The sequence below is a fragment of the Erysipelatoclostridium sp. DFI.2.3 genome, assembly GCF_019132535.1.
Taxonomy (GTDB): Bacteria; Bacillota_I; Bacilli_A; order Erysipelotrichales; family Erysipelotrichaceae; genus Clostridium_AQ; species Clostridium_AQ innocuum.
The window spans coordinates 1-57671 of the sequence record NZ_JAHOOJ010000020.1 but is presented as its reverse complement, the minus strand read 5'-3'; the positions used below and the strand labels follow the sequence as shown (position 1 = coordinate 57671).

General features: G+C 45.3%; 55 protein-coding genes (1 of these 55 running past the window's edge). 50 read left to right on the top strand and 5 right to left on the bottom strand.

The window, feature by feature from the left end:
• The 20 genes from KSZ58_RS17365 to KSZ58_RS17270 form a co-directional block, all read left to right on the top strand.
• On the top strand, positions 1-2242 hold the 3' portion of the coding sequence (locus KSZ58_RS17365; protein WP_009269836.1) for an ABC transporter permease. It extends 131 nt beyond the left edge of the window; the window shows 2242 of its 2373 coding nt (coding positions 132-2373); its start codon lies off the left edge, out of view; its stop codon occupies positions 2240-2242.
• 13 nt (positions 2243-2255) lie between these two features.
• Positions 2256-3026 carry an ABC transporter ATP-binding protein gene (locus KSZ58_RS17360; RefSeq protein ID WP_002607241.1) on the top strand — a complete coding sequence of 257 codons (771 nt, stop codon included), beginning with the start codon at positions 2256-2258 and terminating at the stop codon, positions 3024-3026.
• Positions 3027-3032: 6 nt separating this feature from the next.
• On the top strand, positions 3033-3185 hold the full coding sequence (locus KSZ58_RS17355; protein ID WP_009269833.1) for a response regulator transcription factor: 153 nt from the start codon (positions 3033-3035) through the stop codon (positions 3183-3185).
• A gap of 87 nt (positions 3186-3272) precedes the next feature.
• Positions 3273-3725 (top strand): ATP-binding cassette domain-containing protein, encoded by a 453-nt coding sequence (locus KSZ58_RS17350; RefSeq protein ID WP_308125184.1) that lies wholly within the window; start codon positions 3273-3275, stop codon positions 3723-3725.
• A 6-nt stretch (positions 3726-3731) separates the two neighbouring features.
• Positions 3732-4409 carry a response regulator transcription factor gene (locus KSZ58_RS17345; RefSeq protein WP_002607242.1) on the top strand — a complete coding sequence of 226 codons (678 nt, stop codon included), beginning with the start codon at positions 3732-3734 and terminating at the stop codon, positions 4407-4409.
• Positions 4396-5670, top strand: a complete 1275-nt coding sequence (locus tag KSZ58_RS17340; RefSeq protein ID WP_233104418.1) for a sensor histidine kinase KdpD — start codon at positions 4396-4398, stop codon at positions 5668-5670. Before KSZ58_RS17345 ends, KSZ58_RS17340 begins: the two co-directional genes overlap by 14 nt.
• A 376-nt stretch (positions 5671-6046) precedes the next feature.
• Positions 6047-6778 (top strand): MerR family transcriptional regulator, encoded by a 732-nt coding sequence (locus KSZ58_RS17335; protein WP_008818464.1) that lies wholly within the window; start codon positions 6047-6049, stop codon positions 6776-6778.
• Between the two features lie 642 nt (positions 6779-7420).
• Positions 7421-8410 (top strand): ABC transporter substrate-binding protein, encoded by a 990-nt coding sequence (locus KSZ58_RS17330; protein ID WP_008818465.1) that lies wholly within the window; start codon positions 7421-7423, stop codon positions 8408-8410.
• Between the two features lie 259 nt (positions 8411-8669).
• Positions 8670-9542 (top strand): ABC transporter permease, encoded by an 873-nt coding sequence (locus tag KSZ58_RS17325; protein ID WP_008818466.1) that lies wholly within the window; start codon positions 8670-8672, stop codon positions 9540-9542.
• Positions 9535-10290 carry an ABC transporter ATP-binding protein gene (locus tag KSZ58_RS17320; protein ID WP_008818467.1) on the top strand — a complete coding sequence of 252 codons (756 nt, stop codon included), beginning with the start codon at positions 9535-9537 and terminating at the stop codon, positions 10288-10290. The genes KSZ58_RS17325 and KSZ58_RS17320 overlap by 8 nt, the downstream gene beginning before the upstream one ends.
• 283 nt (positions 10291-10573) lie before the next feature.
• Positions 10574-11710 carry a glucose-1-phosphate adenylyltransferase gene (locus KSZ58_RS17315; RefSeq protein ID WP_008818468.1) on the top strand — a complete coding sequence of 379 codons (1137 nt, stop codon included), beginning with the start codon at positions 10574-10576 and terminating at the stop codon, positions 11708-11710.
• 1 nt (position 11711) lies between these two features.
• The gene (gene glgD / locus KSZ58_RS17310; protein WP_217752833.1) at positions 11712-12827 is read left to right on the top strand and encodes a glucose-1-phosphate adenylyltransferase subunit GlgD; all 1116 of its coding nucleotides are present in this window, start codon (positions 11712-11714) and stop codon (positions 12825-12827) included.
• Positions 12827-14266, top strand: a complete 1440-nt coding sequence (gene glgA, locus KSZ58_RS17305; RefSeq protein ID WP_002607250.1) for a glycogen synthase GlgA — start codon at positions 12827-12829, stop codon at positions 14264-14266. The genes glgD and glgA overlap by 1 nt, the downstream gene beginning before the upstream one ends.
• 372 nt (positions 14267-14638) lie before the next feature.
• On the top strand, positions 14639-15142 hold the full coding sequence (locus tag KSZ58_RS17300; RefSeq protein WP_002607251.1) for a PTS sugar transporter subunit IIB: 504 nt from the start codon (positions 14639-14641) through the stop codon (positions 15140-15142).
• A 56-nt stretch (positions 15143-15198) separates the two neighbouring features.
• Positions 15199-17931 carry a sigma 54-interacting transcriptional regulator gene (locus tag KSZ58_RS17295; protein ID WP_009588705.1) on the top strand — a complete coding sequence of 911 codons (2733 nt, stop codon included), beginning with the start codon at positions 15199-15201 and terminating at the stop codon, positions 17929-17931.
• Positions 17932-18005: 74 nt separating this feature from the next.
• Positions 18006-18473 (top strand): PTS galactosamine transporter subunit IIB, encoded by a 468-nt coding sequence (gene agaB / locus KSZ58_RS17290; RefSeq protein ID WP_008818473.1) that lies wholly within the window; start codon positions 18006-18008, stop codon positions 18471-18473.
• A 28-nt stretch (positions 18474-18501) separates the two neighbouring features.
• A complete protein-coding gene (gene agaC / locus KSZ58_RS17285; RefSeq protein ID WP_002607254.1) occupies positions 18502-19305 on the top strand; it encodes a PTS galactosamine transporter subunit IIC in 804 nt (267 codons plus the stop codon).
• Entirely contained in the window at positions 19292-20089 is a 798-nt protein-coding gene (agaD, locus tag KSZ58_RS17280; protein ID WP_002607255.1) for a PTS galactosamine transporter subunit IID, read from the top strand. Before agaC ends, agaD begins: the two co-directional genes overlap by 14 nt.
• A 67-nt stretch (positions 20090-20156) precedes the next feature.
• A complete protein-coding gene (locus KSZ58_RS17275; protein WP_217752832.1) occupies positions 20157-20861 on the top strand; it encodes a 6-phosphogluconolactonase in 705 nt (234 codons plus the stop codon).
• 59 nt (positions 20862-20920) lie between these two features.
• The gene (locus KSZ58_RS17270) at positions 20921-21190 is read left to right on the top strand and encodes a type II toxin-antitoxin system Phd/YefM family antitoxin (protein WP_009588729.1); all 270 of its coding nucleotides are present in this window, start codon (positions 20921-20923) and stop codon (positions 21188-21190) included.
• 198 nt (positions 21191-21388) lie between these two features.
• Here the strand turns inward: KSZ58_RS17270 and KSZ58_RS17265 are convergent, their stop codons facing one another.
• Positions 21389-23812, bottom strand: coding sequence for a PRD domain-containing protein (locus KSZ58_RS17265; protein ID WP_009588685.1), 2424 nt, complete (start codon positions 23810-23812; stop codon positions 21389-21391).
• A gap of 338 nt (positions 23813-24150) precedes the next feature.
• Here KSZ58_RS17265 and KSZ58_RS17260 point away from each other — a divergent pair, with 338 nt between their 5' ends.
• The 8 genes from KSZ58_RS17260 to KSZ58_RS17225 all read left to right on the top strand — a co-directional run bounded on the left by KSZ58_RS17260 (position 24151) and on the right by KSZ58_RS17225 (position 30683).
• Positions 24151-24570 (top strand): PTS sugar transporter subunit IIA, encoded by a 420-nt coding sequence (locus KSZ58_RS17260; RefSeq protein WP_002607260.1) that lies wholly within the window; start codon positions 24151-24153, stop codon positions 24568-24570.
• A gap of 25 nt (positions 24571-24595) precedes the next feature.
• Complete coding sequence (locus KSZ58_RS17255; RefSeq protein WP_002607261.1) at positions 24596-25363, top strand: PTS sugar transporter subunit IIC; 768 nt, start codon at positions 24596-24598, stop codon at positions 25361-25363.
• A complete protein-coding gene (locus KSZ58_RS17250) occupies positions 25360-26187 on the top strand; it encodes a PTS system mannose/fructose/sorbose family transporter subunit IID (RefSeq protein ID WP_008818477.1) in 828 nt (275 codons plus the stop codon). Before KSZ58_RS17255 ends, KSZ58_RS17250 begins: the two co-directional genes overlap by 4 nt.
• Positions 26188-26200: 13 nt before the next feature.
• A complete protein-coding gene (locus tag KSZ58_RS17245; protein ID WP_009269823.1) occupies positions 26201-27130 on the top strand; it encodes a phosphoglycerate dehydrogenase in 930 nt (309 codons plus the stop codon).
• 15 nt (positions 27131-27145) lie between these two features.
• On the top strand, positions 27146-27619 hold the full coding sequence (locus KSZ58_RS17240) for a PTS sugar transporter subunit IIB (RefSeq protein WP_008818479.1): 474 nt from the start codon (positions 27146-27148) through the stop codon (positions 27617-27619).
• Positions 27620-27680: 61 nt separating this feature from the next.
• Positions 27681-28328 carry a bifunctional 4-hydroxy-2-oxoglutarate aldolase/2-dehydro-3-deoxy-phosphogluconate aldolase gene (locus tag KSZ58_RS17235; RefSeq protein WP_008818480.1) on the top strand — a complete coding sequence of 216 codons (648 nt, stop codon included), beginning with the start codon at positions 27681-27683 and terminating at the stop codon, positions 28326-28328.
• A 137-nt stretch (positions 28329-28465) separates the two neighbouring features.
• Entirely contained in the window at positions 28466-29644 is a 1179-nt protein-coding gene (locus KSZ58_RS17230; RefSeq protein WP_009588709.1) for a mannitol-1-phosphate 5-dehydrogenase, read from the top strand.
• A complete protein-coding gene (locus tag KSZ58_RS17225) occupies positions 29637-30683 on the top strand; it encodes a 2-dehydropantoate 2-reductase N-terminal domain-containing protein (RefSeq protein WP_009269820.1) in 1047 nt (348 codons plus the stop codon). Before KSZ58_RS17230 ends, KSZ58_RS17225 begins: the two co-directional genes overlap by 8 nt.
• Before the next feature lie 1296 nt (positions 30684-31979).
• On the opposite strand, the gene KSZ58_RS17220 is transcribed toward KSZ58_RS17225, so the two are convergent.
• From KSZ58_RS17220 to KSZ58_RS17205, 4 genes are all read right to left on the bottom strand, one after another.
• Entirely contained in the window at positions 31980-32750 is a 771-nt protein-coding gene (locus tag KSZ58_RS17220; RefSeq protein WP_008818484.1) for an ABC transporter permease, read from the bottom strand.
• A complete protein-coding gene (locus KSZ58_RS17215; protein ID WP_009269817.1) occupies positions 32747-33688 on the bottom strand; it encodes an ATP-binding cassette domain-containing protein in 942 nt (313 codons plus the stop codon). The genes KSZ58_RS17220 and KSZ58_RS17215 overlap by 4 nt, the downstream gene beginning before the upstream one ends.
• A gap of 70 nt (positions 33689-33758) precedes the next feature.
• The gene (locus tag KSZ58_RS17210) at positions 33759-34406 is read right to left on the bottom strand and encodes a TetR/AcrR family transcriptional regulator (protein WP_008818486.1); all 648 of its coding nucleotides are present in this window, start codon (positions 34404-34406) and stop codon (positions 33759-33761) included.
• Between the two features lie 268 nt (positions 34407-34674).
• Entirely contained in the window at positions 34675-37059 is a 2385-nt protein-coding gene (locus KSZ58_RS17205; protein ID WP_009269816.1) for a PRD domain-containing protein, read from the bottom strand.
• A 338-nt stretch (positions 37060-37397) separates the two neighbouring features.
• On the opposite strand from KSZ58_RS17205, the gene KSZ58_RS17200 reads away from it, so the two are divergent.
• The 22 genes from KSZ58_RS17200 to KSZ58_RS17095 all read left to right on the top strand — a co-directional run bounded on the left by KSZ58_RS17200 (position 37398) and on the right by KSZ58_RS17095 (position 57298).
• A complete protein-coding gene (locus tag KSZ58_RS17200) occupies positions 37398-38453 on the top strand; it encodes a zinc-binding dehydrogenase (RefSeq protein WP_009269815.1) in 1056 nt (351 codons plus the stop codon).
• Between the two features lies 1 nt (position 38454).
• On the top strand, positions 38455-39282 hold the full coding sequence (locus KSZ58_RS17195) for a class II fructose-bisphosphate aldolase (protein WP_002607277.1): 828 nt from the start codon (positions 38455-38457) through the stop codon (positions 39280-39282).
• Positions 39283-39492: 210 nt separating this feature from the next.
• Positions 39493-40419 (top strand): phosphoglycerate dehydrogenase, encoded by a 927-nt coding sequence (locus tag KSZ58_RS17190; protein ID WP_009588704.1) that lies wholly within the window; start codon positions 39493-39495, stop codon positions 40417-40419.
• 71 nt (positions 40420-40490) lie between these two features.
• Positions 40491-41198, top strand: coding sequence for an RraA family protein (locus KSZ58_RS17185; RefSeq protein ID WP_008818491.1), 708 nt, complete (start codon positions 40491-40493; stop codon positions 41196-41198).
• Between the two features lie 3 nt (positions 41199-41201).
• Complete coding sequence (locus KSZ58_RS17180) at positions 41202-42356, top strand: iron-containing alcohol dehydrogenase (RefSeq protein ID WP_008818492.1); 1155 nt, start codon at positions 41202-41204, stop codon at positions 42354-42356.
• Between the two features lie 65 nt (positions 42357-42421).
• A complete protein-coding gene (locus KSZ58_RS17175; protein ID WP_254884732.1) occupies positions 42422-43369 on the top strand; it encodes a D-2-hydroxyacid dehydrogenase in 948 nt (315 codons plus the stop codon).
• A gap of 1163 nt (positions 43370-44532) precedes the next feature.
• On the top strand, positions 44533-44796 hold the full coding sequence (locus KSZ58_RS17170) for a hypothetical protein (protein WP_009269812.1): 264 nt from the start codon (positions 44533-44535) through the stop codon (positions 44794-44796).
• A 563-nt stretch (positions 44797-45359) separates the two neighbouring features.
• Positions 45360-46352, top strand: coding sequence for an NAD(P)-dependent oxidoreductase (locus KSZ58_RS17165; protein WP_009588683.1), 993 nt, complete (start codon positions 45360-45362; stop codon positions 46350-46352).
• Positions 46342-47022 (top strand): bifunctional 4-hydroxy-2-oxoglutarate aldolase/2-dehydro-3-deoxy-phosphogluconate aldolase, encoded by a 681-nt coding sequence (locus KSZ58_RS17160; RefSeq protein WP_009588707.1) that lies wholly within the window; start codon positions 46342-46344, stop codon positions 47020-47022. The genes KSZ58_RS17165 and KSZ58_RS17160 overlap by 11 nt, the downstream gene beginning before the upstream one ends.
• 27 nt (positions 47023-47049) lie before the next feature.
• A complete protein-coding gene (locus KSZ58_RS17155) occupies positions 47050-47538 on the top strand; it encodes a PTS sugar transporter subunit IIB (RefSeq protein ID WP_022299968.1) in 489 nt (162 codons plus the stop codon).
• Between the two features lie 110 nt (positions 47539-47648).
• Positions 47649-48401: a PTS sugar transporter subunit IIC gene (locus KSZ58_RS17150; RefSeq protein WP_008818498.1), complete on the top strand. Its 753-nt coding sequence runs from the start codon at positions 47649-47651 to the stop codon at positions 48399-48401.
• 2 nt (positions 48402-48403) lie between these two features.
• Positions 48404-49228 (top strand): PTS system mannose/fructose/sorbose family transporter subunit IID, encoded by an 825-nt coding sequence (locus KSZ58_RS17145; protein ID WP_008818499.1) that lies wholly within the window; start codon positions 48404-48406, stop codon positions 49226-49228.
• Positions 49229-49392: 164 nt separating this feature from the next.
• Positions 49393-49806: a PTS sugar transporter subunit IIA gene (locus KSZ58_RS17140; RefSeq protein WP_008818500.1), complete on the top strand. Its 414-nt coding sequence runs from the start codon at positions 49393-49395 to the stop codon at positions 49804-49806.
• Between the two features lie 19 nt (positions 49807-49825).
• A complete protein-coding gene (locus KSZ58_RS17135) occupies positions 49826-50323 on the top strand; it encodes a hypothetical protein (protein WP_008818501.1) in 498 nt (165 codons plus the stop codon).
• 10 nt (positions 50324-50333) lie between these two features.
• Positions 50334-50966, top strand: coding sequence for a ketohydroxyglutarate aldolase (locus tag KSZ58_RS17130; RefSeq protein ID WP_008818502.1), 633 nt, complete (start codon positions 50334-50336; stop codon positions 50964-50966).
• Position 50967: 1 nt separating this feature from the next.
• Complete coding sequence (locus KSZ58_RS17125) at positions 50968-51924, top strand: phosphoglycerate dehydrogenase (RefSeq protein WP_008818503.1); 957 nt, start codon at positions 50968-50970, stop codon at positions 51922-51924.
• A 72-nt stretch (positions 51925-51996) separates the two neighbouring features.
• Positions 51997-53178, top strand: a complete 1182-nt coding sequence (locus tag KSZ58_RS17120; protein WP_224727387.1) for a hypothetical protein — start codon at positions 51997-51999, stop codon at positions 53176-53178.
• Positions 53175-54305 (top strand): mannitol dehydrogenase, encoded by a 1131-nt coding sequence (locus KSZ58_RS17115; RefSeq protein ID WP_009588693.1) that lies wholly within the window; start codon positions 53175-53177, stop codon positions 54303-54305. The genes KSZ58_RS17120 and KSZ58_RS17115 overlap by 4 nt, the downstream gene beginning before the upstream one ends.
• A gap of 1 nt (position 54306) precedes the next feature.
• Positions 54307-54993 (top strand): ribulose-phosphate 3-epimerase, encoded by a 687-nt coding sequence (locus KSZ58_RS17110; protein ID WP_021420877.1) that lies wholly within the window; start codon positions 54307-54309, stop codon positions 54991-54993.
• Complete coding sequence (locus KSZ58_RS17105) at positions 54990-55634, top strand: ribulose-phosphate 3-epimerase (RefSeq protein ID WP_008818507.1); 645 nt, start codon at positions 54990-54992, stop codon at positions 55632-55634. Before KSZ58_RS17110 ends, KSZ58_RS17105 begins: the two co-directional genes overlap by 4 nt.
• A 134-nt stretch (positions 55635-55768) precedes the next feature.
• Positions 55769-56044, top strand: a complete 276-nt coding sequence (locus KSZ58_RS17100) for a UxaA family hydrolase (protein ID WP_009588687.1) — start codon at positions 55769-55771, stop codon at positions 56042-56044.
• A 48-nt stretch (positions 56045-56092) separates the two neighbouring features.
• Positions 56093-57298 (top strand): UxaA family hydrolase, encoded by a 1206-nt coding sequence (locus KSZ58_RS17095; RefSeq protein ID WP_008818509.1) that lies wholly within the window; start codon positions 56093-56095, stop codon positions 57296-57298.
• The last annotated feature ends 373 nt before the right edge of the window (positions 57299-57671 follow it).

Here is a 57671-nt window from a genome sequence, read left to right as displayed (position 1 = left end):
TGTGGATTACTACATGGATTATGCAAATATACCGGATGTGAATCTGGTGGCAGTAAATTCCGGGGAAAAAGAGAAGATCATGAAATGGATAGAAACCGAGGCTCCGGGTGTGAAGGATTACGGTTATCAGGAAATGCTCTCTGTGGAACAGAAAAATTTGCACAGGGAGAATGGAAAGAAGTTTAACGCGGAAGGACTCAGCCTTTTCCTGTCCGAGGAAAGCAGTGACTATTGCAAGGGCTTTGATCCGAATGGGGGAGCTCTTCATCTGCAGGATGATGAGATTGGCATGCCTGCGTTTCTGATGGATAAAAACGATTTGAAGGTCGGCGATAAGGTGCGTATAAGCCTGAATGGAAGAGATAAGACCTTTACTCTGAAAACCGTGGTAAAGGATGCGGCGTTCGGAAATGATATGGTTGGCATGTCAAGAATCTTTATGAATTCGGATATGTATAGAGAATTTAAAAAAGCGGGCAGTGAACAGACGTATGCGTTATACTTCATCAATGTAAGCTCCATTTCCGAATTTACGGAAGCACAGAATCTGCAAAGCTTTCCATCCGTTTTGAATACGGTGTCACGCAGTATGTATTCCATGATTTATTCCTTTGATCTGATTCTTGCGGCTCTGTTAATTCTTGTAGGCATCTGCATGATTCTGATTGCTCTGCTGGTTCTTCGCTTTACCCTGCTGTTCACAATGGAAGAGGAGTATCGCGAAATCGGCATCATGAAGGCGATCGGCCTGAGGGATAAGGCAATACGGCGCCTGTATCTTGTGAAATATACATTTCTTGTCAGCAGCGGAGCTTTCCTCGGTCTGTTGATCAGCGTACCGATCAGTCGTATCATGGTGGCGGGAGTCAGTGTGAATATGATTATGGAGGACAGCGGTGTTAACTTCTTTGTAAATATTCTCTGTACCCTGCTGATCATCTTTCTGGTCATGCTGTTCTGTATGAACTGTACACGAAAGCTGAGCCGCATTACCGCGATATCCGCCATTCGGGGCGGACACAGCGGAGAGAGCTTTGCGAAAGCGTCGGCCTTGTATTTGTTCAAACAGAAATATCTGCGTGTTCCCGCATATCTGGGTATCAATGACATGCTGACGCATCTGAAACGCTATGCCCTGCTGCTGGTTACCTTCTGTATCAGCTTTGTTCTGATCACAATTCCACTGAATACCATCAATACCATGCAGAGCAGTGAAATGGCATCCAAATTCACCGTGAATACGGACAGTGCTGTATATATAAAGAAAATTGAAGGGAAACAGGATTCCGCATACAGAAACTCCGCGCAGCTGAAAAAGGGAATGCAGCGTGTGGAGCGGGAAATGAAGGAAAAGGGCTATGATGCTGAGCTGACGGCCTCCTCCATTTACTTCCTGCCGTTTCATGCTCCTGGAAAAAAGGGCAATACGAAAATCATGTCCCTGCAAATACAGGGGCGCAATACGGAATATCTGGATTATCTGGAAGGCAGTGCTCCTGTGCTGGAAAACGAAATCGCCTTCTCCCGCCTCATTCTGGAGGATAACAACTGGCATATCGGAGATCGTATAGAGGCCGATCTGAACGGTGAAACCTACAAGTTTATCATTACGGGAAGCTACGCCGATTATATGCAGCTGGGAAGCAGTGCCCGTCTGAATGCAAAGCTTGATCTAAGTAAGGTGGACATGTTTGAGTATTGGAATGTCAATGTTGATATGAAGACAGACAAGAGCCAAACGGAGCTGAAGGATACCCTGCAAAAGCAGTTTCCTGATTATGAATGGTATACGGCTCAGGAAATTGTCGATCGCAATATCGGCGGTATTCAGGAATCTCTGAGTGAGCTTCTGATTCCGATGACTGCCATGCTCTGTGCTGTTATTATGCTGATTACACTCTTGATGGAAAAGCTGTTCATCGTACGTGAAAAGGGAGAAATCGCTATGATGAAGAGTATTGGATTCCGTAACAGCAGTATTCGCAGCTGGCAGGTGATTCGGATGATTCTGGTTGCCCTGGTATCCATGCTTGCGGCAGTTCCATTGTCCATGCTCAGTAACCGCTTCATGCTGGAGCCGATCTTCGCCATCATGGGTGCGGATGTGCATATCCAGATAGATCCGGTGCAGGTTTATCTGATATATCCGGGTGTACTGCTGCTGGGAATCATCTGTGCAACGATATTTGCTACCGGTCAAATCAAGCGTATCCATATACGTGAAATGAACAATATGGAATAAGGAGGAAGCTATTATGAGTGGAATAACAGTAAGCAATCTGTGTAAGACATATATCGTAAATAAACGACAGAACAACGTATTGAGAAATGTCAATCTGACATTGGAAGAAAAGGAAATGATCGCCGTCATGGGACCATCCGGCTCCGGTAAGACAACCCTGCTGTATACCATCAGCGGGATGGACAGTGCGACAGCCGGAAGTGTGAAATTCTTTGAGCGTGAGCTTACGGATATGAGCCGCAATGAGATCAGCGATCTGCGCCTGGAGGAAATGGGATTTGTCTTCCAGCAGATGTATATGCTGAAAAACCTGTCCGTTTATGATAATATTATTTTACCGGCCTATCAGTCTGTAAAGGGAAGAACGAAGCAGGGAAGAAAAGAAATCAATGCCTATGCCGCAAAGCTCATGCAGAAGCTTGGCATCAGTGAAATTGCGGATAACGATGTGAATGAGGTATCCGGAGGACAGCTGCAGCGTGCCTGTATCTGCCGCAGCCTGATCAATCATCCGCGTATTCTGTTTGCAGATGAGCCGACAGGTGCCCTGAATAAGCAGAGCTCTCATGAGGTGATGGAGGAGCTGAACCGTATTCATAAGGAAGGGACAAGCATACTGCTGGTAACCCACGACATGAAGGTAGCCTCACGCTGTGACCGTGTGCTGTATATCGAGGACGGAAATATCCGGGATGAAATGCAGCTTGGCGCATGGGAAGACTGCACGGATATCCGCAAGCGGGAGCGCAGATTAAATGAATGGCTGATAACGTTAGGATGGTAATTGCCTATGATAGATATATTACTTGTAGAGGATCACCGTGAGCTTGCCCAGCTGATCGTAAGCTTTTTAAAGCGGGATGGATTTCAGGTGCATCATGTGGAGGGCGGGGAGGCTGCGCTTTCCTATCTTGCACAGACAGAGGTACGTCTGCTGAGATAATACGCAATTAAAAGGAATTGGCAGCGGTTATAAAAGCTTTTTATGAAAGAAAAAGTATACATCTCAGCATACTTTACTCTGTGATTTATTCTGTGGTTTACTCTGTGGTTTACTTTTCAGTCTGTAAAGGGAAGAAAAGAAATCAATGCCTATGCCGCAAAGCTTATGCAGAAGCTTGGCATCAGTGAAATCGCGGATAACGATGTGAATGAGGTATCCGGAGGACAGCTGCAGCGTGCCTGTATCTGCCGCAGCCTGATCAATCATCCGCGTATTCTGTTTGCGGATGAGCCGACAGGTGCCCTGAATAAGCAGAGCTCTCATGAGGTAATGGAGGAGCTGAACCGTATTCATAAGGAAGGGACAAGCATACTGCTGGTAACCCACGACATGAAGGTAGCCTCACGCTGTGACCGTGTGCTGTATATCGAGGACGGAAATATCCGGGACGAAATGCAGCTTGGCGCATGGGAAGACTGTACGGATATCCGCAAGCGGGAGCGCAGATTAAATGAATGGCTGATAACGTTAGGATGGTAATTGCCTATGATAGATATATTACTTGTAGAGGATCACCGTGAGCTTGCCCAGCTGATCGTAAGCTTTTTAAAGCGGGATGGATTTCAGGTGCATCATGTGGAGAGCGGGGAGGCTGCGCTTTCCTATCTTGCACAGACAGAGGTACGTCTGCTGCTGCTTGATATCATGCTGCCCCATATGGATGGCTTTACGGTATGCAAAAAAGTGCGGGAGCATAAAGCGGTTCCGATACTGATAATGAGTGCGCGAAAGGATCGAAATGATCAGCTGAACGGCTATGAGCTGGGGGCGGATGATTATATCGAAAAGCCTGTGGATCCGCAAATACTTGCCGCCAAAATACGTGCTGTTTTACAGCGTACATCCGATTTGCATCGCAAGGAAACCATATCCTGCTGCGGTGTGGTCATTGAGCGTGCACAGCACAGAGCCTTTGTGGATGGAAATCTTATGGAGCTGAATGCGAAGGAATTCGAGCTGTTGACACTGCTGGTATCCAACGCTGGGAAGACCTTGCGCAAGGAATATATTTTCGCAAGCATATGGGGCATGGACAGCTTCAGTGAACAGCAGACACTGACCGTTCATATCAAAATGCTGCGGGACAAAATAGAGAAGAATCCAAAACAGCCGCAGCGGATTAAAACAGTCTGGGGCGTGGGGTATCGCTTTGAAGAAGTATAATATCCTGATCCTTTCCTGTTTCCTGCTGTATCTGGGCATTGCAGCCTTTCTCGGGTGGAGTATTCTGCAGATGGAGGAAACCATGGACCATGCATATCGTGTGGAAATCAATCGTATCCTGCAGCAGGTGGAAAAGGGTACGAAGGCTGAGGATATCGCACGGAACAGCTATCCGCATATCGAAAAGCTGCAATGGCTGTCCGCAGAGGAAGGAAGCAGAGAAACAGCCTCTGCCTTTTTCCAGGAGGGAAATAATCTGGAGATGCATGTGGCACCCGTCTACAGAAAGCAAAAGCTGACAGGATATCTGCGCTTTGATTATCATCGCTCGCTTGTGGATACCAACGGACTGATGCTGCGCACACAGCTGTCTCTCGCCGCTTTGTTCGCAATGCTGCTGGGTGTTCTTCTCTATCTGAGAAAGCACCTGTTAAAGCCCTTTGATCGAGTGCGTAAGCTTCCCGGTGAGCTTGCGAAGGGACATTGGAAGGGGATCGTGAAGGAGGAAAAAAGCAGATATGCACATGATTTCCTGCTTGGAATCGGACAGCTGAAGGATTCGCTGGATACTTCCAGAAGGCGGCAGCTGGAGCTGGAAAAGGAAAAGAAGAAGCTGCTGCTTTCTCTGTCACATGATATTAAGACACCGCTGAACACCATCCAGCTGTACGCGCGGGCTTTGGAGGAGCATCTGTATACGGATGAGGCACAAAATGTACACGCAGCTCATCAGATACAGGAAAAGGGGAAGGAAATTGAACATTATGTCGAAGAAATCATGAAGCAGTCCCGTCACGACATACTGGATATACAGGTCCAAAACAGTGAATTCTATTTGAAGGAGCTGATCGACAAGGCTGTTCACGCGTATAAAGAGCCATTGCGACTGCGGCGTATGGAGCTGGTGGTAAAGCCCTATGAAAACCTGCTGCTGAAGGGAGACCTGGAGCGCAGCTTTGAGGTCGTGGAAAACATTATGGAAAATGCCTTGAAATACGGAGATGGAAGAAGGATAGAAATATCGTGCTATGAAGAGGACTATTGTCAGCTGATTCGTATTTTTAACACTGGAAATACAGTGAGTGACACCGAATTTCATCATATATTTGAAAGCTTCTTTCGTGCCAGCAACAGCGAGGGGAAGCAGGGCAACGGTCTTGGACTTTACATATGCCGGGAAATCATGCGGCGTATGAATGCGGAAATTTTCGCCGAAAAGGAAGCGGATGGTATGGCCTTTCTACTCGTGTTCCCTTATTGAATACCAAACGGTGCAGCTGCCTGCAAATGCGGATACCGTGGATGCAATGCTTTGCTTGGAATACGTGAGGAGTGCATCCTTTTTCATGCTTTATAAAGCGAATAGGGAGAAAAAGCTGCTTTGCTTCATCATACAGTAAAAGAACGATCGCAGTCTCATAAAAAAAATAGGAACTCTCCTGATTTTTACATGAATACTGCAAAAGAGCTTGTCCTGCAAACAACACTGCTATAGAATATCAGAGAAAGAGTTACGTAAAAAAACAGGAAGGGATGTATTGTACGGTTATGCTTTCATAGTATGACTTGCAGGTAAAAAAAGGGCTGCCTGTGATTCAAAAGGGAAGGCAACTTGGAAAGCCAGAAAGGACAGAGAAATGCTGTTGAAAGAAGTTATGGAGAAAAGCGGTCTTAGCAGGAAGGCTGTACAGTATTATGAGGATCAGGGCTTTGTAAAGCCGGTAAAGCTGGAAAACGGCTACCGCGATTATGATGAAGACTGCCTGAAAACATTGCGAGATATTCATGCCATGCGGCAGATGGGACTGCATATAAAGGAAATACGTGCAATCCTTATAGAGGAAGAATATGCACCTCAGGTCTATGAACAGCTGATTCATGAGCTTGATATGCAGATGGTGCGCCTGCAAAGTCAGCGCACGGTACTACGAAAACGTATGCACCATGAGGAGGCAGAAATGGAATATACAAACGAAATGTGTCCATATGTATATATCCGAAAGCCCTCCCTATTGCTGGGAGTAATCCAGTGCATGCTGGGCGCTACCGGCTTTCTTCTGTTTCCCTGGCTACCGGGTACAACCAATCTGTGGCTGATTGCCCTTCTGCTTGTTTTCATTTTGCAGCTTATACAAAATATGTATTATGATACGAGAATTCACGGTCTGCAGTATATGGAAATCGGCTGGAAGCAGCTCGGGCTGACCGCTGTGCTTGCTTTTATCTGTGGTATCCTGACAGCGATTTCCTGCAAGGAAGCATATATGCAGCAATCTGGTGCTGTCTTTTGTATCACTGCTGTAACTGCCATCCTGCAGCTATGGAGCGGATTTCATCTGTATGGAAACTCGCAGGGAGAACACGGCTAGGCAAAACAGATATGGCTCTATTATCTCCAACGCATCACCATTTGCCCGCCCGCCAGGCAGTAGGCTTCTGTGAATGCAGACATTACATAGGGAAGCACATTCACCTGATTACACAGAGACGATGCAGCTGTAAGCAGACAGACGCTGTTCCTGTAAATGGTGAAAATATTTTCAGAATAAAAAATGTAAAATTTCAGAAAAAGTGTTGACAAGCAAAAAGAAGAGGTGTATCCTATAGGAAACCAAAGACAGAGAGATCAAGCAGAAAGATGCGCTTATAGAGAGCACGCGGATGGTGGAATCGCGGCAGAAATGCAGTTTTGTAAATGGACTCTGGAGGGCAAGGTGAACGGCGCAGCTCAGTATCCAAGACGTATGCCTACGTTACAGGGCTAGAAATGTGTCGGCATTTTGATGAGAGGATGGTTTCCAATAGATGGAACGATCAAATCAGGTGGTACCGCAGATGAACCTAACAGCATCTGTCCTGAAGTCAACAGACTTTTGGACGGGTGCTTTTTTATATAAGGGAGGTGGTCATTGTGTTACAGAGCACAGAGGAATGGCGATGGCATAAGGGTAAACAGACGTCATATAAACGAAGGAAACAAAACAACACAATGAAAGAGAGGACAACAGGTCATGAAAAAATTATGTAAGGCAGCAGCTGCATTTCTACTATGTGCAGGCGTATTAACAGGATGTGGAAGCAAGGAGGATACGAAAACTGAGAAAAAAATACCGGTGGTATCGGTAGCGCAGATTGTAGAGCATAAGTCACTGAATACGATTCGTGACAGCTTCAAGGCAGAGATGGAGGCACTGGGCTATAAGGATGGAGAAAATATCAAGCTGGACTTCAAGGATGCCGGCGGGCAGCAGAACACGCTGAATTCCATCATGTCGACATTTGCCGGAAACAAGAGTGATGTCATCGTGGCAATTGCAACACCGACAGCTATGGCGGCAGCGAAGTACAGCAAGGATATTCCGATCGTATTCTCCGCAGTCAGTGATCCGGTAGGGGCAGGTCTGATGGATGATCTGAAAAAACCGAACAACAACATCACAGGGACAAGCGATGAAATTCAGGTGGATCAGATACTCGATCTTGCATTGAAGGTAGACCCTAATCTGAAGACACTGGGCTTTATTTACAACAGCTCCGAAGCGAATTCCGTAAGCAATCTGGCAAAGGCAAAGGAATTCTGTAAAAAACACGATATCAAGCTGGTGGAGGGAAGCGGCGCAAACATCACGGAGATTCAGAGCGCAGTCAGTGTGCTTACCGATAAATGTGATGCGATCTTTGCACCAAACGATAACACGGTGGCAAGCTCTATGAGTGCTCTTGTGGAAACTGCAAACAAGAAGAAGGTTCCGGTATATACAGGTGCTGATTCCATGGTAAGTGACGGCGGCTTTGCGACGGTTGGTATTGATTACACAGAGCTTGGCAAGGAAACGGCAAGAATGACGGATAAAATTCTGAAGGGCGAGGATGTGGAGAATCTGCCGGTTAAGGTCTTCAAGGATAATCTGAATATCTATGTAAATGAGAAAACGATGGAGACACTGGGCATTCAGCTTCCAAAGGATGTAGAAAACAGCAAAAATCTGGTCATGATGTAAGCCTGTGCACAATAGGAACAGGCCTGTCATATATAAGGATATAAAAGATATATAAAAGGAAGATAATCGTGCTGGGTACAGATTTCGTATTGAAAAAACAGGACGGAATCTAAACAGATTAAGAAAGTAATACATGGTTCGTAATGGAATCTGTATCATACAGCCATACAGCCGTATGAAAAAATCTGTAAGGAGCATAGGGCTGATGTAAGAAGTAAGCGGTACAGGTAACAGTATAGTAGAAGAGAGGATGAGGGTTATGGCATTATCAACCATACAGGATGCGGTGATACTCGGCATGATATTTTCCATCATGTCGCTGGGGGTGTTTATTTCCTTCCGCGTTTTGAATATTCCCGATCTGACGATTGACGGGAGCTTTACAACCGGATGTGCGGTATCTGCCGTATTCGCAATGAATGCTCACCCGTTTATCGGTACACTCATGGCGTTCCTTGCCGGAGGTCTTGCGGGGCTGGTAACCGGTCTGCTGCAGACCAAATGCAAGGTGCAGTCCCTGCTTGCCGGTATACTGACAATGACAGCCCTGTATTCCGTCAACCTGAAAATACTGAACGGCATGCCGAATGTATCCCTGTTCGGAAAGAAAACCATCTTTACACCGCTGGAGGCAGTGCTTGGTGATCATGCCTATGGTGTAATGATTGCCGGGCTTCTCATCCTTCTGATCCTTCTGCTGTATCTGTTTTTGAAAACACAGCTGGGAATGAGTCTTCGGGCAACCGGTGACAATGAAGCGATGGTGCGTGCCAGCAGCATCAACTCGGATTTGATGAAAATCATGGGTATCGCACTTGCCAATGCCCTGGTGGCGCTGGGTGGTGCAGTCTTCGCACAGAATCAGGGCTTTGCGGATGTGAGCGGAGGAATCGGTATGATGGTTGTCGGTTTGGCAAGCATCATTGTGGGTGAGGCATTTATCCGCAGAAAAACACTGGGCTTTCAATTTGCGGCTGTCGTTGTGGGCGCAATCGTCTATCGGTTTATTCTGACCGTAGCACTGCAGCTGGGAATCGGGGCAAGTGATTTGAACCTGTTCTCCGCAGCGCTTGTGGCACTGGCAATATCACTGCCGCATCTGAAAAAGAGAAGGAGGGGATCGCATGCTTGATTTAAAGGATATCAGCGTAACCTTTCACGCCAATACCGTCAATGAGCGAAAGGCTCTGGATCATCTGTCCTTCCATGTGGAGAATGGTGACTTTATCAGTGTGCTGGGTACCAACGGTGCCGGAAAGAGCACGCTGCTGAATGTAATCAGCGGTTCCATTATGAGTGATTCCGGAACGATCCTGCTGGATGGAAAGGATATTACAGTCTATCCCGAATATAAGCGGGCAAGAGAAATCGGACGCCTGTTTCAGGATCCCTTAAAAGGAACGGCGCCGCATATGACCATTGAGGAGAATCTGGGGCTGGCATACAGTCGTGGTAAACGGACAACGCTGAGCCGGGCAATAAAAAAAGGTGATCGAAGCTTCTTTATCGAAAAGCTGAAGGAGCTGGGACTTGGTCTGGAGGATCGCATTTCCACAACCGTGGGATTGCTGAGTGGAGGACAGCGGCAGGCTCTGACACTGCTGATGTCTACCATCGTCACACCGAAGCTTCTTCTGCTGGATGAACATACGGCGGCGCTCGATCCGAAAACGGCCGCCTCTGTCATGGATATCACAGAGAGAATTGTAAAGGAGAACCATATCACTACGCTCATGATTACGCACAACATGAAGCAGGCACTGGAATACGGCAACAAGACGATTATTCTGAATGAAGGGAAAATCGTCAAGGTGCTGGAAGGGGAAGAAAGAAAGAACACAACGGTCGATGACCTTCTCAACATGTACGACTTTGTCTGAAAAAGGAAGTATTTGGCAGATTGTTTTTCTTGGAATAATCTGCCGCATACGATAATATAATGAACATGCGAGTATAAGATTGAGCATAAATTTCATGAAAACCAGAAAAAAATCAATGAAATTTTGACTTGACTTTTCCGCGTGTTTTTGCTTTTGGCGTCATTTATGCCCGAAAAGCTGAAAACGCATACATAAAGTTCATTTTTCTTACAAAAAGGGTGGAAATTTATGTTGAAAATCATTATACTTAATATATAGAAAAAATTCCTAAGGGGGGATTTACATGAGACAAAACAACATGCTGGCTATGATACTAGCCGGAGGCCGAGGAACACGACTGTATGCCTTGACCAAGAAGATTGCAAAACCTGCAGTGTATTACGGAGGGAAATATCGAATTATCGACTTCCCGCTGAGCAACTGTGCCAACTCCAACATCAACGTTGTCGGGGTACTGACACAGTATGAGAGTGTATTGCTGAATTCCTATGCAGCAGCTGGACAGCGCTGGGGACTGGATGCAAAAGACAGTGGTGTATACGTACTGCCGCCTCGTGAGAAAGACGGAGCAGCGTTTGACGTATACCGCGGAACTGCAGATGCAATCTCACAAAATATCGATTTCATCGACAGCCACAATCCGGAGTATGTTCTGATTCTGTCGGGAGATCATATTTACAAGATGGATTATTCCAAGATGCTTTCCCACCACAAGGCATGCGATGCCGATGCAACGATCGCCGTACTGCCGGTACCGATGAAGGAAGCAAGCCGCTTCGGTATTATGAACACGGATGAAACAGACCGTATCGTGGAATTCGAGGAAAAGCCGGAGCATCCGAAGAGCAATCTGGCTTCCATGGGTATCTATATCTTTAACTGGAAGCAGCTGCGAAAAATGCTGGTCGCAGATATGGATGATCCTAACAGCAACCATGACTTCGGAAAGGATATCATTCCTGCTATGCTTGCGGAGAACAAGCGTCTGTATGCATGGAAATTCAAGGGTTACTGGAAGGATGTAGGAACCGTGGATTCCCTGTGGGAAGCAAACATGGACCTGCTGAGCAAAAACAACGAGCTGGATCTGAATGATCCAAACTGGAAAATCTATACAGAGGATGTAGCAACTGTTCCGCATTATATCGGACCGAATGGTAAGGTGGATAATGCATACATCAACCAGGGATGTGTCATCGATGGTGAAATCAACAACTCAGTCCTGTTCACGAACGTGGAGGTTTCAAAGAATGCGAAGGTCAACGATTCGGTACTGTTACCGGATGTGGAGGTCGGCGAGGGTGCCGTCATTCACCGTGCCATCGTCATGCAGGGTGTCAAGATTGATGCCGGTGCTGTCGTAGGTGATCCGAACAGTGAAGAAATCGAACTGATCAGCAAGAGAGTGAGGGGTGAGTAATATGTGCAATGCAATCGGTATTGTTAATTATGAAGGACCTAATGTACAGGTCAAAGGTATGCAGGATTATCGCCCGGTATCCGCCTTCTCATTCCTGGGAAGATATCGTCTGGTCGACTTTCCAATTTCTAATCTGAGTAATTCCGGTGTAAATCATATCAAGGTGTTTGTAAAAACAAATCCGAGATCTCTGTTGGAGCATCTGGGAACCGGACGTCATTACAACATTAACTCCAAGCGTGGAAAGCTGCACATCCTGCCGGCAAAAAGCATGGATGAAAATGATTTCTACAGCAATGATATCAATTCTTATATGTACAACATGCAGGCAATCGAGGATGCCAATTATCCTTACGTTGTTCTGACACCGAGTCACTTTGTTTTCCGTCAGGACTTCAGTGCGCTGCTGGATACGCATATCGAAAGCGGTGCGGATATCACTATGCTGTATCAGAATGTGGATAATGCAAAGGAATCCTTTGTGAACTGTGATGTTGTGAATCTGAACAAGCAGAAGGGTGTTCTGTCTCTGGAGAAGAATCGCGGAAACTCTAAATCCAGAACGATTTCTCTGGAAACCTATATCCTGAGCAAGGAGCTGTTCATGGATCTGGTTAAGAAGGCAGCGAATATCTCTTCCCTGTACTGGTTCCGTGATATCGTAAACGATGAGTGTGCGGAGCTGGATATCCGTGGTGTTGCACATCGTGGCTTTGTGGCATGTATCAATGACTTCAAGAGCTACTACAATGCCAATATGGATCTGCTGGACTATGATAAGGCGATGGATCTGTTCCATACAGACTGGTCGGTTTATACAAGAACCAACGATTCCTGTCCTACACAGTACTATTCAGGTGTCAGTGTGAAAAACAGTATGGTTTCCAACGGATGTCTGGTAGAGGGTGATATTGAAAACAGTGTTATCGGACGTGGTGCGATTATCAAGAAGGGGGCAGTTGTGAAAAACTGTGTGATCCTTCCGGGTGCCATGATCGGTGAAGATGTGCATATTGAAAATGTAGTAGTGGATAAGAAAGCAAGAATCGTCCGTAAAAAAGAACTGCTGGGCCTTGCCGACACTCCGCTGTACGTGAAAAGGAATGATAAAATTTAATGGCAAGAATATTGATGGTTGCTGCCGAGGGTCTTCCCTTTATTAAAAGCGGAGGACTGGCAGATGTAATCGGCTCCCTGCCGAATGAGCTGGCTAAAAAGGGTCATGAGGTGCGTGTTATCATGCCGCTGTACCTGAAAATTGCTCAGAAATTTCACCATGAATTTACGCTGGAGGCTCAGTTTTCCGTGAGTATTGCGTATCATGAGGTACCGGTAAATATCTGGTCAACCATGCGCAAGGATGTAAAATTCTATTTTGTTGAGCACAAGGGATACTTTGAGCGTGAAGAAATGTATGGACATATTGATGACGGGGAACGCTTTGCTTATTTCCAGAAGGCTGTCATTGAAATGTGCAATCAGCTGAACTACTTCCCGGAAATCATGCACTGTCATGACTGGCATACCGGTATGATTCCTGCTATGTGCAAGGAAGGTCACAGCTTTGATGAACGCTATCGCAATATCCGCTTTGTTTATACGATTCACAATCTGGCTTATCAGGGGAACTTCGGTGTGGAAATGCTGGACAGCTGTCTGGGACTGGATTATCGAATTTATGACAACGGAAATGTACGCTACGACGGTGGAATCAGTTTCATGAAGTCCGGTATTCTGTATGCGGACAAGGTGACAACAGTTTCCCCTACATATTCTCAGGAGATTCTGACGCCGCAGTACGGCGAGCATCTGGAAATGGTGCTGAATATCCGTAAATATGACCTGTGGGGAATCACAAACGGTATTGATATTGAATACTGGGATCCGAAGAATGATCCGGAAATTCCATATCACTACAACAAGGTAAATGTAAAGAAAGCCAAGGGCTTGAATAAGGAAGCACTGCAGAAGGAGCTCGGTCTGAATGTGGATCAGAATGTACTGCTGATCGGTGTTGTTTCCCGTCTTACCTGGCAGAAGGGCTTCTATCTGATGATGGAAAAGCTCTCTGAAATCTGTGCTATGCCGATTCAGCTTGCTGTTTTAGGAAGCGGAGAGGCAAGCATTGAGGAAAAGATGGCGCAGCTGGAAGCAGGAAACAAAGGGAAAATTGCATTCTACAAGGGATACAATGATTCTCTGGCACACCGCATCTATGGTGCATGTGATCTGTTCCTGATGCCATCTCTGTTTGAACCGTGTGGAATCTCACAGCTGATATCCATGCGCTACGGTACACTGCCGCTGGTACGTGAAACCGGAGGTCTGAAGGATACGGTAACACCGTATAACGAATTTGAGAAAACAGGTAACGGCTTCAGCTTCGCGAATTACAACTCTGATGAAATGCTTCAGGTGATGTACAATGCCATTGATGTCTATTATAATCGTAAGGAGGACTGGAAGATTCTTGTCCGCAATGCGATGAATACAGATGTCAGCTGGGCAAAGAGTGCGGAAACTTATTGTCAGCTGTACGGTCAGCTGCATCCATAAGGAAACAGAAAGGCATATTGTGTAAAACAGTATGTCTTTTTTTAGCTTGCGAGTGGTAGCGAGCCTGTACAGCTTTTCGATATCAGCATAGAAAAATTTACATACTGTTCAGTTCATGATTCAGATCACAGGGCATTCCGATATAGATATTATCATTCTGGAAGGTGAATTCCTCTTTCTGATATGGTAAAACGGTTATACTATGCGCATATTCGATTTTGTAAGCAGGAGGCATATTCCGAATCTGATGAAAAAGCAGTCTTTTGTAGCTGTTATGGATTTACAGCATGTACCTGTGCTTGTATTATAATTTTTTTTAGGATATCATTTCTTTGGAAAATGGGTTAAAATGAAAGAAATGAGGTGGTTCATATGAAAGCAAGAATTGAATTGACTAGAATTGACAACCGGCTTGTCCATGGACAGGTTGGTCTTACATGGGGAAGTACCTTAAATATTGACACGATTGTTGTTGTGGATAACCTGACTGCCGCCAGCAGCTTTGCACAGAAGCTGATGCAGAGTGTTGCCTCTGCCGCAAGCCGTCAGATCCGCTTTTATACAGTACATGACTTCATCCGTGCATACAATGACAACACAAGTCATCAAAAGCTGTTCGTTGTCGTACAGTCACCGCATGAGGCGCGTCTGCTGGTGGAAGCGGGAATTGAATTGAAGCGTGTCAATGTCGGCAATATGCATTATGAAAAGGGGAGAGTCGCATTTAACCGAAAGGTATATCTTACACAGCTGGATATTGAGGACATAAACTATATGATTTCACAGGGGACAGAGGTATTCTATCAGGATGTTCCCGGATCGGCTGTTGAGAAATTCAGTGAGCTTGATTACGAGACAATGAAGCGGAGAAGGTAAATGGTCTTCGCTTTTGTATACATGTATGTTGAGAATGGAAAGGCAGGCGCAACGCAATGAAGGAAATCGTATTTGAAGAATTGAAAAAACGCTGTGAGGAATATGCCATAGAGGAGCACACGCGATTTACAGCAGTCAGTATTGCTGATGCACTGCATATCAGTCGCAATACGGTATCCCAGTATTTGAATGAAAGGGTAAAGACAGGGGATGTAATCAAAATCAATTCCCGCCCGGTATACTTTTTTGTACGTGAGGCTGTGGAAAACAAATGGAGCGGTGTTGTGACCAAATGCACCTTTGATTCATTTGAACAGCTTGCGCAGGAGCTGGTGGGAGATGCACAGGATTTTGAACAGCTGATCGGCTGTAACAATTCTCTATCCAGTGTGGTGGAGCATTGCAAGGCGGCAGTATCCTATCCCGGAGGACTGCCGATTCTGATCAACGGACCGACCGGTACGGGGAAAAGCATGATTGCCTCCATGATGTATGAATATGCGGTGAATCAGAATATTATTGGAAAGAACAAGAAATTTGTGGCGGTAAACTGCTCGGAGTATGCAAATAATCCAGAGCTGCTGACAACCAATCTGTTCGGAAATGTAAAGGGAGCCTATACCGGAGCGGATGAGGATAACCCCGGGCTGATTTCACTGGCAGACGGCGGATTGCTGTTTCTGGATGAGGTGCACTGTTTGAAGGCGGAATGTCAGGAAAAGCTGTTTTTCTTTATGGACAAGGGTATGTATCACAAGGTCGGGGATAATGAAAACTGGTATTATTCCAAATGCCGACTGGTTTTCGCAACAACGGAGGACCCGCAGAATGTTCTGTTAAAGACCCTGCTGCGAAGAATTCCAATAACGATTACTGTTCCGGCATTGAAGGATCGTCCGCTGATTGAAAAGCGGGAGCTGATCTACACGATTTTCACAAAGGAGAGCAAACGCCTTGGTAAAGAAATCCTCATCAGCAATCTCGCCTATCAGAGTCTGATGGATTTTGAGTTTATCGGCAATGTCGGGGCATTGAAAAATGCCATCAAGGCAGCCTGTGCAAATTCCTTCCTCGTCCATCAGGGAGAGCCGAAGCTGAAAATACAGGTGGCTGATTTGCCGGATTATATCTTTCCATCCCTGACCTCCGTGCAGCTGAAATCCTCCACCCATGGCATGCAGGAGGCTATGATACCAATCGAGCGGCTCAAGGGCTCGCTGAATCAGGCGTCCCCGCTGCTGCATCTGTACAGTCAGCTGGTCACGCAGTATGAGGGATATCAAACCTCGACAAATGCCTTTCCTGCGTATATGGAAAAAACCGGAATTCTCATACAAAGCTATATTGATTATGTCATGTTTCATAACCGCTATCAGAAAAATACGAGTGAGGCATACCTGTTGAAGCTGCTGGATAAAATCTATTCCATTGTCATGAATAAATACTCCATCAACATACCGAATAATGAAATCAAAATCTATTCCCGCATTCTTGTTGAATATTCAAAATGTGCAACCGATGCCAATGTTTGGATCAGTGCGCATCAGAAAACGGTAAAAGCGCTGGTGGAGGAGGTTCAGGAGCGAATGCCGAGAATCTTCCATATAGCAGAGGAAATTGTGGAGAATGTGCGTCTGAATCTGGATTTGGAGCTTGATGAGCTGCTGCTGGTGATCATCGCCATCGCATTTGCGGGCTATCAGAATGAAGAGGTCAGCTCCTGTGTCGGTGTTATTCTATGCCATGGCTACTCCACCGCAAGCAGTATTGCGGATACAGCGAACCGTATGCTGGGGCAGTATGTGTTTGACGGTATCGACATGGAAATCAATATCACCATCGATAAGGTGGCGCAGCTGGCAGATGATTATCTGAAGCGCAAGGGAACCATACACGAACTGATTTTTCTGGTGGATATGGGTAGTCTGGAGGAAATCTATACAAGAATCAAGCCGATGTCCGATTATAATATTGCGCTGATCAACAATGTATCTACCGCTATGGCATTGGAGGTCGGCAACTACATCATGCAGGGAAAACGAGTGGAGGAAATTTTGCAGCTGGTGAAGGAGAACCATCAGCTTTCCACACACTATCTGAAAAGCAGAAAAAAGAAATCTGCCATCCTTTCCATCTGTGCCACCGGCTTTGGGGCAGCGAAAAAAATCAGTGAGCTGCTGGAGGGCTCCCTGCCACGCAAAATCGATCTGGAAATCATCCCTTATAATTATCAGCAGCTGGTGGAAAACGGGAACCGTGATTCCATCTTCAACCGGTATCAGGTGGAGCTGATTGTCGGAACGCTGGATCCCAAGGTGAGCGGCATTCCGTTTATGGCGATTGAAAGTGTTATGATGAACGATGAAATCGGCGTTCTGGAACAGCTGATGCAGCGGTATCTGGGAGCTGTCGATCTGGAGGCGTTCAATCAGAATATCACAAAGAATTTCACCCTGTCCAATATCGTGAATCATCTGACTATTCTGAACGGAGAAAAGATTATCGACGATGTGGAGGAAATTGTGGAAAATCTGGAGGAGGATCTGAACGAGGAGCTGGATGCCACCCGTAAGGTGGGTCTGTATGTACATATCAGCTGTCTGATCGAACGCCTGATCCTGAAACAGGGAATTGAGCATGTGGAGGGTATGGAAAAGGCAGTAGAAGGTAAAAAGGATCGTGTTGACAAGGTCAAGGATGCCTTTAGTGGCGTGGAAATGAGATATAGTGTCGAACTTCCGGCGCCGGAAGCACTTTATGTATTGAATTACTTCAAAAACCCTAAATAAATCAAGCGAAACGTGCCGCGACAGAAAGTTGGCACGTTTCTTGCTGATTATAAAAGTGAATGGAGGTGGAATATATGCCGAATATTCTATTAACAAGAATTGACAACCGTCTGGTACATGGACAAGTTGGGGTCACATGGACAAAGACGCTGGGAGCCAATCTGATTGTTGTGGCGGACGACACTGCTGCAGAGGACAGAATCCAGCAGTCACTGATGAGTGTCACAGCAAAATCATCCGGTGTGGGAATCCGTTTCTTTACGATTGAAAAAACGGCTGCCATCATTGGCAGGGCAGCACCGGAACAGAAAATCTTTATCGTATGCCGTACGCCGAAGGATGTCCGCCGTCTGGTGGAGGCCGGTGTTGCTCTGAAGGAGGTAAATGTGGGAAACATGCATTTCTCCGAAGGGAAACGCGCTATGACTAAGAAGGTCTATGTCGATGATGAAGACATGGATGATTTGAAGTATCTGGTATCAAAGGGCATCAATGTGTATGCACAGGATGTACCGGGAGATCCGAAATCCGCTATTGAATAACAAAAACTGAAAAGGAGATGAAAGTAATATGGAGATTACACTTTTACAGGGAATCCTACTGACCATTATGACGATTATCGTCGGTCTTGATTTCTTCCTCGAAGCGTTCTTTATCTTCCGTCCGCTGATCGTATCGACACTGACGGGACTGATTTTGGGTGATATTACCTTGGGGCTGAAGGTTGGTGCATTGATTGAGCTTGCATTCGCAGGGCTGACACCGGCCGGTGGTACGCAGCCGCCAAACCCTGTATTCGCAGGTCTGATGGGGACAGTACTGGCGTATACAACCGGCTGTGATCCAAAAGCTGCTCTGGGTCTTTGTCTGCCATTCTCTTTCCTGGGACAGTATGTCATTCTGTTCTATTATTCCGCTTTCTCATTCTTTATGGGAAAAGCCGACAAGTGTGCTGCAGAGGCTGATGTAAAGGGAATCCGCCGCATCAACTTCACAACCATGACCATTATCTCACTGACCTATGGAGCACTGGCATTCCTGTGTACCTATGTTGCACAGCAGCCGATGGCTGACTTTGTAAACGCACTGCCTGCCGTTATCACACACGGACTTGAGGTTGCCGGCGGTATTCTTCCGGCAGTCGGATTTGCTATGCTTCTGCGTGTTATGATGAAGGTAAAATACACACCTTACTTTATTGCAGGCTTCCTGATGGCATGCTTCTGTGAAATGCCGAACCTGCTGCCGGTAGCGCTGCTTGGTACCGTATTTGCACTGATTGACTTCTTCGGTGTGAAGCAGAGAAAAGACGAAATCGAAGAAGCTGTGAAAAACGCAGGGATAACTGGAGGTGACACGAATGTCGGCATCTAAAAAATTAACAAAACATGATATTACAATGCTTGGTATACGTTCTTCCTTCCTGCAGGCATCCTTCAACTATGAACGTATGCAGGCCTGTGGCTTTACATGGGCAATGCTGCCTGCTCTGGAAAAGGTATACGGAGATGACAAGGAAAAGCTGTCTGCCGCAATGACAGATAATCTGGAATTTATCAATACACATCCAAACCTTGTCGGCTTTCTGATGGGCTTGATGATGTCCTTGGAGGAAGGTGGAGGAACCCGTGATGCAATCAAGGGTCTGAAGCTGGCCCTGTTTGGACCGATTGCCGGTATCGGTGATGCAATCTTCTGGTTCACCATTCTGCCGATTGTCGCAGGTATCTCCTGTTCCTTTGCATCACAGGGATCCGTTCTGGGACCGATTATTTTCTTTGCGACCTATGTGGTTATCTGGATTCTGCGTATCGTCTGGACCCGTCTTGGCTACACCCTTGGAACACGTTCCATTGATATCATCACAGAGAACTCTGATATGATTGCCAATTCCGCAACAATTCTGGGTATCACGGTAATCGGTGCGCTGATTGCTTCCTATGTTACGATTAACCTGCTGCCTGTCATTAAGGTAGACGGTGGTATCGAGGTTGCGGTACAGGCTGAGTTCTTCGATCGAATCTTCCCGAACTTTTTGCCAATGTGTGTTACCCTGCTGCTGTTCTGGCTGCTGAAAAAGAAACAGGCGAATCCAATCGTTCTGATTGTATCCATTATCGTGCTTTCCATTCTGGGCGCATGGATCGGACTTGTTTAAAATATGATAAAATAAAGCTATCCACATAAGAATTTCGGATAGCTTTTTTCAAAAATAGGAGGTAATTATGAAACTGATACATACAGAGAATTATGAAGCAATGTCAAAAGAGGCTGCGGATTTGCTGCTGGATACACTGCGTAAGAAGCCGGATGCAGTTATCTGCCTTGCGACCGGAAGCTCTCCGGCGCGGATGTATGAGCTGGTATGTGAAGCAGTGAACAGGGAACGAATCGACCTGTCCGAAATCACATTCGTGAAGCTGGATGAATGGTATGGAGTAGAGCCGCAGGCAGCCTGTACGTGTACCACCTTTATCAGGGAGCATCTGCTGGATCAGCTGTATATGCAGCCAAAGGCGGTCGTTGAATTTGTGTCCGATGCGGCAGATATCAGGCAGGAGCTGGATAGGATGGATGTGTTTTTATCAGAGCATCCTATTGATGTCATGATTCTCGGACTGGGAATGAATGGACATCTCGGATTGAATGAGCCTGCGGATTTCCTTACACTGAACGCACATTATGCAGAGCTGGATGAGAAAACAAAAACACACGATATGGTAAAGGGCTATGAGCCAAAGGGAGGTTTGACGATAGGACTGCAGGGAATCTTTACATCAGGGCAGATTATTATGCTGGTTTGCGGGGATCGAAAGGAAGCAGCCTATCAGGCATTTATGAGTCAGAGAATAGCAACCTCTACTCCGGCATCTCTATTATGGCTGCATACGAACTGCGTTACGCTGGTGGATGATACCATACAGAAATAACTTTTTATATTGTTATTGTGATAAAGTTATGATAACAAAATGGAGAGGAGTAGATTGATATGATACAAATTCGTCCTGTTTCTGATTTGAGAAATAAATTCTCTGAAATTGAAGAGATCGTAAATGGTGGGGAACCCGTTTACCTTACAAAGAACGGCTATAGTACAATGGTGGTTATGAGTCTGGAACGGTATGCAAGTCTTACAGATGTTGGAGAGACCAAGCTGGATGAGGCTGATCGTATTGCGGAAACAAGTGAGGAACGATATTCGCTCGAACGAGTGTTTGGCGATATCAGAAAAGCTGTTGATGGAAATGAAGACCTATAAGGGGATTCATTTGTATAGCCTTTCGAAAAGGAGGCAGCCTTATGTTCCTACATTTCATCACATCACATACGTCCTTAGGATAAAGCAGCAGTGAGGTGCAACCCCTACATCGTGCTTCTTCCCGCTGCTTTTAGGTTCACCTTTCGTTTGACCTTGTTTGCTTTCATGACGGAACGCTAGAAAGTAAGCGAACACATCCTACATATATGGCAGGAATATCTCCATAATCATCGCCATTTCGGAAGAAGGGATCGTCACGTTGAAAATTTCAGAGATAATTTCAAAATTTTTCTCCATGATATAATACATCTGATCATACTGATTGATGATGCCTCTGGCCTTTGGATAGGACAGGGGCTCTTTTCGTATGCATCGCTCGATCATAAATCCACTGTGGAATATGAATTTAATCAACAAATCATCTGTATAGGAAATATTCAAATCATGCAGAATATTGATCAATACATTAAACAGAGACTGACAGACCTTATGCGGATTCAGAAATACCAGTGACTCAGACAGTACCTTGTTTGTGATATCATTCAGCAGCTCCTGTGCATGTGTTTCCGTTTCGCTTACACTTGCCGCATCCCTTGTGTTTTCCTGTCGGAAATATTGGATGGAACTTAAGGTGGAACCGAGTGATTCCATCTTTTCCACAATCGCCATCAGTGTTTTTACCGATATATCACTTACAATGGTAAACGCAGCATCACTCAGTTTTTTCAGCATGGCTTCACTTGCTGTGACTGTACTGCTGTCTGTGGCAATCACAACACCCTTCCCGCGATTGATGGAATGCATCGTATCGGCAATCAGCCTGCAATTCTTTTCATGGGAGGTCTGTGAATGCAGACGAAGGTAGTGAATTTCAGTTTTGAAGGACAGGCTGTTCAAATAATCGGCATACTCCTTTGCTGTATCGTTATCCACACTGATAATCAGCAGCTGAATATAATTGCTGTCGATCCATTGTGAGGAAAGATACAGATAGGTGGCGATATAATCCGTTTCCTCGGCAGGAAGCTGCAGCTCCTGATGTGCATGAATGTGTGAAACAATGCTTTGCGCACAGTCATAATCCTCCTGCTTGGCGATACGGTACTCAGCCCGGCGAAAGCCAAGCTCCTGATTACCACTGCGTATGCGGCTGATGGAATTGGATACATGAAGAAGTAAACCGTACAGCAGATTTTCATTCTTACAAATCGGATTGTTTTGCAGAATCGGATACAAAAGATCATAAACCTGCTTCAGCATTACGGAGCGAATCGTATTCAGGTGGATACCGATTGCCGCATTGATATCCTGTATACACAGATTGATCAGCTTATCATCAATGCTGTCCAGATAGCTGTCCTTTTTGCTGGTACCGTCATTGAGATCATACAGCAGCTCCAGCTCCTGATTCTGTTTCAGCGCTGAGAAAAACAGATATTCGCCGGCAAACAGATTCAGAATGTTATCCAGTTCACTCATGCGTTCATTCACGTCATAAATATCCGTTAATACCTGTGTGGAAATATCATCATAATCAATACTGACAAACAGAGCCTCCTGCTCCAGATAGCTGCGAAAGGCGTGTGCACAGGCCTGCTTGATTTCCGCATGCAGATGAGGCAGGTTCCCGGAATAGTCCGACATAACAAAACAGCTCAGTGCGCCCTTTGATATCCGTATGGTTTTATTGATATGTGCAGCCTCCTGCTGGAAATACTGCATCGTCAGAACAAGCATTTCCTGAATGGATTTCTCCCGCAGACAGGGGATATGTATCTGCATAGGGAAGCAGCGGCGTATGTCCGGATTCAGTATCATGTTTTCCGTGTTGGAGATACCCACTATCAGGGAGCGAATCGGATATTCCTTGGAAGGAAGATGCAGCGGCGTATAGGATTGGCTGATCATACTGTTGTACAGGCTGGTCAGGGCGGAAAAGGAAAGACGATCCATGTGATTCAGAATGAGCATACCGTTTCTGCTTGCTTCCAGCAGCCCCTTTTTCAAATGGCTGCCATCATAATAGCCATACAGCTTACTGAGTATTTCCTCCGGCTCCTGATCGGCATAATTCAGACAGTCAAAGACAACGATCCGTGATCCATGAGTAAAGATTTTCCTTTGCAGGCAAAATTCAAACATCGTTTTCGCAAAGTTAAGCTTTCCGACACATGGATCCCCGTATAACAGAATATTCAACCCCTGCGGCGGATACAGCAAAGCGGATTTCGCCCGTTGAATCGGCTCAAACATACTGCTGGTATTGCGGTTTGCGAGATACTGACGGAAAACATCCGCCTGTGTCTGTTCGTTTTTTAGCTCCTGCTCCTCCTTCAGGTAGCTTTGAATGCTCTTCCCCTTTGGAATGACACTGGGGATATGTACATCCGGATGCTCATTTTCCAATGGTGTTCTGGCAAAAAACAGAGTCGGACGTCCCTGCGTCTTGATCAGTCTTCCCTCATGATGCAGCTGGTTTAAAAGTCTCGATACATTGGAGCGGTCCATTTGCAGATCAAGACTGATATTCAAAGCATCCCTTCCCAGACTTCCGCGCTGCTGCAGCTGCTTTGCTGTATGACGGATGAGATGCTGATACACCTCTTCTTTTTTCTTGTCCATATAGCCTAACCTCCTTTTTGACATTATAACAAAAATATCCGGTATTTGGTGTAAAATGGGCGAGTCGCTTACACACTGCTGTTCAGAATGTATTTTTAATTCATCATGATTGTGCAAAAACTTACGCACATATGTATGGATAGGAAGAAAAGCGGTTACTTTTTCTGTAAAAATAAAAAGAAACCGCTGATATATACATGAAATATCGCTTTACACAATTTGTTTACTGTGTAAAAAAAGCAACGATTTTGTGTGGCGAAAACAGCGTGATACAATACACTCGAAGTTGAGAACGACTGTCGAACAACCGGCAGCTGGTGAAATGAGGAGGTAGAAATATGGTTGCAGTGTTATTGGTGACACATGGCGATCTGGCACAGGCGCTGTTGTCAAGTGCGGCACTGATTATGGGAGAAGCAGCGCTGATTGAAAGTCATGGTTTATATCACGGAGACAGTGTTGATAATCTGAAGGACACGATTAAGGAGGCGATAATCAGATTGTCTGAGTGCTCACAGGGAGACGGTGTTCTGATTCTGACGGATTTATTCGGAGGTAGTCCGTCCAATGCGGCAGCAAGGGCGATGCACGAGCTGCAGGATAGCGTTCACTGTGAGTGTATCACCGGGGTGAATCTTCCGATTCTTCTGGAGGTGGCTACGAGCAAGACCTTTATGAAGCTGGAGGAGCTGAAGCAGCACGCATTAGAAGTTGGTGGGAACAGTATTCTGGATCTGAGAAATCAGTTTCAGTTATAAGCAGATTGCTGAAAGGAGATAAGTTATGCAGATTTCAATTATTCAGGCCATTCTGATTGGTACGCTTTACTATTTAACAAACAACGGGGTTCCCTGGCTGACCGGGCTGGGCAGTGTTTCCATACGCCAGCCGATCTGTGCGGGAACGATTGTCGGATTGATCCTTGGAAAGCCGGTGGAAGGCTGTATCATGGGGGCTACGATCAATACCCTGTATCTGGGCTTTGTAAATGCGGGAGGTACGCTGCCAACGGATCCCGGAATCGGCGGTGTTGTGGGGACAGCCCTTGCTCTGAGCGCCAATGCCACACCGCAGGTCGCTATGTCGATTGCGGTTCCGCTCGGAGTTATGGGAACGATGGTATGGACGCTTCGTCAAACTGTAAACATCTATTTTGTGCACCAGATGGACAAATATGCAGTTACCGGGGATATTAAAAAAATGGCATTCTGGCAGCTGGTACCGACGCAGCTGTTCGGATATGCAGTAACCATGATTCCATGTGCGCTGCTGGTTTACTTCGGTGCACCGGCTACGCAGGGACTGCTGGACATGCTGGCAGGAAAGCCGCTTCATATTCTGAGTGTGATCGGCGGGATTCTTCCTGCCATCGGTATTGCCATGATCATCCGTATGCTGAATACAAGAAACGGAATCCTGATTTTCTTTACACTCGGATTCTTCCTGGAAACATACTCCGGACTGAGTATGCTGGTGGTATCAATTTTTGCGGCAATCGCTGCTTACTTCTATGGTGAATTGAAATTCGGAAAGGCAGGGAATGAGGAATGAGTGAACAGGTGACGGAAAGAAAGCTGACAATAAAGGATCTGAATACATCCTATTTCATGTTTGAGGTGTTTGCACAGGCCTGCTGCAGCTATGAACGATTGCAGGCACCCGGATTTTTCTCCGGTATGAAGAATGTTATCGCGAAATTATACACAGACCCTGAGGAACGTGCAGAAGCATGTCAGCGTCATATGGAATTTTATAACTCGGAATTTGCGCTGGTAGGGCCGGTAATTCTTGGTCTTACGATTGCCATGGAGGAAGAAAAGGCCTGTGGTGCGGAGATCGACGGACTTGCGATCAGTGCGGTCAAGACTTCTCTGATGGGACCGCTTGCGGGAATCGGAGATACCCTGCGGCAGGGAACACTGATTCCGATCATCGGCTCCATCGCAATCTCCATCGGGCAGGAAGGAAATCTTCTGGGACCGATCTTCTATTTCTTTGTGACGCTGGCACTGAACTTCGGTATCAGCTATACGCTGTACCGCAAGGCATATGACAAGGGGCGCGATTTCGTCGGTGAATTCTTCAGCGGCGGGAAGATGGAGAAAATCATGACAATGGTAACCGCTATGGGCTCCATCACCATCGGTGCACTTGCCGCCACGACTGTAAAGCTGACTTCAACTGCAGAGATTGCTCTGGGTGACAACAAGCTGGCGGTACAGACCGATATTCTGGATAAGGTTGTAAACAATCTGCTTCCCTTTGGCATGGTCATGCTGACGTTTTATCTGATGAATAAAAAAGTTAGTGTAAACAAGGTTCTGCTCATTCTGTTTGCCATCGGAATCATCGGTGGACTGCTGGGAATCGTTTAGGCAGGTGCAGTATATGAAGGTTCTGATTACATCCAACAGCTTTGGAAAATTTGATGAGGCTCCGCGGAAGCGGATGCTGGATCTAGGCTGGGAGCTGCTTGATAACCGCTATCATCATATTATGAGCGAGGAAGAAATGATGAACGAGGTTCCCGGCGTGGATGCGATTATACTTGGCTCTGATATTGTCAGTAAACGGGTGCTGGATAAGGCTGACAAACTGAAAATTATATCCAGATACGGTGTGGGAATTGACAACATTGATACCGCGGAGGCTGAAAAAAGAGGCATTGCTGTCACGGTGACGAAAAACTGTAATACGGAGGCGGTGGCAGATTATACGATTGCCCTCATGCTGGCGACCCTGCGCCATGTATGCAATGTGCATTCCTCCTTGCAAAAGGGGATATGGAAAAAGGAAACCGGTATGGATTTATGCCATAAGACAGTCGGAGTATTCGGTCTGGGCGCAATCGGCCGTCAGGTTGTAAAACGTCTCAAGGGATTTGAATGTAAGATATTAGGGTACGATATATTCGCAGATGAAGAATACTGCGAAAAAGAGGGAATCTGTCTGCTTTCCCCACAGGAGATTTTCAAACAGGCGGACATCATTACACTGCATGTTCCCGGCAACGCGGATGGAACACATTTCATCACTCAGCAGGAGCTGGAGCTGATGAAGCCCGAGGCTGTCCTCATCAATACCGCAAGAGCTTCTCTCATCGATGAAACGGCCATGGTTCAGGCATTGCGGCAAAAACGTATCTATGGGTACGGAACGGATGTCTTTGATGGGGAACCACATATGAATCCGGAATTTATCGGTTTGAACAATGTGGTATGCAGCCCGCATACAGCCGCCGTCAGTGTGGAGGCAGTCAATACCATGTCACATGCCGCCGTTGAGCATCTGATGGAGTATTTTGGAGTAACAAAATGATAGGAGAAACCTTATATGAAACATATCGTTTGGACAAGAATTGATGACCGTCTGATTCACGGTCAGGTCATGACACAATGGATTCAGTATACCGAGGCGAATGAGGTACTGATCATCGATGATGGCGTCGCAAAGGATTCCTTTCTGCAGATGGTTATGAAATCCAGTGTTCCCGGCAAAATCAGTTTAAAGGTGTTAAGTGTCAAGGATGCAATCGGATACTTGAATGAAGATGGAAAGCATGAGAAAATCATCATTCTTGTAAAGACACCGGTGGTGTTGGATGAGCTGAGCGATGCCGGTGTCCGTCTGAAGAGCATCAATGTCGGAGGAATCGGCGCGAAGGCCGGAAGAAAGCCGATGTTCAAAAACATATCTGTCAGTGAAGAGGAAAAGGAAGCCTTCCGCAATCTGTTAAACAAGGGAATCAACGTGTTCCTGCGTGTCATTGTTACAGAACCGGAAGAGGATATCGCAAAATATTTATAGAAAGGAAACGGTATACCGATGCGTATCAGAAGCAGTCAGGTCGTATACCGGAGGTAACAGGATGAATGAAATTGTAGAATTTATCGCAAAGCACAAGGTGGTCGTTATCTGCCGCGGCTTGTATGATAATGAGCTGATCAAAACAATCAGAGCGCTGTATGATGGCGGTATACGTGTAGTGGAGGTTACCTTTGATCAGGCAGACCCCGATGCGGTAGAGAAGACATGCGGTGCAATAAGGACAATCAAAGAGCATTTTCCACAGATGAAGGTGGGAAGCGGCACAGTAACCTGTGTAAAGCATGTGCTTGCCACAAAGAAGGCAGGGGGAGAATTCTGCCTGTCACCGGATGTGAATACGGAGGTGATTCGTGCAACGAAAGAAGCCGGTCTGATTTCTATACCCGGAGCAATGACCTCAACAGAAATTTTGCAGGCACACAATGCCGGAGCGGATATCGTGAAAATATTCCCTGCAGGATGGCTGGGACTGTCCTATCTGAAGGATATCAAAGGGCCGATCAATCATGTGAAATTCCTTGCGGCAGCCGGTGTAAATGAGGAGAACTTCAAGGAGTATCTGAACGCCGGATACTGTGCAGCAGGCATCAGCGGCCGCTTTATCGATCGAAAGGTTATCGCTGAAGGAAATTTCGAGGAGCTGACACGTCGGGCAAGGATATTTACCGATATCGCAAACGCGTGTTAATTCAACCCCCGCCGCACAACTGCTATTGGCGGGGGTTCTTTTAGAATCATACCAACAATCTACGACTGTTCTCTATGCAGGAAGTGAGGGAATCAGCGTATGCAGGAAAGCAGAAAATTATACGAGGAGGATAACAGATGAAGGCTATTGTATTTGGTGCGGGGAAAATCGCCCGTGGATTTATCGGGCAGCTGCTGTATCTCAGTAAGGCGGATATCACGTTTGTGGATATCGATCAACAGCTGGTGGATCGTTTGAATAAGGATCAGAAATACCATGTGTATATTCTGGGAGATTCTTCATTGGATAGTGATGTTACAGGCTTTCAGGCGGTACAGCTGGAGGATGAAAAACGCATTGGTGCTGCCCTTGTGGAAGCGGATATCGCCTTTGTTTCCGTAGGTGGTGCAAACCTGAAGTCACTGGGTGAGAAAATCGGAAGAATATATAAGGAAAACGGCATACCGAAAAAGCCGTTTAACTTCGTGACGTGCGAGAACTGGAGACATGCGGGAGCGTTTCTGTATGAAGGGATTACGGCAGAGATGGAGGAACAGGAGAAAACGATGTTTGATCAGTTTGTCGGTGTGAACGAGGCAGTTATCATGCGCTCTGCGACCCAGCCCAGTGATGAACTTGCAATGCAGGATGCAACAGGTGTATGGGTACAGAATTACTGGTATCTTCCCATCAGTGCCGAGCATTTCAAGGGGGAGCTTCCACCGATTCAGGATGCGGAGCTGATGCAGAACTTCGGTGATTTTTTAACCCAGAAAATGTATACCAATAATACAAGCAACGCTGTCATCGCCTATCATGGCTATCTGGCAGGCTATGAGCTGCTGGCAGAGGCCGCAAACAGCCCGGAGGTTTCCGCCTTGCTGGATGAGGTATATGAGGAAATCAACCAAACACTGGTGGCGGAGCTGCATGTCGATCCGCAGCAGCAGAAGGCCTTTGCGGAAAAGGCAAGAGCAAAATATACAGACTGGACGATTGTCGACCGTGTCATACGGCATGGAAAGGATCCGCTTCGCAAGCTGGGAGCACAGGATCGGCTGATTGCACCGGCAAGAATGGCATTGAACCATGGGGTTTATCCCCGAGTGATAATTGAAACCATCGCAAAGGCGCTGTTCTTTGATGAGGAAAGTGATGCGTCCGCAAGGAAGCTGAAAGCAATGCGAAGAGAGCACGGGATACCCTATGTATTACAGACCGTATGTGAACTGAACGAGCAGGAGCCACTGTACCGGGAGGTGCTGAAGGCTGTGGAAAGGATATGTAAGGAAGGGATGGTCAAGGGACATGAGTAAAAATGTTATCATCGGTGCCGGATTAAGCGGGCGGGGCTATTTAAACCGTCTGCTGTATCTGTCAAAGGAAGAAACCGTTTTTTTAGATCGTGATGAGAGCCTGATCCGGCAGCTGCGCAAGGAGCCTTCGTATACGATTCGCTTTGGAAGTGAGCGGGAGCCTCTTAAGGTGGATAATTACACAGCCTATACGATAACGGATGAGCGTGCGATAACAAACATCGCACAGGCAGAACGCATTTTTATCTGTGTCGGTGCCGATCACGTTGCGGAATTGCTGCCCTTTTTGCAGGCAGCATTGCAGGAGCGAGATAGGCGTTCTTTGGATATCCTTGTTGCAGAAAATGGAATACAGCCATCCTCACCCCTTGCTGTATTGCGCAGTGATTCCCGAATACATTTGAGTGAAGCTGTCATATTCTGTACAACGCTTGGACAGCGTGATTCACTGGCTATCTTCAGTGAAAATCTGGACCATCTTCCCTACGACAGCATAGCATTGGGACATGAGCTTCCCTTATACGGCTTCGTACAGGAAACACATTTTTCCGATTTGCTGGAGCGCAAAATCTATACGTATAACTGTATCAGTGCATGCATAGCCTATCTGGGGTATGAAAAGGGGTATACGGATTATGCCGAAGCCGCGAATGATATTGAAATAACTGAGAAAATCAAACGGATAGCGGAAGTAATCAATCGCTGTATCACTACTGTGTATAATGTTTCCATGCAGGAGCAGACCGCGTTTTCTGAAATGGCGATTCGAAAGTTTCAAAATCGAAATATCAAAGATACCGTAGCGCGCAATGTTCGGGATGTTGAAAGAAAGCTGAAGCCTGAGGAAAGAATCCGCAAGCCGTTGTCTTTGATGCAGGAGCAGGGGGAATACAGCAGAGAGCTGCTGGAGGTTCTGGCAGCGGCACTTCGATATGGCATGAAAACAAAAGAGCTTTCGCAGGATTGGGATAAGCTGGTGGATTTCTACACACAGGGAATGTGCGAGGAGTGGAAGCAGGTTTTGCATCGCTGTAAATGATCGGGCTGTAAGGCATCTGCTATACGTATGAAGGCTGCTGGTTCGCTAAAGCGCAAGGTGTAAAAGGGAATCGTGTATTCCTGCTTCTTGCCCGCATTGAAAGACAAGCATAAAAAAAAACAAAAAGAAGAAACAAATTCCTTTTCACAGGAGCTTTCTTTCTTCTTTTTTTCAGTCAATTCAATTATCTATTTCCGGTTTAAAGCCTGTTCATGACGATCCCTGTTATCATACCGTGATTGCTTTGCGATTCAAGCAGTGCAAAACTGTTGTCTTCCTGAGAGAGAACAGGAATGTCTGTAGTAAGGAACGGGATTTCCACGATTGCCGTGTTTGTTTCGGCTGGATAGACAGAACATCTCATTTATTGCTTAGCTTTGCAGAAATATCCCGCAGCTCCAATGCGATATAAACCAGCAGTAGAAATTTCATGATATCTATGATCATACCTAACATATCCACACAACCTCCTATTCATAAACGGGGGAACAGTATACTCTGCAGGACACTGTTTCCTTTGTTTCTTTCCAGTTAAACTTTACTATAAATAGCCTGTGGTGTAAAGCTGAATCAGTAATGAATTGAAAGGATCAGATTTTACAGGTCTTAGATACCGCAGGAGGGAAGCTTTTTAAGGGATGCATACGGATATAGCTGCTCTCATCCTGCTTCAGTGCCTGTCGGAAAAATTTTTGAACTGCTAAAGCAAACAAATTCCTTCCTCAGTTTTGCATGAGACAGCTGTTAGTGATTGCTTTTCTTTTTAAATGCTCTTACGGATAAAATATAGAATAACAGAAGCAGCACCGTACACCACAAAATTGCAGAAAGCAGTGTACAGGTCTTTAATTGTAGTAAGGAACGGGATTGCCACAGTTGCCGTGTTTGTTTCGGCTGGATAGGCAGAACGTCTCATTTATTGCTTAGCTTTGCAGAAATATCCCGCAGCTCCAATGCGATATAAACCAGCAGTAGAAATTTCATGATATCTATGATCATACCTAACATATCCACACAACCTCCTATTCACAAACGGGGGAACAGTATACTCTGCAGGACACTGTTTCCTTTGTTTCTTCCAGTTAAACTTTACTATAAATAGCCTGTGGTGTAAAGCTGAATCAGTAATGAATTGAAAGGATCAGATTTTACAGGTCTTAGATACCGCAGGAGGGAAGCTTTCTAAGGGATGCATACGGAATATAGCTGCTCTCATCCTGCTTCAGTGCTTGTCGAAAAAATTTTTGAACTGCTAAAGCAAACAAATTCCTTCCTCAGTTTTGCATGAGACAGCTGTTAGTGATTGCTTTTCTTTTTAAATGCTCTTACGGATAAAATATAGAATAACAGAAGCAGCACCGTACACCACAAAATTGCAGAAAGCAGTGTACAGGTCTTTAATGACTCATTCAGAAGCAGGGCACGCAGTGAATCAATGACAGGGGTAATCGGCTGGTATTCGGCAAAAATCTGCAATGCTTTCGGCATGGTGTCGATTGGTACGAAGCCGGAGCTGATGCAGGGCAGAGCGATCGCCAGAATTGAGAATGAGCCTGCCCCCTCCGGACTGTTCGCAATCATTCCGAAATATACGGATATCCAGGATAAGGTGAGAATGTACAAAGAAATAATCAGCAATGCGGCACACCAACCAAGTAAATCCGCTTCCGGTCGAAAGCCAATCAGGAATGCCACTAGGAGAATCAGCAGGGCAGTTACCATATTTCTGATAAAGGCTTCCCGTACATGTCCGTTTAAAATGGAAGAGCGTTTAACAGGCATGGTGCAGAAGCGCTCCATGATTCCGCTTTTTATATCCGAACAAACGGCAATCGCCGTGGTAGCGGCACACTGTCCGAGGCATTGCAGAATGATTCCTGGAACAATGAAATTCACATAGCTTGTTTCACCCGTCTGCATGGCGCCGCCAATTACATAAGCAAACAGCAGCATGGTGAGTATCGGAGCGATGATGCTCGTTAAAATTGTATCAGGATTTCGTTTGGATAGAAGCAGACATCTTCCACTCATCGTCAAAACATCCTTTAGTGTCTGTATGGTTTTCATTGTATATCCTCTCTTTCATGAACCAGTGTTAGGAAAACATCCTCCAGATTCGGCAGCTTTTGATAAAATTTCAGGATTTTGATATTACCGGAAGAAAAAATATGAAACAGCTCGGATAATGCTTCGGCACTGCCGTCCGTATATATAATCAGCTTATGCTCTGTCATCACCGGCTTCGTCGAATAGCCCCCTGTACATGACATGGCAGCCTCCAGCATACTGCTGTCGGGAAATTCAAATTCGACGATTCCCTGTGGCAGCAGCTTTTTTAATTCCGCAGGAGTACCTTCCGTAAGAATCCTTCCCTGATCCAGAATGGCGATATGATCTGCCAGCTGCTCCGCTTCCTCCAGATACTGCGTGGTAAGAAAAATAGTGATCCCCATTGAATTCAGCTGCTTTATGATGCTCCACATACTGTGACGGCTCTGTGGATCCAGACCTGTGGTCGGCTCATCAAGAAAAATAATCTGCGGATTACCGGCAAGGCTCATAGCGATGTCCAGCTTTCTGCGCATACCGCCAGAATAGGTGCTCACCATACGGTTAGCGGCTTCTGTAAGGGAGAAATATGCAAGCAGCTCTCCTGCCTTTTTCTTTGGCGTCTTCAGATGATTCAGCTTTCCGATCATCACGAGATTTTCATAACCGCTCAGCTTTTCATCCACACTGGCAAACTGCCCGGTAAGACTGATCAGCTTTCGAACGGCTTCTCCCTCGGCAGTGACAGAATGACCGCATACGGAAACTTCACCGCTATCAAAGGCCGCAAGTGTTGTCAGTATCTTAATCGTCGTTGTCTTTCCGGCACCATTGGAACCAAGCAGACAATAGATAGAGCCTTTTTCTATTTCCATATTCACATCCTTTAATACCTCTGTATGACCATAGCGTTTGGTTAACCTGTGTACAGAAACAGCGAGATCTTGTGTGTTCATATTTATATTCTCCTTTTTATATACATTCAGAATGTATGTATTGTGGTAAAATAAAATTGCATATGCAATCTTATTTTGTTGGAATGCTTTGGACAATCGTCTGGGCATGCTGAAGAATTTCATCATCAATGAGGTAGATTCCCATACTGTCCAGCATGTGTTTGGTGAGCAGCAGGCGTTCCAGCAGATCTTCCTGCGTACAGGGGACAATGGAAGGAATGAACCACACACTGGTTATCATTACAAATAAGCTGGCCAGTGCCTTGGGATATTTGATATCCGGAATGGAGCCGTCCTGAATGCCTTCCAGAAACAGCTCTTCGAAAAAAGGTGTAACGATTCGCAAATTGCTTTCCATGTAATCCGCAAGAATCTTCGGATTCTTCAGCAGCGGCACAGACATCTGGTTCAAATCAAGCTGATCCTGATTCTGTGCCTGCATCTTGATAATCTTTTTCAGCTTTTCAAGACCGCTTAGCCCCTTTTCCTTACGAACTTCCTCAAATGGATTATGCTCCAGAAACATACGGTCACTCAGCGCATCCAGCACTTCCTCCTTGGATTTGAAATGGTGGTAGAAAGCACCGCGGGTAAGTCCTCCCAGCTCTCCAACAATATCCAAAATGGTTGTTTCTTCATATCCTTTTTCCAGAAACAGCTTCATGGATACATCCAGTATTTTCTGAACCGTCTCCTCCGGATACTTATTGCGCGGCATTGTATCACTCCTTAATACATACATTGTGTATCTATAATTTAACATACACTGTGTATGTTGTCAATGCATATTCTGTTTTCATTTCTGTGAACAAGAGGGCTGAATACAAAGGATTACCTGTAAAACCGTTTTCTATTGTATGGAAAATTTCAAATACGTTATCAGGAAATCCCTTTTTGATTCTAAGCGATTGAGATCAGATACATGCTTAGAAAAACCGGTCGGCAGACCGGTTCATTTTCAATGTTTGAATGTCAGAGGGATCGCATTATTTTCGCTCTGTTTGAACATTGATCTCCATCTGATAATTGAGTATAACATCACACAAAACGGCGATTTCCTCCTGTGAAATGGAAAGTGTCATAAAATCCCGGATTTTCAACAAATTCGTTTTCATGATGTGAAACAGCTCGGTATGCTCCATCATAAAGCTTTCCAAAAGATTATAGCGGATTTTCTGCTTCTTCACACAGCGGTCCAGCATACAGGTGCCGTGAAACAGGAACTGTATAATGATGTTATTGGAAAGCGGCAAATTGCATTCCGTGCAAATATTGAGAAGTACGCGGTACAGGGCTTCATTGGACTTTGCTATATTGATGGTAGGGAAGGTTGCCTGAAAGCGCTGAAAGATATCGCTGCTTTGACGCTCATTTTTAGAGGTCAGACTCTTATCATTCAAAAATGCCTTTATTTTTTTCTTTCGGTTCACTACATCACTGAGCAGAGCCAACAGATGCATGGTCTTCTGTGAAACCACTTCACTGGTTTCATATAATAGTGGAAGAGAAACCGGATACAGGGAGAAGGAGGGAATGTTTAACGTGGAGATGATGGACTTATCCAATGTCGTAAGCGGCGGCTTGTCACCAACGATAAGTACGCCTTTTCCTATATCAATATATTTGATCAGTTTATATATCTTATCCGTAAACTCATGAAAGTCATGCGTCTGATAATAGAGATTATAATCAAAGGAGAAGAAACAGCGGCTTCCCAGAATCTGATTCAGATGCTGAGCATAATTTTCCGCAAGACGCTCCCCGTGACAGACAATCAGTGTCATGATGGTATTCTGACTGATGGATTTTAATGCATAGTAGATAAAATTGCGGATATAGCTTTTATATACCTTCAGAAGACTGATGTTGAACTTGTTTTCCACTGTGCTGATCACATTGTCACTCAGCTCCTGGGAATATGCTGTTTCCTTATAATCCAGATGCTCCAGCTGAAACTGGTAGGCGAAGGTATTATCCAGCATATGCTGAATCTGGATATACAGCTTGCTTAAAATCTGGCGGTCATTTTTCAATTTTGTTTTCGTAAACAATGGTGTCAGAGCCTGATAGACCTTGGACTGCATCTCTATGGATGAGGAATCCAGAAGCTTTGTCCGCGTCATCAGGACATCCTCTTTCGCCTTTTCTATGATGTTTTTCAGCTGTGCAGTTATAACAATGCTTGCATTGAGCTGTGTCTGTAATAGATTTTCCAGTGTTTCACACGGCTGATCCGGGTAGATATCTATGATTTCCGGAAGGAGCTGTGTAACGGTTATTCGGATATGATCCTCCAAAGAATTATCTGCACTCTTGTTTTGAATGACATTCTTGGATATGTTCTCATGTGTGATGACGATTGGTTCATGATTGGTAATCACACTGGAATACAGATTATTGGATAGGGAATAGACAATCTCATTGCGAAGCTGAAAGAGATTGTAGGTATAATCTGCGCTGAGAAAGGAGGCAATCGCATTTCCGGTCACCTTGATGCGGCAGTTCAGATTCACTGCCTCCTCCTGCAGGAAGGTCAGCACAAGCTCAATCATTTCTTTTGTTGTGCGCTCTTTTACATTGGGATACTTCGCTGTGTAAGGTGTCAGCTGTGAGAAATATGCAAAGTTTTCAACACTCTTATCAATCAGAAAAATCATGATAGGTAACGGCTTGTTTTCGTTGCTGCAAAGATTGTTGAGATCGTTCCAGAACCGGTAAATCTCGCTTTCCTGAAACGGTGTGTAGATTTCCATGATGACCATGGAGATATTACGATCAAGAAACTGCTGCCGCAGAGTGGAAAAGCTTTCATTTATGGAACGATAATCAAAGGTGAAGCTTCTGCTCTTTTTGGAAATACGTTTATTCTGTACGGCCAGATCGAAGAGCTTTTTACAAAAATATTTCTTGCCTGAGCCTTTTTCTCCCTGTAATGCAATCAGTAACGGCTTGTTCTGATAATAAAATATGGCAGGGGTGATTTTACTGATAACCGGTGTCAGTGATTCCTCATAACCGTTTCCAATAATATTCATACCTTTTTTATAAAAACTGGCATCACTTGCATCATATACGAATAAATTTTTCAGGTTTTCTTTTCCGGGGATGATTTGGGGAATATTATTGAAATGATATTCGCCGACAATAACATCCTTGGATAAATAGAGAGTGGGTCTTCCTTCCACCTTGATGAGCTGTAGATCGTTAAACAGCTGATTTAAAATTCTGGATACGTTGGACCGGTCCAGCTTCAGATCCAATGCGATATCAAAGGCATTGCATCGTTCAAAGCTGAAGGATTTGTCCGCAAGACTTTCACTGGTGTATTCTCTGACCAGATTCATAATCAGATCCCGTCTGGTTTTCGCCATACTATCACTCCCTGTTACTTTTTCGTGTTAAATCAATGGGTGAAATAACACACAAGCTAGGAAAATATTAACATAATCCATATAAAAAGTACATACTTCCTATGATTTTGCATGAAATGTAAATGATTTCATTACTTTGTGGAGGTTTTTCTCCGTTAGCTGTCTTATTATGATGACACACTGTTGCTTTTTGTGTCAATTTGACACTGTAATCGTTTTCAATATGATTATAGTTGTCAGATACAGATAAAGATTCAGTAAGTAGAAGCTTCAGGAGGTGAAGAAAACTGCTTCTTTTCAGATATAGATAGGAATAACAAACATGAGAGGAGAATCCTATGGAAAAAGCAAGAGCATGGGTGATTGAAGCAAAGGATAAGCTGGCAATGCGCGAGCTGGATATCCTGGAGCCGGGGGATTATGAGGTACTGTTTAAAACAGAGGTATGTTCCTTATGCACCGTGGACCGCAGAACATACAAAGGAACAAGGAACTACGGATATCCGTTTCTTGGCGGTCATGAGTGCAGCGGGACGATTATAAAGACAGGCAGAGGTGTTGTAGGTGTAAAGGCAGGCGATAAAGCAATTTTTACATCCGGATATTGTAACCAGTGTGAGCTGGATCGCTCCGGCAGAGGAACGCAGTGCAATCGCAAAAAGGAAATGCCGAAACGCTCAAGTCTGGATGGGAATATACTGGGCGGCGGCTTAAGTGAATATCTGGTGATTCCTGCATGGCAGATTATCCGTATGCCACATGATGTGGATATGCGCCATGCGGCACTAACAGAGCCTCTGGCATGCTGTATTCACAGTATACGCAAGGCAAGATTAAAGTTTGGTGATACGGTTGTCATTATCGGTATGGGTATTATGGGGTACTTTCATGTGAAGCTGGCTCAGATGTGCGGTGCACGCATTATTGTGAGTGAAACCGATGAAGAAAAGAGGAAAACGGCGATTCGGGAAGGGGCTGCCTATGCCTTTGACCCGCGTCAATGTGATGTCGGTGAAGAAATTCGCAGGCTGACGGATGGGCTGGGGGCAGATGCTGTCATCAACACCATACCGTTCAAAGAGGTGTGGCAGCAGGCAATTGACATGTTAGCACCATATGGCAGACTGATTGCCTATAGCTCACAAAACAGCAAAGAACCAATCGGTGTGGATTTCGGCATGGTGCATAGTCGTGAAATAGAATTTATCGGAACGCTGAATCCGACGATTGAGGATAATCAGATGGCGGTCAAGCTGATCGGTTATCAAATGATCGATATGGAGAAGGTGATCGACCGCGAATTCAGCTTTGCACAGGGAAAAGAAGCCTTTGATTATGCATGTAAACCGGGTGTTTACCGTGTCATGATCAATTACGGAAAGGAAGATAACTGATATGCTGGTAACATTAAAGGAAATTCTAACAAAGGCAAAGCAGGAGAATTATGCCGTGCCTGCCTGCAATATTGATAATGAACATAATCTGCGTGCTGCCATCGAGGCGGCAGAAGAAATGAATACCGGAATTATACTGAATACAACACCGGTTGCCAATCCGGATCTGGAAAGCTTTGGACGAATTGCAGTGGATCTTGCCAGACGCTCCCGAGTAAAGATTGCCCTGAATCTGGATCATGGCAAAACCTTTGAAGACTGTCTGCTTGGCATTCGCGCAGGCTATACCTCCATCATGATCGACCGATCCTTACTGCCGTTTGAAGAAAATATCAGAGAGGTGCAGGAGATGGTACGGATTTGTCATGCACTGGGAATCAGTGTGGAAGCTGAGCTTGGTCATGTAGGTGTTGGTGAGCAATATCATACTGACGGACATCAGGCATTTACCCGTGTTGAGGAAGCAGTGGAATATGTAAAGCAGACCGGAGTGGATGCACTTGCGGTTGCCATTGGTACTGCACATGGCGTATATAAAGGTACTCCGCAGATTCATTTTGACCTTCTTCATGAATTGAAGGATGCACTGGATATTCCGCTCGTTCTTCATGGCGGCAGCGGTACCGGGGATGAAAATCTGGCACGCTGTGCAAGAGAGGGAATCAATAAAATCAATTTGTCCAATGATTTGAAACGCAGCGCAATTGAAAATCTGGTTAAGGAGGATTTGAGCGGCAATGCCGTTTATCAGCTGTATCCATTGCTTGCGGAGGGATTCAAACATAAAATCAAGCACTATATCCGTCTGTTTGGCTGTGAGGGCAAGTAATGGAAAGCATTGCTGGCTTCTGTAAAGAGGGAGCCGGCTGTCATCCACTTTATCTTTTTAATCCGGATAAGACATTGCCGCATATGACATGACACCGCTGGTGTTGATGTTTGACTATTTCCGTTTATTGGAAAAAGCATTTCGCAGTTAAGACGATTCGGTAGAAAAACATTTACCGGACAATATTGAAAATACAGGAGGAAATCGCTTATGAAGGTTTTGGTAACATCCAAGTCTTTTGGTAAATTAAGTAGGAAACCGATACAAAGATTACAGGATGCAGGCTTTGAGGTCTATGGAAATGAAAAGGGAAGACTGCTGAATGAGGAGGAAATGGTGGAAGCCATTCAGGGGATGGATGCTGTCATTTTAGGGACGGAGGTTTTCAATCGCAATGTCATTGATCATGCGGATAAATTGAAAATCGTTTCACGCTATGGTGTGGGGCTGGATAAAATTGATGTGGAATATTTAAAGGAAAAAGGCATTGCATTACAAATTGCACGCAATGCAAATACAAACTCCGTAGCGGATCACACCATAGGACTTATGCTTTCTCTTTGTCACAATATTACAAGAAGTGATGCCAATATCCGCTCGCATGTGTGGAAAAAGCCGATTGCAAAGGATTTGTATCAAAGCACCGTCGGTATCCTTGGGCTGGGTGCCATTGGAAAAGCCGTTGCCCGAAGACTGAAGGGGTTTGATTGTCATATACTCGCATTTGACAGCTATTATGATGAGGCGTTTATCCGGGAGTATGGCATACGCAAGGCGGATATAAACGAGATCGTGAGCAGCAGTGATTTTCTGACGCTGCATCTTCCTGCACTTGCAGAGTTTTCACCGCTACTGGATGCAAAGGCTTTTTCCAAAATGAAAAAGGATGCGGTTATCATCAATACGGCACGGGCAAAGCTCATTGACCGGCAGGCATTGTATGATGCTTTGCACAATGGGCAGCTTTACGGCTATGGTAGTGATGTGCATTATATGGAGCCCGGCTTTGATGAGGAGCTGATTGCCTGTGAGAATACCGTTCTGACACCGCATATTGCCGCAAGCAGTGAAGGGGCAATCAATCGCATGTCGGATATCGCAGTTGATCATGTGCTGGCATATTTCGGCTGTCAGTAGCCGCTGGGTAATTGAAGAATGCATTCGATATGCTTTTTGTTTCAAATAAATTCATATACAGGAGGATGAACATGAAAATTGATGATAGGCTGGAAAAGCTGAAGCAGTTTGATACACCGTCCATTACCAATGTGGTCGCAACCTATCCGGATAAGGAGTACTGTCTGGGACTGTATCATCCCTGGCGCGGACAATGGTATACGGATGAGCGCGCAAGGGTTATGTATCCAGAGCTAGGCAGAACCGTTGGCTATGCGGTTACGTGTACCTATGGTCTTCCGGATCCGAACTATGAGTGCCTGAAGTTCGCAGATGTGTTAAAAGCAGTTGCTGCTGTCGGAAAACCAGTGGTACTGATTGTGAAACAGGACATGCCGGAAGAGATTAAGTGTCGTAACGGCTTGCTGGGTGGAAATATGATGACAGCACTTCGTTCTGCCGGCTGTGTCGGTGTCATCAGTGACGGTCCGAGCAGAGATGTGGATGAGATACGTCCGCTGCAGATGCAATACGTGTTAAGCGGTGTTACGGCAGGTCATGGAAAATGGGCAGTGCAGTCCGTGAATACCGGTGTGGAGGTTTTTGGGATGCAGGTTAGTCCGGGGGAAATCATTCACATGGATGAAAACGGAGCAGTGAAATTTCCGGCATCCGTCATAGATCAGGTAATTGAAAAAGCAGAATATCTGCAGGAGTTTGAAGAAAACAGACAACGGAGGATGAGAGAAACCGAAGATGTGGATGAACTGATCAAAATCATGTCCGGCTTCTACGATTGATATATGGAAAATTTTATTTATGATATACCGACAAAGGTGTATTTTGGAAAGGGACAGCTACAGCAGCTTCATACCGTTATGAAGGAATTCGGAGAGCGGGTCTTACTTGTTTACGGAGGAGGCAGTATCCGTCGTAACGGTATTTATGACGAGGCGGTTACAGAATTGCATACGGCGGGAAAGAAGTATGTGGAGCTGTTTGGTGTAGAGCCAAACCCTTCCCTTACAACGGTGGAAAAGGGAGTGGCGTTATGCCGCAGGGAGAATGTGGATGTTATTGTGGCAATAGGAGGAGGCAGTGTGATTGATTGTGCCAAGGTTGTGTCTGCCGCTGTATGTAGTACCTTGTCACCATGGGAGCTGGTGCTTCACCCGCAGGAAATAAAAAAGGCGATTCCGGTTATTGCGGTTTTGACAATTGCGGCTACCGGCAGTGAGATGGATCATATTGCTGTTATCACGAATCCGGATACAAAAGAGAAAATAGGTACACGGAATCCACTCCTTCGCCCAAGGGCTGCGATACTGGATCCTACCTTTACCTTTAGTGTAAACCGCTATCAGAGTGCCTGTGGTGTGGCTGATATTATGAGCCATACGATGGAGTCTTATTTTGCACGGGAGGATGCCGGTTTACAGAACCGGTTTGCGGAAGGTATTCTGAAAATCTGTACGGCATACGGACCGCTCGTTTTAAAGGAGCCGGATAATTATGAAGCAAGAGCCAATCTCATGTGGGCAGCAAGCTGGGCAATCAATGATATGCTGAAGCTGGGGCATATGACACAGTGGAGTGTTCATCCAATGGAACATCCGCTCAGTGCCTTTTATTCCGTTACACACGGCGAAGGTCTGGCTGTTCTGACGCCGCACTGGATGGAGTATGTTCTCAGTGAGGATACAGTGGATATGTTTGCGCGTTTCGCCAGAGAAATCTGGCAGGTAACAGAAAAGGATCCGTGGGATATGGCACGGGAGGGAATTGAATGTCTGCGAAGCTTTTATAAACAGCTGCATCTGCGCTCATCCTTAGGGGAGCTGGGTATCGATGATACGCACTTCGATGCAATGGCACAGGATGCCGCAAAACAGACGGTGAACGGATTTGTGTCACTGTCCGCAGAGGATGTGAAGAATATTTATCGCAACAGCTTGTAAAGTGTTTTATAATATGATCAGGGAAAGGAGATAAGGGTGCTGACTGGCATCCTTTACATATGTATATGAAGCTTGTAGTTTTGGATGGTTATACAGAAAATCCGGGGGATCTTGACTGGAGGGGGATGGAGGCGCTTGGTGATTTGACGGTGTATGCACGCACGGATCACTCGCAGGTAAAGGAAAGAATGCAGGATGCGGATGCCGTGATTATCAATAAGGTGCCGATGACAAGAGAGCTGATGCAGGAAAGTAAGCAGCTTCGTTACATCGGTGTACTGGCAACCGGCTATGATGTTGTCGATATCGAAGCCGCAAGTGATCTCCATATCGCAGTTACCAATGTTCCCGGGTATGGTACGGATACGGTTGCACAATATGCCATTGCACTTTTACTGGAGGTGACATCCAGGATCGGGCACCATGCAAAACGTGTAAAGGAGGGGGAATGGGCAAACAATGCGGACTGGTGTTTTTGGGACTATCCGCTAATGGAGCTGTCAGGCAGAACGATGGGGATCATCGGATTTGGGCGCATTGGCAGGAAGGTTGCTGAAATCGCACAGGCACTGGGAATGCATGTCCTGTTTCATGACGCCCATGCCGACAACGACACGCATGCTGAAAAGGTTTCTCTGGAGGAATTACTGCGGCGAAGCGATGTGGTAAGTCTGCATTGTCCGCTCACAAAGGAGAATGATTCCCTGATAAACAAGGCTACGCTGGCTATGATGAAATCAAATGCCATCCTGATCAACAATGCCAGAGGAAAGCTGATCAATGAATATGACCTTGCGCAGGCATTACAAAACGGTACGATTTATGCGGCCGCTTTGGATGTGGTAAGGGAGGAGCCGATCCGCAATGATAATCCGTTGCTGGAATGTGATAACTGCCTGATTACGCCGCATATCTCCTGGGCTAGCAAAGAGGCTAGGCGCAGAATTATGGATACTGCCGTTGAAAATCTGAGATGCTTCCTACAGGGGAAGGAACAGAACCGTATTGTGTAGATTGTTTATGCACAATAAAGCGATTAAAGAAAACGCCACAAACATAAAGGGCGTTTTTTTGGAAGGAGCGACTTGTAATTAAAAATGAAAGCAGACAAGGAAACCGGATGTACCCAGCAGAATTGCGGGTGATCACTTTTTAAGGGTGATCCTCTTTTCTTGATAATTCAAATTAAAAGTTATAAGATGTGAATACGAAGAAGCGGTAGTAACCCTATGGGGACTATTGCGGAAAACCTGCCATTCTGTAGTGGTAGGTTTTTTTAATATTTGAAAGCACCCGCTGTGAGTGTTAATCTTCAACGTATAATAATTCCGGTAAATCTGTGTCCTCTATTTTCGCTTTCTCATATTGGAGTCCATGATCACCACTTATCGGCATAGTGTGCAGTAAAGTCCCAGTCCATACAGCTTTCGGAATACCTTTATGGGAAAGCAGAACAAATAGGCTTCATATTTCCCATTGCTTTGTAATGTTTACAATCCATGCTGTTACACAAGAGGCATGATAATCACTAATACCTTTTTTATCTATCCAGATTATTCCGTACCCTCCTCAAACCAATAAAGCAATCCGTATTTCTCTTCATAATCAAAAGACTAATAAATTAAAAAATCTTACCGGTGGCTGTTTATTTGTTTTCCTTCTCGCTAATTATTTCTGAAGGAGCATTGTGTTTTTCGAAATCTTCTATTATACGTGATTCTTCCTTTATCAATTCACGTATATCTTCTGTATACAGATTCATTTTCTGCCTTCACTTTTATTCACCAACCATCTCTTATCAAAGAAATCATATAGCACTTTATCTTTTTCGTAAAGCAATTCTGGACTGGTAATATAGCTTTCATATGATACACTTACATATTCTTTTAGATCACTTTTACTGATAACGCCAGTTTTCTTAAACTCTTCAAGAGTGACGTATCTTATCACTTATAATTTTGACATGCGATAAAGTGTTCTGCTATCCACAGCAAACGTGTTCTTTACAAAATAAGAATACGCTGGAAGAAATAAAAGCCATTCTGCAGTTGCAAAGCGATGGCTTATTTTCTATTCCGTTATTTTTATCGGTGAATAGGAATGAAATTGATGCGTATGTCCTTCATTTAAGGAACATAAAGGATCTTTTATAGCAATCAAAGATGAATTGGTAAAAATGAAAAATATTCCTATCGGCTCATGGAAAAAACATAATGATTATGCCTGGTTTACAGGTCATGGTAATTCTTTTCATACTCCCATAGTAGATGAAATAGAATTACACAAGATAGCTGTTTTGACAGATAAAAAAAGACCGTTTTATCTTACATGGAATATTGCATATCCTAAAGAGGACTTTGTTGAATTTAATTATATAGTAAGAGGAGATGATGAAGAAAACCGTATACTATTGTTTATTGTTCTGATAAAAAGACTGTAGAAGAGTATTATTATTGTTCACTTTTTATACCAGATAGAACTACGCAGCCATATGTGATTAAAGAAATAGATTAGGATTGGTACTTTATAAGATTAGGTTTTATATCACACTATAAAAAAAGCCTTGGAATTTCATTATGATGATATATGAAAAAAATTATTTTTTAAAATTAACTGTTTGTCAGTGGCTCAAAAGGATTTATTTCTTTTTGGGCTTTTTTATATGTAGGATGTAGCAAATATAAGAACTTACAAATTTGTGCGTTTTTTTCGTGTCAAATTATAAGTTTGATATACACACTGTAAATTCAATACTGTGCTATTTATTGCGAAAAATAACACAGTAACATTATTTAGCTTATTTTGTGTTGCGATTTCCATAAGTTACCAGTTGATTCGTTGGAAAAAGGGCCGATAAAATAGAAAAAATAGGAATTTAAACGTGTGACACACTAGGCTTAAATTGAGCAGTTTGACATCGTAAGCGTTTTCAATATCATGGATAGTGTAAGGCGGCTGATCTCAGTTTGCCGCAGAATGCAGGAGAAAGGAAATGAAAGTCGGGTGATAAATTTGAAAAAAACTGCAGTTATCAATATAACCAGCTTTGGCAGAGAATTCCCACAGCATCTGCAGGAATTGGAAGAGAAGGTCGGACCGGTTGATAAAATGCTGTTGCCGGCAGATATGGATGGCAGGACACTCGCCCAGAAGCTGAAGGGATATACCTATATAGTATTAGGCAATTATCCAACCTTTGATGAAACATTCTTTTCCAACAATTGTGATGTGAAGCTGATCGCCCGTCATGGCATCGGTTTCAATAACGTTGATCTGGAAAGCTCGAAAAAGCACGGTGTGTATGTAACCCATATCCAAAACTATGTGGAACTGGATGCTGTCGCAGAACAGGCTGCTGCACTGCTTATGGCAGTATCGAAAAACGTGGTTACAGCCAATCACAAGGTGCATCAGGGCGACTGGAACAGGGATCGTCAGGAAATCATGGGATTTCAGCTGCGCGGAAAGACATGCGGTGTCATCGGCTGCGGTCATATCGGCACACGCTTTGCACAGATTATGAAATATGGCTTCCAGAACCGCATACTGGCATATGACCCGTATGCAGACAAGGAAAAGGTCATGGCAGAGGGGATTCAGCTCTGTGATCTGGATACCCTGCTGAAGGAATCGGACTTCATCAGTCTGCATGCCAGTCTGGATGAGAAAAGTAAGCATCTCATCAATGCACAGACACTGGCAAAGATGAAGGACAACACCATACTGATTAACACAGGGCGAGGCGGACTCGTTGATGAAACAGCTTTGCTGGAAGCACTCAGGAACGGACATCTGTTTGGCTATGGTGCGGATGTTGCTGTGCATGAGCCGATGCAGGCCGATGATCCTCTGCTGGCGTGCGAACGTGTAACCATCACGCCGCACTCTGCTATTTATAACTATACATGCATGAAGAACATGAACCGCAAGGTAATGGAAGATATCTACTGCATGGAACGGGGAGAACGGCCGGTGGAGATTATCAATGGATTATAGAAAGGAAATGTGTATGAGCAGACAGGAAACGATTCAAAAAATCGAAGAAGAGAAAATTGTAGTTATAACAAGAGGGATTTACGGGGATGACTTGATGAAGCTGGCAGATGCACTGTTTCAGGGAGGCATCCGCTGTTTTGAAATCACATACGACCCATCCGATCCCGATACGTGTACAAAGGTGAAAGAGAACATACAGGCACTGCATGCACAGTTTGGGGATGAATTGTATCTGGGCATTGGAACCGTACTGACAAAGGAACAGGTTCACAATGCCAAAGAAGCCGGAGCCAGATTTATCGTTTCTCCCAACTTTGATGAGGAAATCGTCAAGGAAACGCTGGCTCTGGACATGGTTTCCATGCCGGGCTGCATGTCACCAACAGAAATCGTCGCAGCGGATAAGGCCGGTGTCGATTTCATAAAACTGTTTCCGGCAGGAACACTGGGTATCAAATATTGCAAGGATATCTATGCACCGCTGCATCATGTGAAATACATTGCGACAGTCGGCGTTACGGAAGAAACCTTTGTGCAATACCTGAGGCTTGGATTCACCGGTGCCGGTATCAGCTCCCAGCTGGTAGATAAAAAATGCCGCGAGGAAGGCAATTATGCGGAGCTGACCCGCAGAGCAAAGCGCTTTGTAGAGCTTGCGAAGCAATCGTAAAAAAGACGCAAAAGAAAGAAGGATAACATGATGGAAAACCTAAAACTGACAAGAATTGACTTTCGACTCATCCATGGGCAGGTAATGACCCGCTGGGTGGCAAAATATGAAATTGAAAGCATCGTCGTAATTGACGATCGCTCCGCAAAGAGTCCGATTCTGAAAAAAATTCTCCTCGGTGCTGCCCCAAGCGGTGTAAAAGTTCTGGTATGGAATGTCGCAGAGGCTGCCGAAAAATGGAAGGCGCAAGAATTTCCAAAAAACAATCTGCTGATTCTGTTTAAAAATACTTCACAGGCGAAAGCAGCCTGGGAAGCAGGTGTGAAATTCCCTTCCTTACAGGTAGGTGGAATTGAAGGCTCCGGTGATAAGAAGAATATTTATAAAAATGTGGTAATGTCGAAAACGGAAGCGGAGGAGTTAAATGTCTTGTATCAGGGCGGCGTGGATATTTTCATGCAGCCGATTCCCGAAGACAATCCGTATCCGTTCAAGGATGCTCTGGCGAAATTTTAGCTGTGTATCCGATAGAATTCGATCACATGGAGGTGATGAATATATCGTATCTGTATGACAAGAGTAAAGAGATGTAGTAGAGGAATTGACAATGAAAAGGAGGAAATTTCATGGTACAAGCATTGTTAATGGGGCTGCTTGCACTGCTCAACGGTATTCAGGGACCATATCACTGGTACTTCTTCCGTGAGCCGGTAATGGCAGGATTTTGGGTAGGTCTGATTTACGGTGATCCCGTACAGGGAACCATCATCGGTGCAACAATCAACGTTTCTTATATGGGCTGGATTTCTGCAGGAGGAGCAAATGCTTCCGACTTATACTGGGCAGGTCTGCTCGGTACATTTGTAGCGATTCAGGGCGGTATGTCCATCGACACGTCTGTAGCGTTTGCCGTTCCTATCGGGTTACTGGGCAACTATGTGCATGTCGCATATATGACAATTGCATCCCTGTGGCCGGTTAAAATGGATGCGCTCGCTGCCAAGGGAAACTGGCGCGGTATTCGCAGAATTCAGTTCTTAGGCGGTCCTGCCATTGTTCTGGTACTGCGTGCATTGCCGGTCTTCCTGATTGCATTATACGGTAGTGAATTCATTCAGACCATGATCAACAGTATTCCGACATGGGCAATGAACGGTCTGGCTGCCGTCGGTAAGATGCTTCCGGCATTAGGTATGTCCATGCTGATGAAGTTCATGTACAAAAAAGCGCTGCTGCCTTTCTTCGTGCTGGGCTTCGGTATCGCGGCTTACTCCGGTATGACCGATCTGCTGCTGTATGCACTGGTTGGTGTATGTCTGGCAGTTATCCTGATTAAGATTGGATTCAACAACGACACAGAACAGGAAGGGGCTGAATAATCATGGCAGAAAAACATTCACTAACAAAACGCGATGTCCAGAAAACAGCCTTCTTCTGGCACATGACAAGTCATATGACCTATAACTATCAGCGATTACAGGCAGGCTGTCTGGCATGGATCATGGGTCCTATTTTTGAAAAGCTGTATCCGAATGATCATGACAAGATGGTGGAGGGTCTGGAACGCCACATGCTGTATTTCAACACAGAGCCACGCTGGGGAGCTGTATTGCCCGGTATGGTAGTCGCTCTGGAAGAAGGTCTTGCGAATGATGATTCCGGAGAAATGGACGCAAGCATCATCGCGGAAATAAAAACTGCTTTAATGGGACCTTTGGCAGGTATCGGTGATACGGTATGGGCAGGTCTGATCAAACCGATTATTCTGAGTGTAACCCTGGGATGGGCTATGCAGGGATATGTATGGGGCGCATGGGCCTATGGTATCGGCGTTACCCTGCTGGACTTTGCAGTTACCTACTTCATGTTCATGCGCGGCTATCAGCTGGGTATGGATTCTATTGACCGTTTCCTGGAAAGCGGCTTCGTTAAGAAAATCACCACCTTCCTTGGTATCGTCGGACTCTTCTGTCTGGGTGCCATGATTGTAAAATATGTCAGCATCGGTGCTGTTCTTGAAATTGAAATGAAAACCGGCACGCTGAATCTTGGTGAAATTATGAATAAGATCTTCCCTTGCTTCCTGCCGCTTGTAACAACCCTGTTTGCATACTGGCTGCAGGTAAAGGGAAAGAAAATCACAACGGTTCTGATCGTTCTGTTTGTCATCGGCTTTATCGGCGGGGCAGTCGGACTGCTTGGATAGAAATTCTTTGAAAGGAATTTAACAATCCTTTCATATATAGCAATCATCGGCAGGAAACTTGCCATATGCTCTTCGTGTATTCCTGCACGGGAAGAAAAAGCTTCCTGCCGATTCACTTTATATTGCGTCATGAAACCGCAAACGACGAGAAAGGGTAATACAGTATGATCAAGATTTTAATTGTGACACATGGTCCTCTGGCACAGGCACTGAAGGAAAGCTCTGCCATGTTCTTTGGCAGTATGTCAAATGATGTGGAAACTATTGGTCTGTATCCGACGGATAATCCGGAAGATTTGAAGGAAGCCATTTGTGAAAAGGTGGAAGCGATTGATACAGGCGACGGTGTACTGGTACTGGTGGATATTTTCGCAGGCTCCCCGTTTAATATGACGGCACTTGCAATCGACGAGCTGAAGGAAGCACACAAGCTGCAATGCTATACCGGTGTTAATATGCCGTTTTTAATGGAGGCTCTGTCCAGCTGTAATTCCATGGAGCTGGATCAGTTAACAACGCATCTGGCGGATATCGGCAGGGATACGATTGTAAATCTGCGCAAGGCGCTGGATATTTAAAAACTATTGAGGTGATAGAATGGTAACAGGATGGATGCTGTTTACAGGAACAGATACAAAAGGAAGAAGACTGCTGTATATCAAAAAGAAGAATGCGTATTATCTTCTCCCGCAACATAGGGAATTTGCGATCACTCTGTGGAAACACGCAGAAATCAACGCCATTTCCATCAGTATTATTTTAGGGTATTTTCTGTTTCATAAGATTGCGGGCACCATTGCACTGGCCCTTGTGCTGTATGCAGTGGAGCTGCTCATAATGAATAAAAAATTACTTCCGTCACTGCATCGGGCAGGAGGGAAGCATATCACATGGCGTAAAGAACACCGGGATAAGGAAAGCGGCGGCATATTCCCTGCACTGTTGTTTCTATTCATCGGTATCGGATTATTCCTCTGTCTTGTTTTTCAACAGACAGTGAATACGATAGAAACGATAACAGCAGCTGCCGGAGGCTGCATTGCTGTACTTATGGGTGTACGAACGCTGTATCAGGCAAAGACGACAGGAAAGTGAGGTCAAAAAAATGTTGGCAGAAACAATATGCAGAATTAAAAAAACAGGCTTAATGGGAATTGTGCGGGTGGAAACCATTGAACGCGGAATTGAAATCGCACAGGGATGCATCGATGGCGGTGTGGATGTTCTGGAAATCAGCTATACGAATAATAATGCAGGAGAAGTCATTCGCGCTTTAAAAGAAAAATTTGGTGATCAGCTGCTGGTAGGGGCCGGCACGGTGCTGGATCCGACAACTGCCCGTTTGGCAATCATGGATGGGGCAGAATTCATCATTGCTCCGACCTTCAACAAAGAGGTACAGGAGATGGCGAATCTGTATCAGATTCCCTATGCACCGGGCTGCACGAGCTATACGGAAATGATCGAAGCATTGAAAGCGGGAGCGTCCTTTATCAAGGCATTCCCGATATCCAATTACTATGGACCGGATCTTGCCAAGGTGTTCAAGGTGCCATGTCCGCAGATTCCGATTCTTGCAAGCGGCGGAGCAAACTTCGACAATCTGCATACCTGGTTTGAAAACGGTGTGGACAGTGTTGGTCTGGGCGGACTTCTGACAAAGGGAAGCAGTGCCGATATCGCAGAAAACGCAAGAAAACTGCGTGCTATTGTGGAAGAAAGCAGGAAGGCTGACTGATATGAGCAAGGGAGTTATTCTCGTTACACCGCGGGGCTATGCAGCCTATGGTGCGCAGGCCGCAAAACGACTGGAGGCACTGGGCTATGAAATGAATATCAATACCACAGGAAAACCGCTGTCCAGAGAAGCCTTTGTGGAATATGCGAAAAAAAGCACCGGTATCATCGTTGGTGTGGATGAGCTGGATGGCGAACTGTTAAAGGAATGCAGGAGCTTAAAGGCGGTTGTGAAGTTCGGCGTCGGTACGGATAATATTGATTTAAAAACAGCGGAAGCATGTGGAATCAAGGTGGGCCGCTGTGTCGGCTCCAATTCCAATGCGGTGGCTGAGCTGACGATCGGCATGATGTTTGCCGCTGCCAAACATCTGGTATCCAGCAATGTGCAGGTACGCGGGGGAGCATGGAACAAACCGACCGGTCGTGAGCTTACGAAAAAAAACATAGGCATTATCGGCTTTGGAAATATCGGGCGTCATGTCGCACGCATGGCACATGGAATCGGCATGGAAGTGCTTGCCTATGATGTATTCGATATCCCTAAGGAGGTACTGGACACCTACCAGGCAAAGCAGTGCAGCATTGAGGAAATTTTAAAGAGTGCTGATTTTATATCCATTCATACTCCGCTTACAGAGGAAACAAGGAATATGATATCCGATGAACAGTTTGATATGATGAAGGAAACGGCTGTCATTGTCAATGCGGCACGCGGCGGTATTATCAATGAAAAAGCGCTGTATACTGCATTGAAGAATAAGAAGATCTATGCGGCTGCCAGTGATGTATTCACAAGTGAGCCGCCAGTTCAGGATGACTGGGTTCAGGAGCTGATTCATATGGATAACTTTATACTGACACCGCATATCGGTTCACGTACGGTGGAGGCAGAGTCCAATACAGTGGAAATGGCAACGGATAATCTGATCAGACTGCTGGAGGAAGCATGCGGTTGATCAAGCTTCCTTAGCAGGGATTTTAATATAACGTGTAGATCACACAGTGAAGGAGGAATGCATTTGAAAGCAATGATTCTGGGAGCCGGGCGCATCGGAAGAGGCTTTGTCAGCGAGCTGCTGCATGCCAATCAGGTTGAAATCACCTATTTTGACGCAAGCTCGGTCATGGTAGATAAATTAAATGAAAAAAAGGAATATACCATTCATGTTCTGGGGGCGGAAGAGCTCAATACACATATGGAAGGTGTTCAGGCACATCTCTTTTATGATATTGACGCCTTATGCAGCTGCTGGAAGGAAGCGGATTTTCTGTTTACAGCATGCGGTGGAAAAAATATGGGAAATGTCGGAGAAACACTTGCCAAAGCGTTCAAAAGGCTGGTGGAGGAAAATGCGGTGCATGTTTCCAATATTGTTACCTGTGAAAACTGGATTAATCCGGCAAAGGATTTAAAGGAAGCGATTGTTTCAAATCTGAACGAAGAGGAACGCAAGCTGTTTGAAGAGAATGTCGGTGTCAGCGAATCTGTCATCATGTGTACCGGAACCGGGGCACCGGATCCGGATAAGGTCACGAATGAGATGGATACCTGGGTACAGAATATGCGGTATCTGCCAATTGACAGGGATCGTATCAAAGGGGAAATTCCGCAATGGGACTATGTGGAGTTTGTAACTGACTTCGGTGATCTGCTAAAACAGAAAATCTATACGAACAATACAAGTGTTGCGACAGTTTCCTATCTCGGAAAGCTGAAGGGGCTGACCTATGTGGCAGATTCCGCCAATGATCCGGAAATCGAGCCTATTCTGGATCAGGTTTATGAAGAAATCAATTATGCACTGATTCATGGAATGGGAATCAATGAGGAAAGTCAGATCAAATTCTCCAAAACGGCAAAAGCGAAATATACAGACCGCGCTATTGTTGATCTGGTTACACGCATTGCCAGAGATCCCATTCGTAAGCTGGGACCGCAGGATCGCTTTATCGGGCCGATGCGTATCGCACTGTCTGCGGGAATCAGGCCAAAGGCGATTGCACTCGGTGCTGCCGCTGCATTGTATTTTGACAATCCTGAGGACCGCGATGCACTTCGTTTGAAGGAAATACGTGAAACAAAGGGAATTGATTACATTCTGGAAACGATTTCTGAAATTGATCCGCAGGGAGAAATCGCAGTGCTGATCAAGGAGGCAATTGCTGAGCTGAAGGCAAAGGGCTGGATCAAAGAAGGAGCATCCGCATGAAAAAGGCAGTTGTTATCGGAGCCGGACAAACCGGTCGCGGCTATGTAACCCGCTTTCTGTTTCAAAGTGATTATGCGATCACCTTTATCGATAAAAATGAAAAACTGATCCGTATGCTGGATGAGGATCGTGCATTCTGTATCCATTTTTATAAGAAGGACCGTACACCGATCTATGTGAACGGATTTCAGGCATTTCACACCTATTCCAAAGAAGCGGACCGGGCAATACAGGACGCCGATTTCATTGTGACCTCCACCGGTGAACAAAATCTGGGGGATGTTGCTCAGCAGGTCAAGGCAGGTATGCACAACAAGCAGAAAAAGACTGTCTTTCTAACAGCGGAAAACGGTATCAATCCGGCTAAGGTACTTCGAACACATTTACAGGAAGCCGGTGTGGAAGGGGACTACACGGTGACACAGACAGCCGTCTTCTGTTCCACAGTCAGTGTTCATGACACACGACTGGATATTCTGTCTATGAATGAAGCGTACTTCCCGTTTGATGCGGATGAGCTGGAAGAACTGGACTTTGAAGGAGCTGTGCCAATTCACAACTTTGAAAAATTCTTCAAACGCAAAATTTATACCTATAACTGTCTGGCAGGACTGATTTCCTATTGCGGTTATATCAAGGGATATGAGGTTTACGGAGATGCAGCCTGTGACCCGGATATCGATGCTGTGATGATGCGTCTGATGGAAGAGCTGAATCCGGCATTACAGGATTATTTCCAGATTACAAAAGAGGATCAGGAGGCATTCACCAACCGTGCTCTTGCGAAGTTCCGGGATAAGAGTATTCTGGATTACAATATCAAAAACGGACGTGCACCTGCAAGAAAGCTGGGGCCTACCGAACGCATTATGTCACCGATGCAGATTTTACTGGATCATGATAAGGATCCGCGTATTATGGAATTCGTTGCGGCAGCGGCACTTGTTTACTGGGATGAGCTGCAGGGAAAGACAGAGCCGAAAATGGATAAGGATCTGATTACCACCTTCTGTGAAATCAATTCCCTGGAAGGAAATGAACCGGTTGTTGAACATGTAAAGCAGTATTTATATGAAATCAAAAAGAATCGGGATAACATCTGCATCATGCAGATTCTGTTTGGATAATATGCGTACGGTTTCAAAGGATAAAAAAATTCTGGTAAGTGCATCGCTGTCCTGTGCAGACCTGTTGCATGTATCGGATGCCGTTGCGCAGATCAATGCTTCCGATATTGATTTTGTGCATTATGATGTTGTAGACGGTATGTTTAATAACTGCTTTGTGTTTGGTGATTTGATATTGGAAAAAATACGTCCCATCTGTGATAAGCCAATAGAGGTGCATCTTGCGGTACAGAACGTGCGTCCCTATATCGAACCGTTTGCCCGGGCGGGGGCAGATTACATTGCTGTGCATTATGAAATTGACGATGATCTGGAGGATATCTTTGCACATATTCGCTCTGCCGGCTGCCGTCCGGTATTGGCAATGCGGTGTGATACAGAGGTGCCTTCTGATTTTGTGAAGCTGGCATCACAGGTTGACTGGATTTTAAAGCTGATGGTACAGCCCGGATATGCCGGACAGCATATGCAAAGGGAAGCCGTTGAACATATCCGTAGTATGAAGGAACAGATTACCGCAAACTGCTTATCCTGTCGTATTCAGGCAGACGGCAATATCCACACGGGGACCATACCGCAGGTATGTGCAGCCGGGGCCAGCATACTGACGGGAGGAACCAGCGGATTATTCAGGCAGGATGCAGATCTGCAGGAGAACCTGCGGAGAATGAAGGAGGCGGCGTCATGATATTATGTCCCAGTATGATGTGTGCGAGCTATGCAAATCTGGAAGAGGAAGTCCGTGCCTTAGAGGAAGCGGGGACAGACATTTTCCATTGTGATATCATGGATGGAAGCTTTGTGCCGAATATCTCCATGGGGCTGATGGATGTAAAGGCAGTCCGTGCTCTGACGAAAAAAATGGTGGATGTCCACCTGATGATCGATCATCCTGCCGATAAAATTGACTGGTTTTTAGATGCAGGTGCAGATTTGATCTATATTCATCCGGAATCTGAGCCACAGGCGATGAAGACACTGATGTATATTCGTTCCAGAGGAAAGCTTTCCGGTCTTGCCGTCAATCCGGACACCAGTCTGAGTGCAGTGAAAGAATTGCTTCCGCATTGTGATTATCTGTTGATTATGAGTGTGTTTCCGGGCTTTGCCGGACAGACATTTATCGACAGTGTGGATACGAAAATCCGTGAGCTGATCGCATGTAAGAAGATGTACGGTTATCGTATCATTCTGGATGGAGCATGTTCTCCCGCCGTAATTCAGGAATATCATGCACTGAGTGTTGACGGCTTTGTCCTTGGGACAAGTGCATTGTTTCATGGAGAAGGCAGCTATGTGGAAAACATGAATCTGCTGCGTTCTCTATAATATAAGGAATACCATAACGGGATGTATGCAAATGATATGTGATTTTATAAGTACACTGTACACTTATTTGTATGGATACGCAAAAAAGCAGATCAATGTGTGCATCCTTTTGTTGTGAGAATGTTGGAGGTCATATGAAAAATGCTGTTCGTATACATGAACGGGACAACGTTGCTGTCGTCATTGAACCGATCAGTAAAGGTGAGCTGTGCATCTATACCGATGCGCAGGGGATGGAACAGGGAGTTGCTGTAAGGGAATGTATTCCTGTTTATCATAAGCTTGCACTTAGCAGAATACATAAGGGAGAACCGGTTGTAAAGTACGGGGAATGGATCGGGATAGCGGCGTGTGATATTGAACAGGGAATGCATGTTCATGTACATAATGTATGGAATACCAAAAGATAAAAGGGAGTCAGCTATGATTATATATAAAGCAAAGGAGGAGGTGCTGACATGAGGTTTCGGGGATATCGCAGAAATGACGGTCGGATCGGCATTCGGAATCATGTGCTTATTCTTCCTGCCAGTATTTGCGCAAGTGACGTGGCACATCAGGTCACGATGCAGGTACAGGGAACCGTAAGCTTTCACAACCAGCTGGGCTGTTCACAAACACCGAACGATCAGGAATGTACGCTGCGGACAATGGCAGGGATGGCTGCCAATCCCAACGTATATGGAACCATCATCATATCGCTTGGCTGTGAAAACTGTCAGATGAAGCTTGTCACAGAGGAAATACAGAGCCGCTGCGATAAGCCGTTAAAAGCCTTCATCATTCAGGAATGCGGCGGTACCCTGCATACCGTGGAACAGGCGGTTCGCTGTGCAAGAGAAATGGTTGCGCAGGCAAGCTGTATGCAGCGTGAGGAGGCAGACGTTTCAGAGCTTATGGTTGCGATGGAATGCGGCGGCTCGGATCCTACAAGCGGGCTGGCCGCAAATCCGCTGGTGGGAGAAGTGGCGGACAGCATCATCGCATCAGGAGGAACGGCGGTTATGTCGGAAACAACGGAATTTATCGGTGCGGAAAAGCTGTTGGCAAAGCGCGCTGTCAATGCGCAGGTATCTGCACAAATACTGGAGATTGTACGTCACTATGAGGATGCTATGAAATGTGTTAACGATGATGTGCGAAAGCGAAATCCATCTCCCGGCAACAAGGCGGGAGGAATCACGACCCTGGAGGAAAAATCACTGGGCTGCATATACAAGTCAGGGCATTCACCGATACAGGCAGTCTACGATTATGCACAGGACATTCATCATAAGGGGCTGGTCATTATGGATACACCGGGGAATGATCCCATCAGTATGAGCGGCATGGCTGCGGGAGGGTGTCAGCTCGTTTTGTTTACCACAGGCAGGGGTACGCCTACCGGTAATCCCATTGTGCCGGTAATCAAGCTGTCCGCAAACCGGGATACTGCTGTCGTGATGAGGGACAATCTTGACTTTGATGCAAGCGGATACCTGTATGGCAGTACAACCATGCGGCAGCTGCGCGATGCATTGCTGGAGGAAATATGTGCAGTCGCAGGCGGTAAGCTGACACGCAGTGAAATACTGGGCTACTGTGAAACCGCGATTGCCCGCGTCGGCAGATATGTAAAAAACGAGGGGGAAATGAAGGGCTGTGTGGAGACGTACTATTACTGATGCAGCTGTTCACGAAGGGAAGAAAATATATGCTTTCCGTCAGGTTCTGTACCGGTTCTCCGGATTCATGAAAATTTGCTGAAGTGAAAAGTTAAATTCCACTTTCAAAAGGCGAATAAAAAATGTGGAACTTTCTTCTACAAAAGTCTATACAGAGCATAAATATAGCGTTAGAAAGGGTTTCAAATAGGTAGAAGTAAGTAAAAATGTGAAGAAAGTGGTCATTGTGCGAATGATAGATAAAATGAATAAGCGCACTGAAAATAGGCTCCATTATGCCTATGTATAACTAAATTCCACTTCTATTTTATAGTTACACTATAAATAACTGTTCTTTGCCGCTGCTCTTATCATTCTTTATATCATCTGTTTG

What these genes read in the sequence shown, in the direction of transcription:
- KSZ58_RS17245 (WP_009269823.1), top strand. Translation starts at nt 26,201, where the DNA reads ATGAAGGTTCTGATTACATCCAACAGCTTTGGAAAATTTGATGAGGCT.
- KSZ58_RS17095 (WP_008818509.1), top strand. Translation starts at nt 56,093, where the DNA reads ATGAGGTTTCGGGGATATCGCAGAAATGACGGTCGGATCGGCATTCGG.
- KSZ58_RS17205 (WP_009269816.1), bottom strand. Translation starts at nt 37,059, where the DNA reads ATGGCGAAAACCAGACGGGATCTGATTATGAATCTGGTCAGAGAATAC.
- KSZ58_RS17100 (WP_009588687.1), top strand. Translation starts at nt 55,769, where the DNA reads ATGAAAAATGCTGTTCGTATACATGAACGGGACAACGTTGCTGTCGTC.
- agaC (WP_002607254.1), top strand. Translation starts at nt 18,502, where the DNA reads ATGGAGATTACACTTTTACAGGGAATCCTACTGACCATTATGACGATT.
- KSZ58_RS17120 (WP_224727387.1), top strand. Translation starts at nt 51,997, where the DNA reads ATGATTCTGGGAGCCGGGCGCATCGGAAGAGGCTTTGTCAGCGAGCTG.
- KSZ58_RS17360 (WP_002607241.1), top strand. Translation starts at nt 2,256, where the DNA reads ATGAGTGGAATAACAGTAAGCAATCTGTGTAAGACATATATCGTAAAT.
- KSZ58_RS17315 (WP_008818468.1), top strand. Translation starts at nt 10,574, where the DNA reads ATGAGACAAAACAACATGCTGGCTATGATACTAGCCGGAGGCCGAGGA.
- KSZ58_RS17155 (WP_022299968.1), top strand. Translation starts at nt 47,050, where the DNA reads ATGATGGAAAACCTAAAACTGACAAGAATTGACTTTCGACTCATCCAT.
- KSZ58_RS17335 (WP_008818464.1), top strand. Translation starts at nt 6,047, where the DNA reads ATGCTGTTGAAAGAAGTTATGGAGAAAAGCGGTCTTAGCAGGAAGGCT.
- KSZ58_RS17140 (WP_008818500.1), top strand. Translation starts at nt 49,393, where the DNA reads ATGATCAAGATTTTAATTGTGACACATGGTCCTCTGGCACAGGCACTG.
- KSZ58_RS17265 (WP_009588685.1), bottom strand. Translation starts at nt 23,812, where the DNA reads ATGGACAAGAAAAAAGAAGAGGTGTATCAGCATCTCATCCGTCATACA.
- KSZ58_RS17270 (WP_009588729.1), top strand. Translation starts at nt 20,921, where the DNA reads ATGATACAAATTCGTCCTGTTTCTGATTTGAGAAATAAATTCTCTGAA.
- KSZ58_RS17300 (WP_002607251.1), top strand. Translation starts at nt 14,639, where the DNA reads ATGAAAGCAAGAATTGAATTGACTAGAATTGACAACCGGCTTGTCCAT.
- KSZ58_RS17240 (WP_008818479.1), top strand. Translation starts at nt 27,146, where the DNA reads ATGAAACATATCGTTTGGACAAGAATTGATGACCGTCTGATTCACGGT.
- KSZ58_RS17355 (WP_009269833.1), top strand. Translation starts at nt 3,033, where the DNA reads ATGATAGATATATTACTTGTAGAGGATCACCGTGAGCTTGCCCAGCTG.
- KSZ58_RS17185 (WP_008818491.1), top strand. Translation starts at nt 40,491, where the DNA reads ATGAAAATTGATGATAGGCTGGAAAAGCTGAAGCAGTTTGATACACCG.
- KSZ58_RS17115 (WP_009588693.1), top strand. Translation starts at nt 53,175, where the DNA reads ATGAAAAAGGCAGTTGTTATCGGAGCCGGACAAACCGGTCGCGGCTAT.
- KSZ58_RS17145 (WP_008818499.1), top strand. Translation starts at nt 48,404, where the DNA reads ATGGCAGAAAAACATTCACTAACAAAACGCGATGTCCAGAAAACAGCC.
- glgD (WP_217752833.1), top strand. Translation starts at nt 11,712, where the DNA reads ATGTGCAATGCAATCGGTATTGTTAATTATGAAGGACCTAATGTACAG.
- KSZ58_RS17295 (WP_009588705.1), top strand. Translation starts at nt 15,199, where the DNA reads ATGAAGGAAATCGTATTTGAAGAATTGAAAAAACGCTGTGAGGAATAT.
- KSZ58_RS17215 (WP_009269817.1), bottom strand. Translation starts at nt 33,688, where the DNA reads ATGAACACACAAGATCTCGCTGTTTCTGTACACAGGTTAACCAAACGC.
- KSZ58_RS17225 (WP_009269820.1), top strand. Translation starts at nt 29,637, where the DNA reads ATGAGTAAAAATGTTATCATCGGTGCCGGATTAAGCGGGCGGGGCTAT.
- KSZ58_RS17250 (WP_008818477.1), top strand. Translation starts at nt 25,360, where the DNA reads ATGAGTGAACAGGTGACGGAAAGAAAGCTGACAATAAAGGATCTGAAT.
- KSZ58_RS17255 (WP_002607261.1), top strand. Translation starts at nt 24,596, where the DNA reads ATGCAGATTTCAATTATTCAGGCCATTCTGATTGGTACGCTTTACTAT.
- KSZ58_RS17105 (WP_008818507.1), top strand. Translation starts at nt 54,990, where the DNA reads ATGATATTATGTCCCAGTATGATGTGTGCGAGCTATGCAAATCTGGAA.
- KSZ58_RS17230 (WP_009588709.1), top strand. Translation starts at nt 28,466, where the DNA reads ATGAAGGCTATTGTATTTGGTGCGGGGAAAATCGCCCGTGGATTTATC.
- KSZ58_RS17345 (WP_002607242.1), top strand. Translation starts at nt 3,732, where the DNA reads ATGATAGATATATTACTTGTAGAGGATCACCGTGAGCTTGCCCAGCTG.
- KSZ58_RS17190 (WP_009588704.1), top strand. Translation starts at nt 39,493, where the DNA reads ATGAAGGTTTTGGTAACATCCAAGTCTTTTGGTAAATTAAGTAGGAAA.
- KSZ58_RS17125 (WP_008818503.1), top strand. Translation starts at nt 50,968, where the DNA reads ATGAGCAAGGGAGTTATTCTCGTTACACCGCGGGGCTATGCAGCCTAT.
- KSZ58_RS17130 (WP_008818502.1), top strand. Translation starts at nt 50,334, where the DNA reads ATGTTGGCAGAAACAATATGCAGAATTAAAAAAACAGGCTTAATGGGA.
- KSZ58_RS17275 (WP_217752832.1), top strand. Translation starts at nt 20,157, where the DNA reads ATGAAACTGATACATACAGAGAATTATGAAGCAATGTCAAAAGAGGCT.
- KSZ58_RS17210 (WP_008818486.1), bottom strand. Translation starts at nt 34,406, where the DNA reads ATGCCGCGCAATAAGTATCCGGAGGAGACGGTTCAGAAAATACTGGAT.
- KSZ58_RS17195 (WP_002607277.1), top strand. Translation starts at nt 38,455, where the DNA reads ATGCTGGTAACATTAAAGGAAATTCTAACAAAGGCAAAGCAGGAGAAT.
- KSZ58_RS17150 (WP_008818498.1), top strand. Translation starts at nt 47,649, where the DNA reads ATGGTACAAGCATTGTTAATGGGGCTGCTTGCACTGCTCAACGGTATT.
- KSZ58_RS17320 (WP_008818467.1), top strand. Translation starts at nt 9,535, where the DNA reads ATGCTTGATTTAAAGGATATCAGCGTAACCTTTCACGCCAATACCGTC.
- KSZ58_RS17330 (WP_008818465.1), top strand. Translation starts at nt 7,421, where the DNA reads ATGAAAAAATTATGTAAGGCAGCAGCTGCATTTCTACTATGTGCAGGC.
- agaB (WP_008818473.1), top strand. Translation starts at nt 18,006, where the DNA reads ATGCCGAATATTCTATTAACAAGAATTGACAACCGTCTGGTACATGGA.
- KSZ58_RS17260 (WP_002607260.1), top strand. Translation starts at nt 24,151, where the DNA reads ATGGTTGCAGTGTTATTGGTGACACATGGCGATCTGGCACAGGCGCTG.
- KSZ58_RS17170 (WP_009269812.1), top strand. Translation starts at nt 44,533, where the DNA reads ATGAAAAATATTCCTATCGGCTCATGGAAAAAACATAATGATTATGCC.
- KSZ58_RS17325 (WP_008818466.1), top strand. Translation starts at nt 8,670, where the DNA reads ATGGCATTATCAACCATACAGGATGCGGTGATACTCGGCATGATATTT.
- KSZ58_RS17180 (WP_008818492.1), top strand. Translation starts at nt 41,202, where the DNA reads ATGGAAAATTTTATTTATGATATACCGACAAAGGTGTATTTTGGAAAG.
- agaD (WP_002607255.1), top strand. Translation starts at nt 19,292, where the DNA reads ATGTCGGCATCTAAAAAATTAACAAAACATGATATTACAATGCTTGGT.
- KSZ58_RS17135 (WP_008818501.1), top strand. Translation starts at nt 49,826, where the DNA reads ATGGTAACAGGATGGATGCTGTTTACAGGAACAGATACAAAAGGAAGA.
- KSZ58_RS17220 (WP_008818484.1), bottom strand. Translation starts at nt 32,750, where the DNA reads ATGAAAACCATACAGACACTAAAGGATGTTTTGACGATGAGTGGAAGA.
- KSZ58_RS17160 (WP_009588707.1), top strand. Translation starts at nt 46,342, where the DNA reads ATGGATTATAGAAAGGAAATGTGTATGAGCAGACAGGAAACGATTCAA.
- KSZ58_RS17235 (WP_008818480.1), top strand. Translation starts at nt 27,681, where the DNA reads ATGAATGAAATTGTAGAATTTATCGCAAAGCACAAGGTGGTCGTTATC.
- KSZ58_RS17110 (WP_021420877.1), top strand. Translation starts at nt 54,307, where the DNA reads ATGCGTACGGTTTCAAAGGATAAAAAAATTCTGGTAAGTGCATCGCTG.
- KSZ58_RS17175 (WP_254884732.1), top strand. Translation starts at nt 42,422, where the DNA reads ATGAAGCTTGTAGTTTTGGATGGTTATACAGAAAATCCGGGGGATCTT.
- glgA (WP_002607250.1), top strand. Translation starts at nt 12,827, where the DNA reads ATGGCAAGAATATTGATGGTTGCTGCCGAGGGTCTTCCCTTTATTAAA.
- KSZ58_RS17200 (WP_009269815.1), top strand. Translation starts at nt 37,398, where the DNA reads ATGGAAAAAGCAAGAGCATGGGTGATTGAAGCAAAGGATAAGCTGGCA.